Source organism: Pseudanabaenaceae cyanobacterium SKYG29 (assembly GCA_025055675.1).
Classification (GTDB): domain Bacteria; phylum Cyanobacteriota; class Cyanobacteriia; order Pseudanabaenales; family Pseudanabaenaceae; genus M5B4.
This window is the reverse complement of the sequence record JANWWT010000004.1, coordinates 113,063-170,733: the sequence shown is the minus strand read 5'-3', so window position 1 is coordinate 170,733 and position 57,671 is coordinate 113,063. Positions and strand designations below refer to the sequence as shown.

The 57,671-nt window shown below is 48.2% G+C and carries 50 protein-coding genes and 1 tRNA gene (1 of these 51 cut by a window edge); 23 read left to right on the top strand and 28 right to left on the bottom strand.

The features are described 5' to 3' along the window. Both ilvB and NZM01_08330 read left to right on the top strand, forming a co-directional pair. Positions 1-1,127, top strand: partial view of a biosynthetic-type acetolactate synthase large subunit gene (gene ilvB / locus NZM01_08335; protein ID MCS6960043.1) — the 3' portion only. It extends 595 nt beyond the left edge of the window; 1,127 of the gene's 1,722 nt are visible here — the last part of the coding sequence; its start codon lies off the left edge, out of view; it ends in the stop codon at positions 1,125-1,127. Continuing rightward, a complete protein-coding gene (locus tag NZM01_08330) occupies positions 1,127-1,399 on the top strand; it encodes a TMEM165/GDT1 family protein (protein MCS6960042.1) in 273 nt (90 codons plus the stop codon). The genes ilvB and NZM01_08330 overlap by 1 nt, the downstream gene beginning before the upstream one ends. Before the next feature lie 38 nt (positions 1,400-1,437). Here the strand turns inward: NZM01_08330 and NZM01_08325 are convergent, their stop codons facing one another. The 4 genes from NZM01_08325 to NZM01_08310 form a co-directional block, all read right to left on the bottom strand. Continuing rightward, positions 1,438-2,469 (bottom strand): anthranilate phosphoribosyltransferase family protein, encoded by a 1,032-nt coding sequence (locus tag NZM01_08325; protein ID MCS6960041.1) that lies wholly within the window; start codon positions 2,467-2,469, stop codon positions 1,438-1,440. Beyond that, on the bottom strand, positions 2,441-3,361 hold the full coding sequence (locus NZM01_08320; GenBank protein ID MCS6960040.1) for a LysR family transcriptional regulator: 921 nt from the start codon (positions 3,359-3,361) through the stop codon (positions 2,441-2,443). Before NZM01_08320 ends, NZM01_08325 begins: the two co-directional genes overlap by 29 nt. A gap of 84 nt (positions 3,362-3,445) precedes the next feature. Beyond that, a complete protein-coding gene (locus NZM01_08315; protein MCS6960039.1) occupies positions 3,446-3,913 on the bottom strand; it encodes a nitrate reductase associated protein in 468 nt (155 codons plus the stop codon). An 82-nt stretch (positions 3,914-3,995) separates the two neighbouring features. Next, complete coding sequence (locus NZM01_08310) at positions 3,996-6,110, bottom strand: nitrate reductase (GenBank protein ID MCS6960038.1); 2,115 nt, start codon at positions 6,108-6,110, stop codon at positions 3,996-3,998. 607 nt (positions 6,111-6,717) lie between these two features. Here NZM01_08310 and NZM01_08305 point away from each other — a divergent pair. Next, positions 6,718-7,347, top strand: coding sequence for a response regulator (locus NZM01_08305; GenBank protein ID MCS6960037.1), 630 nt, complete (start codon positions 6,718-6,720; stop codon positions 7,345-7,347). 4 nt (positions 7,348-7,351) lie between these two features. On the opposite strand, the gene NZM01_08300 is transcribed toward NZM01_08305, so the two are convergent. The 7 genes from NZM01_08300 to NZM01_08270 all read right to left on the bottom strand — a co-directional run bounded on the left by NZM01_08300 (position 7,352) and on the right by NZM01_08270 (position 14,526). Further along, positions 7,352-7,424, bottom strand: a tRNA-Val gene (locus NZM01_08300). A 45-nt stretch (positions 7,425-7,469) separates the two neighbouring features. Beyond that, the gene (gene smc / locus NZM01_08295; protein MCS6960036.1) at positions 7,470-10,970 is read right to left on the bottom strand and encodes a chromosome segregation protein SMC; all 3,501 of its coding nucleotides are present in this window, start codon (positions 10,968-10,970) and stop codon (positions 7,470-7,472) included. 218 nt (positions 10,971-11,188) lie between these two features. Beyond that, on the bottom strand, positions 11,189-11,740 hold the full coding sequence (locus NZM01_08290; GenBank protein ID MCS6960035.1) for an NHLP leader peptide family RiPP precursor: 552 nt from the start codon (positions 11,738-11,740) through the stop codon (positions 11,189-11,191). 168 nt (positions 11,741-11,908) lie between these two features. After that, a complete protein-coding gene (locus tag NZM01_08285) occupies positions 11,909-12,460 on the bottom strand; it encodes an NHLP leader peptide family RiPP precursor (protein MCS6960034.1) in 552 nt (183 codons plus the stop codon). Positions 12,461-12,616: 156 nt separating this feature from the next. Continuing rightward, positions 12,617-13,165 carry an NHLP leader peptide family RiPP precursor gene (locus tag NZM01_08280; GenBank protein MCS6960033.1) on the bottom strand — a complete coding sequence of 183 codons (549 nt, stop codon included), beginning with the start codon at positions 13,163-13,165 and terminating at the stop codon, positions 12,617-12,619. 66 nt (positions 13,166-13,231) lie between these two features. Continuing rightward, complete coding sequence (locus tag NZM01_08275) at positions 13,232-13,783, bottom strand: NHLP leader peptide family RiPP precursor (GenBank protein MCS6960032.1); 552 nt, start codon at positions 13,781-13,783, stop codon at positions 13,232-13,234. A gap of 182 nt (positions 13,784-13,965) precedes the next feature. Continuing rightward, complete coding sequence (locus NZM01_08270) at positions 13,966-14,526, bottom strand: NHLP leader peptide family RiPP precursor (protein MCS6960031.1); 561 nt, start codon at positions 14,524-14,526, stop codon at positions 13,966-13,968. Between the two features lie 147 nt (positions 14,527-14,673). Here NZM01_08270 and NZM01_08265 point away from each other — a divergent pair, with 147 nt between their 5' ends. From NZM01_08265 to NZM01_08245, 5 genes are read left to right on the top strand one after another with little or no spacing between them, the layout of a single operon-like run. After that, positions 14,674-15,882 (top strand): response regulator, encoded by a 1,209-nt coding sequence (locus NZM01_08265; protein MCS6960030.1) that lies wholly within the window; start codon positions 14,674-14,676, stop codon positions 15,880-15,882. Positions 15,883-15,932: 50 nt separating this feature from the next. Then, positions 15,933-17,024, top strand: coding sequence for a cyclic nucleotide-binding domain-containing protein (locus NZM01_08260; protein ID MCS6960029.1), 1,092 nt, complete (start codon positions 15,933-15,935; stop codon positions 17,022-17,024). Continuing rightward, positions 17,021-18,517, top strand: coding sequence for an NHLP bacteriocin system secretion protein (locus NZM01_08255; protein MCS6960028.1), 1,497 nt, complete (start codon positions 17,021-17,023; stop codon positions 18,515-18,517). Before NZM01_08260 ends, NZM01_08255 begins: the two co-directional genes overlap by 4 nt. After that, positions 18,517-20,712 (top strand): NHLP family bacteriocin export ABC transporter peptidase/permease/ATPase subunit, encoded by a 2,196-nt coding sequence (locus NZM01_08250; GenBank protein MCS6960027.1) that lies wholly within the window; start codon positions 18,517-18,519, stop codon positions 20,710-20,712. Before NZM01_08255 ends, NZM01_08250 begins: the two co-directional genes overlap by 1 nt. Then, complete coding sequence (locus NZM01_08245; protein ID MCS6960026.1) at positions 20,705-23,554, top strand: NHLP bacteriocin export ABC transporter permease/ATPase subunit; 2,850 nt, start codon at positions 20,705-20,707, stop codon at positions 23,552-23,554. The genes NZM01_08250 and NZM01_08245 overlap by 8 nt, the downstream gene beginning before the upstream one ends. Positions 23,555-23,558: 4 nt before the next feature. Here the strand turns inward: NZM01_08245 and NZM01_08240 are convergent, their stop codons facing one another. From NZM01_08240 to NZM01_08220, 5 genes are all read right to left on the bottom strand, one after another. Continuing rightward, the gene (locus NZM01_08240; GenBank protein MCS6960025.1) at positions 23,559-24,818 is read right to left on the bottom strand and encodes a DUF1565 domain-containing protein; all 1,260 of its coding nucleotides are present in this window, start codon (positions 24,816-24,818) and stop codon (positions 23,559-23,561) included. A gap of 57 nt (positions 24,819-24,875) precedes the next feature. Further along, positions 24,876-26,000, bottom strand: a complete 1,125-nt coding sequence (locus tag NZM01_08235) for a glucose-6-phosphate dehydrogenase assembly protein OpcA (GenBank protein ID MCS6960024.1) — start codon at positions 25,998-26,000, stop codon at positions 24,876-24,878. Next, positions 25,997-27,532: a glucose-6-phosphate dehydrogenase gene (gene zwf, locus NZM01_08230; protein ID MCS6960023.1), complete on the bottom strand. Its 1,536-nt coding sequence runs from the start codon at positions 27,530-27,532 to the stop codon at positions 25,997-25,999. Before zwf ends, NZM01_08235 begins: the two co-directional genes overlap by 4 nt. Before the next feature lie 77 nt (positions 27,533-27,609). Next, complete coding sequence (gene hisA, locus NZM01_08225; protein ID MCS6960022.1) at positions 27,610-28,365, bottom strand: 1-(5-phosphoribosyl)-5-[(5-phosphoribosylamino)methylideneamino]imidazole-4-carboxamide isomerase; 756 nt, start codon at positions 28,363-28,365, stop codon at positions 27,610-27,612. 7 nt (positions 28,366-28,372) lie between these two features. Next, positions 28,373-28,507, bottom strand: a complete 135-nt coding sequence (locus NZM01_08220; protein MCS6960021.1) for a hypothetical protein — start codon at positions 28,505-28,507, stop codon at positions 28,373-28,375. Positions 28,508-28,639: 132 nt separating this feature from the next. Between NZM01_08220 and NZM01_08215 the strand changes: the two genes are divergently transcribed. Next, positions 28,640-29,587, top strand: coding sequence for an exopolyphosphatase (locus NZM01_08215; GenBank protein MCS6960020.1), 948 nt, complete (start codon positions 28,640-28,642; stop codon positions 29,585-29,587). 58 nt (positions 29,588-29,645) lie between these two features. On the opposite strand, the gene NZM01_08210 is transcribed toward NZM01_08215, so the two are convergent. The 3 genes from NZM01_08210 to NZM01_08200 all read right to left on the bottom strand — a co-directional run bounded on the left by NZM01_08210 (position 29,646) and on the right by NZM01_08200 (position 34,058). Beyond that, positions 29,646-32,384 carry a phycobilisome rod-core linker polypeptide gene (locus NZM01_08210; protein MCS6960019.1) on the bottom strand — a complete coding sequence of 913 codons (2,739 nt, stop codon included), beginning with the start codon at positions 32,382-32,384 and terminating at the stop codon, positions 29,646-29,648. A gap of 131 nt (positions 32,385-32,515) precedes the next feature. Beyond that, positions 32,516-33,475: a chlorophyll synthase ChlG gene (gene chlG, locus NZM01_08205; protein MCS6960018.1), complete on the bottom strand. Its 960-nt coding sequence runs from the start codon at positions 33,473-33,475 to the stop codon at positions 32,516-32,518. A 22-nt stretch (positions 33,476-33,497) separates the two neighbouring features. Beyond that, a complete protein-coding gene (locus NZM01_08200) occupies positions 33,498-34,058 on the bottom strand; it encodes a 50S ribosomal protein L25 (GenBank protein ID MCS6960017.1) in 561 nt (186 codons plus the stop codon). Between the two features lie 139 nt (positions 34,059-34,197). Here NZM01_08200 and NZM01_08195 point away from each other — a divergent pair, with 139 nt between their 5' ends. The 3 genes from NZM01_08195 to lnt are packed head-to-tail and all read left to right on the top strand — an operon-like array spanning position 34,198 to position 36,594. Then, positions 34,198-34,788: a DUF6272 family protein gene (locus tag NZM01_08195; protein ID MCS6960016.1), complete on the top strand. Its 591-nt coding sequence runs from the start codon at positions 34,198-34,200 to the stop codon at positions 34,786-34,788. Between the two features lie 2 nt (positions 34,789-34,790). Further along, positions 34,791-35,141, top strand: coding sequence for a hypothetical protein (locus NZM01_08190; protein ID MCS6960015.1), 351 nt, complete (start codon positions 34,791-34,793; stop codon positions 35,139-35,141). 31 nt (positions 35,142-35,172) lie between these two features. Further along, on the top strand, positions 35,173-36,594 hold the full coding sequence (gene lnt, locus NZM01_08185; GenBank protein MCS6960014.1) for an apolipoprotein N-acyltransferase: 1,422 nt from the start codon (positions 35,173-35,175) through the stop codon (positions 36,592-36,594). 611 nt (positions 36,595-37,205) lie between these two features. Here the strand turns inward: lnt and NZM01_08180 are convergent. Genes NZM01_08180 through NZM01_08165 form a run of 4 tightly spaced genes read right to left on the bottom strand, consistent with a single transcriptional unit; the run spans position 37,206 to position 40,581 of the window. Further along, entirely contained in the window at positions 37,206-37,451 is a 246-nt protein-coding gene (locus NZM01_08180) for a hypothetical protein (GenBank protein ID MCS6960013.1), read from the bottom strand. 45 nt (positions 37,452-37,496) lie between these two features. Then, the gene (locus NZM01_08175) at positions 37,497-37,649 is read right to left on the bottom strand and encodes a hypothetical protein (GenBank protein MCS6960012.1); all 153 of its coding nucleotides are present in this window, start codon (positions 37,647-37,649) and stop codon (positions 37,497-37,499) included. Positions 37,650-37,671: 22 nt separating this feature from the next. Further along, complete coding sequence (mgtA, locus tag NZM01_08170; GenBank protein MCS6960011.1) at positions 37,672-40,410, bottom strand: magnesium-translocating P-type ATPase; 2,739 nt, start codon at positions 40,408-40,410, stop codon at positions 37,672-37,674. Positions 40,411-40,437: 27 nt separating this feature from the next. After that, the gene (locus NZM01_08165) at positions 40,438-40,581 is read right to left on the bottom strand and encodes a hypothetical protein (GenBank protein MCS6960010.1); all 144 of its coding nucleotides are present in this window, start codon (positions 40,579-40,581) and stop codon (positions 40,438-40,440) included. A gap of 716 nt (positions 40,582-41,297) precedes the next feature. Between NZM01_08165 and NZM01_08160 the strand changes: the two genes are divergently transcribed. From NZM01_08160 to ureC, 5 genes are all read left to right on the top strand, one after another. After that, positions 41,298-41,573 carry a TMEM165/GDT1 family protein gene (locus NZM01_08160; GenBank protein ID MCS6960009.1) on the top strand — a complete coding sequence of 92 codons (276 nt, stop codon included), beginning with the start codon at positions 41,298-41,300 and terminating at the stop codon, positions 41,571-41,573. Between the two features lie 1,118 nt (positions 41,574-42,691). Continuing rightward, positions 42,692-43,372 (top strand): formylmethanofuran dehydrogenase subunit E family protein, encoded by a 681-nt coding sequence (locus NZM01_08155; protein ID MCS6960008.1) that lies wholly within the window; start codon positions 42,692-42,694, stop codon positions 43,370-43,372. Between the two features lie 35 nt (positions 43,373-43,407). Then, positions 43,408-43,713, top strand: coding sequence for an urease subunit gamma (ureA, locus tag NZM01_08150; protein ID MCS6960007.1), 306 nt, complete (start codon positions 43,408-43,410; stop codon positions 43,711-43,713). A 4-nt stretch (positions 43,714-43,717) separates the two neighbouring features. Next, entirely contained in the window at positions 43,718-44,023 is a 306-nt protein-coding gene (locus NZM01_08145; protein MCS6960006.1) for an urease subunit beta, read from the top strand. Beyond that, positions 44,020-45,726: an urease subunit alpha gene (gene ureC / locus NZM01_08140; protein MCS6960005.1), complete on the top strand. Its 1,707-nt coding sequence runs from the start codon at positions 44,020-44,022 to the stop codon at positions 45,724-45,726. The genes NZM01_08145 and ureC overlap by 4 nt, the downstream gene beginning before the upstream one ends. On the opposite strand, the gene NZM01_08135 is transcribed toward ureC, so the two are convergent. The 3 genes from NZM01_08135 to ureE are packed head-to-tail and all read right to left on the bottom strand — an operon-like array spanning position 45,718 to position 47,674. Beyond that, positions 45,718-46,548, bottom strand: coding sequence for an urease accessory protein UreD (locus tag NZM01_08135; GenBank protein ID MCS6960004.1), 831 nt, complete (start codon positions 46,546-46,548; stop codon positions 45,718-45,720). The genes ureC and NZM01_08135 overlap by 9 nt on opposite strands. A gap of 5 nt (positions 46,549-46,553) precedes the next feature. Next, positions 46,554-47,219, bottom strand: coding sequence for an urease accessory protein UreF (locus NZM01_08130; GenBank protein MCS6960003.1), 666 nt, complete (start codon positions 47,217-47,219; stop codon positions 46,554-46,556). Further along, positions 47,216-47,674, bottom strand: a complete 459-nt coding sequence (gene ureE, locus NZM01_08125; GenBank protein MCS6960002.1) for an urease accessory protein UreE — start codon at positions 47,672-47,674, stop codon at positions 47,216-47,218. The genes NZM01_08130 and ureE overlap by 4 nt, the downstream gene beginning before the upstream one ends. Before the next feature lie 43 nt (positions 47,675-47,717). On the opposite strand from ureE, the gene ureG reads away from it, so the two are divergent. The 6 genes from ureG (at position 47,718) to urtE (ending at position 53,509) form a co-directional block, all read left to right on the top strand. Beyond that, positions 47,718-48,332, top strand: coding sequence for an urease accessory protein UreG (gene ureG, locus NZM01_08120; GenBank protein MCS6960001.1), 615 nt, complete (start codon positions 47,718-47,720; stop codon positions 48,330-48,332). Between the two features lie 147 nt (positions 48,333-48,479). Next, on the top strand, positions 48,480-49,787 hold the full coding sequence (gene urtA, locus NZM01_08115) for an urea ABC transporter substrate-binding protein (protein MCS6960000.1): 1,308 nt from the start codon (positions 48,480-48,482) through the stop codon (positions 49,785-49,787). Further along, positions 49,787-50,938: a branched-chain amino acid ABC transporter permease gene (locus NZM01_08110; protein ID MCS6959999.1), complete on the top strand. Its 1,152-nt coding sequence runs from the start codon at positions 49,787-49,789 to the stop codon at positions 50,936-50,938. The genes urtA and NZM01_08110 overlap by 1 nt, the downstream gene beginning before the upstream one ends. Before the next feature lie 4 nt (positions 50,939-50,942). After that, the gene (gene urtC / locus NZM01_08105) at positions 50,943-52,085 is read left to right on the top strand and encodes an urea ABC transporter permease subunit UrtC (protein ID MCS6959998.1); all 1,143 of its coding nucleotides are present in this window, start codon (positions 50,943-50,945) and stop codon (positions 52,083-52,085) included. Further along, positions 52,066-52,821, top strand: a complete 756-nt coding sequence (urtD, locus tag NZM01_08100; GenBank protein ID MCS6959997.1) for an urea ABC transporter ATP-binding protein UrtD — start codon at positions 52,066-52,068, stop codon at positions 52,819-52,821. Before urtC ends, urtD begins: the two co-directional genes overlap by 20 nt. Next, the gene (urtE, locus tag NZM01_08095; GenBank protein MCS6959996.1) at positions 52,808-53,509 is read left to right on the top strand and encodes an urea ABC transporter ATP-binding subunit UrtE; all 702 of its coding nucleotides are present in this window, start codon (positions 52,808-52,810) and stop codon (positions 53,507-53,509) included. Before urtD ends, urtE begins: the two co-directional genes overlap by 14 nt. Before the next feature lie 4 nt (positions 53,510-53,513). Here urtE and NZM01_08090 read toward each other — a convergent pair whose 3' ends face one another. Together NZM01_08090 and NZM01_08085 are read right to left on the bottom strand one after the other, a co-directional pair. Then, entirely contained in the window at positions 53,514-54,638 is a 1,125-nt protein-coding gene (locus tag NZM01_08090; GenBank protein ID MCS6959995.1) for an ATP-binding protein, read from the bottom strand. Beyond that, positions 54,635-57,439 carry a PAS domain-containing protein gene (locus NZM01_08085; GenBank protein MCS6959994.1) on the bottom strand — a complete coding sequence of 935 codons (2,805 nt, stop codon included), beginning with the start codon at positions 57,437-57,439 and terminating at the stop codon, positions 54,635-54,637. Before NZM01_08085 ends, NZM01_08090 begins: the two co-directional genes overlap by 4 nt. Positions 57,440-57,671 lie beyond the last annotated feature (232 nt).

Here is a 57,671-nt window from a genome sequence, read left to right as displayed (position 1 = left end):
CCATCAGGCTAATTCGGGAAGCCGATCGTCCTTTGCTGTATGTGGGGGGTGGGGCGATTATCTCTGGTGCCCACGCAGAAATTAAGCAACTAGCGGAACGGTTTCAGATTCCCGTCACGACCACTTTGATGGGCAAGGGAGCTTTCGATGAAAATCATCCTCTTTCGGTGGGGATGTTGGGAATGCATGGCACTGCCTATGCCAACTTTGCTGTGCAAAACTGTGACCTGTTGATTGCCGTAGGGGCTCGCTTTGATGACCGCGTCACAGGAAAGCTAGATAAATTTGCCCCCCTGGCGAAAGTCATTCACATCGATATTGACCCTGCCGAGGTAGGGAAGAATCGCGTACCCAATGTACCGATCGTGGGGGATGTGAAGATGGTACTAAAGCACATGTTGGAGCACACTTCCTACGAAGAGACGGTGCGCACCCAGGCTTGGTTAAAGCAGATTGAGGAATGGAAGGAGGACTATCCCCTACAGGTACCCCACTACGAAGGAGAGTTATCCCCCCAGGAAGTAATTGTGGAATTTGCCAAGCAAGCCCCTAATGCCTACTATACGACCGATGTGGGGCAACACCAGATGTGGGCAGCCCAGTTTCTCAAAAACGGGCCCAGGCGGTGGATTTCCAGTTCGGGTTTGGGCACGATGGGATTTGGTTTACCAGCGGCAATGGGGGCAAAAATTGGTGTAGGAAATGAGCAGGTAATTTGCATTGCCGGCGATGCTAGCGTACTGATGAATATCCAGGAGTTGGGCACCTTAGCCCAGTACGGCATTGCTGCCAAGATTGCTATTATCAACAACGGTTGGCAGGGGATGGTACGGCAGTGGCAGGAAGCCTTTTACAACGAACGCTATTCCGCTTCCAACATGGAATTGGGGATGCCTGACTTTGTCAAACTAGCAGAAGCTTTTGGGGTGAGGGGGATGCTAGTTACAGCCCAGGACAACTTAGCCCAGGCAGTGGCAGAGATTTTGGACTATCCTGGTCCAATCCTCGTGGATTTTCGAGTGAAGCGGGACGAGAACTGCTATCCCATGGTACCGCCAGGGGCAAGTAACTCTGAGATGGTGGGCTTACCTGTACCAAAGCGGCAGAGGGTGAAGGAGTTTGTCTAATGCGTTTAATTGGCTTGGCATTCCTTACAGTCCTGGTAGCGGAATTAGGGGATAAAACCCAGCTCTCTACATTTATGTTGTCAGCCCAATCCAGTGAACCCTGGGTGGTATTCCTGGGAGCAGGTAGTGCTCTGCTGCTCACGACGCTTCTGGGGGTGTTGGCAGGGACTTGGTTGGCTCAGTATGCCACCCCTAAACTCCTGGAAACTCTGACGGGGATAAGTTATTTGCTCCTAGCAGTGGGCTTACTGTGGGATGCTGTTAGTTATTGACCCCTTCTTATGATTACTCCGCAAACCACTGCTATTGTCTAGTCCAAAACCGATCGGAGTTGCTGCCACTGTTTTTTAACCTGATTACTAACTAACAGTTCTTTTGCAGTAGTTAAACCTGCTACCAAATCTGGGCTGTAACCACATTGCCACAGATAAAAGCCACTATTCCAAATAACACTTGTTTGTAGTTCATTGGTTTGTCCTTCTAGGACTGCTGTCATGAGCTGCACAGACGTATCTAGGTCAGACCAACGGGGATTACTCCCTTTCATACTGTAGTGCAAAGCATTGACTATCAAACGTTCTCGGCGTTGACCACAGTTAACCGCTGTAATACAAGCCCGATCGCGGGGCAGGTCACAACTGCCTTCCAACCCTTTAACAGTAATAAACTGGTCTTTGCCCAGTAAATGTAGTGCCTCAGTGATAATAATTTCTGTGGGCGGATGGACATAGCCAGCCACTAACTGCACAGCGCCGGCGTAGGGACACCAAATCAACTCTAAAGTGGCAATGGGCGGTCTTTTGCCGATCTGGGCGCGATAGGGCACTAAATCATAGGCAAGGGGAAAATGCTCTGGTACATAGATAAATCCCAAACCAAATTCTCTGAGGAGAGCGTGAATTTCTGTCAACGATCGGTTACGCCAATTAATGCCCAAACCTTGCCAAATATCAATCAGGGGAACACCCTCCTTTGTAGGCATGCAGTCGCCACCATGCTGTAAAACAGGAATACCTACACTACTAAGTACCAGCGCCGTAAGGGGGCTAAGGGGAATAGTACGGTCTCTGCCGTCGTAGGGTTGACTGAGAATGACTACAGTTTTGTCAAGGGCAGGTAACTGGGGACCCAGTTCGTAGTAGGCATCCAACATCCCTGCTAGCTCTGCACTGGTCGGGCGTTTAATCCGATGGGCAATTAAAAAAGCACCAATTTGGGCAGGGGTAGCCTCTTTTTGCAGCATCATTTTCATCGCAGTGTAAGCTTCCTCGCGGCTGAGGTCTGTATGGGTATGTTCGCCACTGCCTATTTTTTTAACAAATTCGCGAAAAACTGTACTCATAGTCTGCTGTTTGTAGGAGAGAAAGTAGGTAACCTATGGGGGGAATAGTCTGCCGATCGGTAGTGGTGATTGCAATCACTTCCCTGGGGGGTGGGCTTTCGCTGGGGACAAAATCTTTGATAGCAAAATTGGGGTCATCTGTCACTTCCCACATAGCTGATTCAGGCAAGATCGCTATCATATGACTATGGCGCAGAAAAGAAAAGAAAGCATCAGGAGTGTTCAGTTCTAAAGCTGCCTGCCAACTCAGATTACGCTGACCAAATTCCCGTTCCACTAGCCGTCGCATACCATAACCATCTTTGAACACAACATGGGGATAACTAGCTAGTTCTTGCCAAGTCAATTGTGGGCGTTGGCTGAGGGGATGGTCATTTGCCATAAAAATCTTGACAGATTCGCGATAGAGGGGCTGAATTAGCCAATGGGGTTCTTTCAACAAGTGACGTTCTGCCATCACGATCGCTATATCCACTAAACCATCCCTGAGGACCTTGAGAGCACGATCGCTACCGAGGGCAGTAATGCGCAGTTGGGTGGTAGGAAATTTTTGATAAAACTGTGGCAGTAATAGGGGTAAGAAGGAGCGACATACGGAATGAATAGCAGCTATACAGAGTTCTCCCTGGGTACCCGCCTGCAGTGCTTGCAGTTCAGTAATTACTGCTTGCCATTCCCGCCAAATTTTAGTTGCCCGTGTCAAGAAGATTTCACCAGCCAAGGTAGGCTTGACTTTATGGGTGCGATGTAATAACTCTACTCCTAAACTATTTTCCAGGGCTTGAATTTGTCTAGTAATTGTCGGCTGTGTCAACCCACAGCGTTTGGCTGCTAACTGAAAGCTCCCTGTTTCTACAACAGCTAAAAAGGCTTGTATCTGTTCAAATCGCATATAAGACTATGACCGCTTCCCCTCCCCTCTGATAGCTGGTATTACCAGACTAGGGGAGACCGAGGAATCCGATCGTGTTCCATGTTACGAATTGACCTGGGACAGCAGATTAAATTCCCGCAGGGCAGGGAGGAAATTGCGATTTTCGTGGTTAGGTTGGCTTAGTTTAATGAGGGCAAAGCGCTGGAGAGAGGACAGTTGTTGCCATTGTGCTGCAGAGAAAACTGGTTGTCCTAATTTTTGCAATTGGGCAATTACTACTTCAGGAATAGTATCTTCTTCCCAGGGTAAGGGATCGGGTATAGGCAAAGCTGCGGGGGGTGTGCCAGTGAGTTCTATTACCCATGTCTGCAGTTGTGTGCGATAGTTGTGCCTTGCCTCAGGATTGTCACAGGGCGTGAATACTAGCCATTCTTTCTGAGCACGATTCAGCTTTTGCCAGTGCTGTAGTTTCAGTTTTATTCCACACAAATCTAACTTGTACCTTACAATCATGGGGATACAATGTAATGTGGTCACAAAATCAGTTTCAAATTGAAAATAGGGTGCCATAATAAAACGGGAATGTTGGGTTTTAAGGCTAGAATTTTAATAGCTGCCGCGGGCATAACACAAGATTGGATGTCGTAATTAGCTAGGTCTGACTGCCCCCTACATCTATTACCAATCGTACAGCACAGGCTTTGAGTTCAGGCTGTTTGGCAGCGGGACAGGCAACGGGATGGGTTAAATTATTCACCTCAGCGGATGGGTGCCATAGCGCTCCCCAGTGCATAGGCATAAAAACTGTCCCTCTAGCAATGTGGGGTGTCACTTTGGCGGGCAACTGAGCAAAACCACGGCGGGATTCTAGGCGTACAATTGTGCCCTCTTTAATTCCTAGTGCCTCGGCATCGGTGTTATTAATTTCCACAAAGGGATGGGGATGCATCTTGTTGATCTTGGCAATTCTACCTGTGCGAGTTTGGGTATGCCAGTGTCCGTAGAGTCTGCCCGTTGTCAAAATAAACGGATAGTCGTGGTCAGGGGGTTCGGCTACCCCCAAGGCATCTTCTACGCAAAAGTGGGCACGCCCATCCTCCGTCAGGAATCGATAATCTGTATAAAGGCGTTTTTCTCCCACTGCCTCTGCATCGCTACATCCCTCAGGACAGGGCCATTGGATCGCTCCCAGGCGACGTAACCGATCGTGACTAATCCCCGCTACATCACAGGTACGACCACTAGTGAGCTGCACAAACTCAGCATACACTTCCGCACTGGATTGAAAGGCAAACTGTTTTGTAAACCCCAGGCGCCGACCTACTTCAGCAAAGATTTCCCAATCTGGCTTGGCTTCTCCCACAGGGGCACGAAAGGCTTGGCAGAGAGTAACACGCCGTTCGGAGTTGGTCATGGTGCCTGTCTTTTCCCCCCACTGGGCGCAAGGTAGCACTAAATGGGCATAGTCACTGGTCTCTGTGGGATAGTAGCAGTCTTGATAGATGGTAAAAGGCGATCGTGTTAAGGCAGCTTTTACCCGATCGAGGTGGGGCAAGCTGACTAGGGGGTTAGTAGCGGCAATCCATAGGAGTTGTACTTCCCCCCATTCTAAACCTTCAATGATCTGCCAGGCGGTTCTGCCTACCTGGGAAGAGATGCTTCCTGGTGGTAATTGCCAATGGTTTTCCACCTCGCGGCGGTGGTTGGGATTAGTTACTTGACGATAGCCAGGTAAGAGGTGGGATAGCCCGCCTGTTTCTCTGCCTCCCATGGCATTGGGCTGTCCCGTAAGGGAAAAGGGTCCCGCTCCTGGTTTGCCAATTTGTCCTGTTAGGAGGTGTAAGTTGATCAAACTACGGGCTTTGGCTGTTCCCTCTCGCGATTGGTTGATCCCCATCGACCACATGGATAGTACGGCTGAGGATTCCGCCCACCATTGCGCTGCTTGTACAAGGTCTCCTACAGCAATCCCACAATAGTCTGCTACCAGTTGGGGATGATACTTTTTCACTACTTCTTGATACAAAGGAAAACCTGTAGTGTAACGATCGATAAATTCCCGCTTAATTGACCCCCATTCTATCAACAAATGACCAATCCCGTGCAATAAGTAAATATCAGTACCTGGACGAATAGCCAAATGTAAATTTGCTACTGCCGCTGTCTCAGTGCGACGGGGATCAACTACAATTAGTTTGACATGGGGATTCTTCTTGTGGTGTTGGCGCAAACGATTAAAAACGATCGGATGACATTCTGCTGTATTGGTGCCAATCAGAAAAGCGCAGTCTGTAATTTCCAAATCAGCATAGCAAGCGGTCGGTCCATCGCTGCCAAAACTAGCCATATAAGCTGCCACAGCACTAGACATACATAGGCGAGAATTAGTGTCAAAGTTATTTGTCCCCAAACAGCCCTTGATTAACTTTTGGGCAACATAATAATCCTCTGTTTGCCATTGCCCAGAACCATATAGGCAAATACTGTCCGCCCCTGTGGTAGCAAGAACGTGCTTAATTCTTGTGACAATTAGATCAAAAGCCTCTTCCCAACTGATGCGACGAAAAGGCTGGTCTAAACTTGGACGGTAGAGGGGATATAAAAGACGGTCTTTATCAAGTGCCTCCAGGACAGTTGCCCCCTTCACACATACCATGCCCAACGAGGAAAGATGATCCCGATCGCCTCTAACTTTGTTACCGGCAACTACTTCTAGCCCACAACCCACGCCGCAGTATGGGCAAAGCGTCTTAGTTATTGTTTCCATGTAGTCTGTCCAAATGGCTCTACCGCACTTGTCAAGTCTACGATAGCCTCTCCCACTGCCTCTAGCGGGGTAATTGTTAAATTTTGTAACCACAGCAGGTAGTGCCTCCCGATATACCGTCTCTGTGACGTTGTCAGTTTTGGACATACTTCATGATCAATTAACCAAGGCAAAGGCAATAGTTTCTAGGAAGAGAAGAGAAAAGTTACCACTAAACTGGCTGCCCAACAAAAGTAGGGTGAATATAACTAACTCAAAAAATTCCCCTTAGTGTAACAGTAAGAATACCTACAACTCTACCCTTAGATTGAAATCACCTAGGAAAATTAGTCTACCGCTAGAGACAATTTAGAACTGCGATCAGGAAAAACTGGCTAAATTTGCAACCAGCAGTTAGCGTAAGTGGGAGATAGATATTCCTTTTTACTGTCTTTGACTAGCTGAAACCCAGATTAGATAAGGGATTTACAGTCCAAAAAATGGAGAATACATTAAATAAAACCTTTTGATATGTTTCCCTAAGGTTGACTTTATAAAATTTTAAAAAATGACCCCACTTAGAGAAAATCTGTGTTAATATCTTGTAACAAAGGTAACCTAGACCTTTATGACAAATCTTACTATGCGTACTATTTCCCTAGAGCAATTACAGAAGTTAGGTGGCACAATTCTCTCTGACGGTAGACTTCATTTCAACAACACCATTTACGTGAAAGCCTGTTCCCTATCAGCTCAATCCCAACAGCTGCTGGCATCCATCCTGGAGAAGTATGAGGAGTGTCAAATCGAATATCTATTGGTAGATGCTGATGATACAGCCACCCTCTGGCGGGCAGAAGGTGTCATTTACCCTGTAGCCAAGCCCAAGATTGCTCACGTTGAAGATAGCCCAGTAGAAGGAATGATTATGGAGAAAATACTCACGGATTTAGGGCTACCTTGCGTCCGTATCAGCAATCCTTTACTTGCCGTTACCACCTTGCTCAAGGTTAAGCCTGACTTTGTCTTTCTGGATTTACACATGCCTATAGTCAATGGCTATGAAATTTGTGCGCAGTTACGCCGAGTACAGGACTTGCAACACATACCTATTGTTATTCTCACTAGCAGTGACGGTTTAGTTGACCGCGTGCGTGCCAGGATTTGTGGGGCAACCGATTTCATGAACAAACCGATTAAGCTTCAGCTTGTCCAGAAAATGATAGAGAAACACCTACAGCCCGTCAGTGTCTTCTAAACTATGGGCGGTACAGGACTCGAACCTATGACATCCTGCTTGTAAGGCAGGCGCTCTACCAGCTGAGCTAACCGCCCTAGTGCTCAGTAATCCTAGCATGGTCCTAGCATGAGGTCAAGTGCTTACTTCAGATTGATCCCTACTACCTGGGTATGTGTACCCTTAGCTTGGGTGACTCCGATCGTCCGATCGGCAGCCTCGATCATGGGACGACGGAGACTGACCACAATAAACTGGGCAGTTTTTGCCTGTCTCTGTACCATCCGAGCTAATTTTTCCACATTGGCTCCATCTAAAAACATATCCACTTCATCGAAGGCGTAGAAGGGGGAAGGACGATAGCGTTGCAGAGCAAAGATAAAGCTAAGAGCAGTGAGGGACTTCTCTCCACCAGACATTGCCGCTAGGTGACGGACAGGTTTGCCTTTGGGATGGGCAACAAGATTTAAGCCACCGCTGAGAGGGTCTAGGGGGTTTTCTAATTGCAGATAGCCGTCCCCGTCCGATAGTTCAGCGAAAATAGTCTGAAAGTTCTCATTGACTTGCTCGAAGGATGTCATAAAAGCTTCCTGCCTAAGAGTAGTGAAGTTTTCAATGCGTAAGAGCAGTTCTGTCCGTTCTTGCTGCAAGGTTGTCAACCGCTGGCTGAGGTCTTCCCGTCTTCTAGTTACCTCATCATATTCCTCGATTGCTTTCATATTCACAGGTTCTAGGGCTTGTAGGCGTTTCTGTAGTCGTCGTTGTTCAGTTTGGATGTATTCCATTGTTATATTTTCTGGTAGAATGGGCAGGGGGTCGGGTAGAAGTAGGGCAGATAATTGTTGGCTAATCTGTGTTTGTTCAGTTTGCCACTCGACAAGGGCAGCTTCTAGTTTTTCTAATTGCCACTGGCATTCCTGATATTGGCGGCGTAGGTCTTGGAGTTGCCGATCGGTTTCATCTCTAAGGTGTTTCTGCTGACTGAGAGTTTGTTCTAGCTGTTGTTTCTGATTGTATAGCTGACTAAGGTTATCTAACAGGTGGTTATTTTGCCTATGCCAATAATCTTGTTGACTGATTAACTCTGTTTGGTTGTACTGATTTTGCCTTCGAGCTTGTTCTAGCTCCTGTTGTTTTTCCTGTAAATGTATAAGCTGTTGAGCACGGTCACTAATTTGTTGTTGCAGGGTACGACAATGGCGTTCTAATTCCAGTAGAGTTTCTTCTTCTCGTTGCAGGCATGTTTGCAGTTGAAAAATTCGCTCGTATTGGCCCGATCGTTCCAATTCTGCTAGTTGCCTTTGCAGTCTGGATTGTTCCTCTTGCTTTGTCGTGAGTAGGTGGGATAAGCGATCGAGTTCAGCACTGTGTTCAGCTATTTCCCGTTGGCGTTGGTTAATTTGGGTGTTTAGGTGATTTTGTTGTTGATAGAGACGTTCCAGCTCCCTCTGATAGTGCTGAGATTGTAGTTGGGCTTCTTGATAATTTAATCTTGCTTGTTGCAGAGCATTGGACTCCTCATTGAGTTTAGTTTCTAGGGTAGCCATACGCTGGTGCAAGTGAGCAAGAATCTGCTCTATTTCTGTCAGTCTGAGCCGTAGTTTTTCTACCTCCTCCGCTGTCCCCCCAGTCAAAGTCCCAAAACGTAGGTGTGTAGGGGGGGAACTGCCACCTGTCATTGCCCCCGATGTTTCTAACAGTTCGCCCTCCAGAGTAACCATACGATAACGTCCTAAATGGCGACGGGCAGCGTCAAGGGAAGCAAACACCAGGGTAGTGCCAAATACATAGGCAAAAACATTGGCATATTGGGGGTCAAAGGTAATTAAATTGTAGGCATAATCTATAGCCCCTAAACTGACAGCATCACTATTTCTGAGGAGAGGTGCATACTTCATTTTATTGAGGGGTAGAAATGTGGCTCTGCCACCATTGAGTTTTTTTAGTAACTGGATGGCTTGGGTAGCAACAATATCATCATCTACAACAATGCAGCCTAACTTTCCGCCCGCCGCCACTGCCAAGGCGAGTTGATATTCAGTAACAGTAGTCCCCAATTGGGCAACTAAACCGTGCACACCCCCCAAGTTCGCCTCTAGGAGTAAGCGAGTAGCTTTTGTGCCCTGGATGTCTTGGTTAGCTTGTTGTTGTACTTCCCATTTGTCCAGTTGCCTTTGTTTTTGTCTCTGCTCTTCTTGTAAACGCTGGACTGTATTTTGACAGGTTCTCAGCTCTGTTTGGGTGTTGCTAAAAGATTGCCCGATCGTTTGTATCAGATTCGTCGCTTCAGCTAGTTGTTGTTGATATTTATCCAGTTGTTGCTGAAGGAAGTGGGGGTCATGGTCTGACAATTTACTCAAGTCTTCTCTATGGGTTTCGAGCAACAGCTGAGCTTGTTCAAGAGATTGTGCTATCTTAACTTGTTCTGCTTGCAGGGGAGTAATCTCCCCTTGAATTGTCTGCAACTGTTGGCGCAGTTGTGTTTGTGCTCTTAACCAACTTTCTGCCTGGGCTGACATTTGCTGTAATTCCTGTCTCTTGTCTTGTGCGATAATCTGTTGCTTGTTGTAGCGCTCTTGCATAGCCATCAGTTCACCTTGGAGGCTTGTTTGCTCTTGGCTAATCTCCTGTTGTTGCTGGGTTAACTTTTCTATGGCAGTTTCTAGGGACATAAATTCCTGCAGAAGATGTTGGTATTGCTGTTGTAGAGTCTCCATTTGTCTAGTACAATTTTTCTGCTCTGCTTCCTGGTGGGCAATTTCTGTCATCAATTGCAGGTAATCTCTTTCACCTAAAGTTGAAACGATAGTGTTTAGTTCCTGTAATTTAATTTCTGTATCTGCTAGTAACTGTGTTAACAGAGTCAGCCTTTCATTATTCTCTGCTATTCCCATCTGTAGTTGTTGTCTTTTTTGCTGGTGGAGAGATTGCTGTTCCTGCAACAAACAGTATTGGAGCACTACCTCCATGGCTTGTAGCTCCTCCAATTGGGTGCGTAACTGTTGATATTTTTCTGCTTTTTCCCGATCGCTTTGTAGTCTTGTCTGGGCGGCGATCAATTCCTGTTCAATAATTCTGTATCTATCTTCTTGATCTTTTACTTCTGCTAATTTCTCCTTGGCAATAGCAATTTTGCGGTCAAATTCCCCTACCCCCGCCAGCTCATCGATAATCATACGTCTGTCCTTGGCATTCATGGAAATAATGTTTGTCACATCCCCTTGGAGGACAATATTGTAGCCTTCGGGATAAATACACATGGTAGCTAGTTGTTGATGTAATTCCCCTAGGGTACAGGGAGAACCATTAATGTAATAGGTGGAAGTATAGGTTCCTTGACTGGTGACACGCAATTTACGGCCGACAGTCCACTCCTGGTCATCATCGAGGGCAAAGGTAACTGTCACATTTGTTTCGGCGGTTTTAGCCTTCTGAGCATATTGTTGATTCACTAGGTCCGGTAAACGATCGGCGCGCATGCCCTTAGAGGTAGACAAACCCAGGGCAAATAGAAGAGCATCCAAAATATTGGATTTCCCTGATCCATTAGGACCAGAAATAACGGTAAAACCAGGCAAAAGTGGTACAACTGTATTGTTGCCAAAGGACTTAAACCGCGACAACTCTATCTGCTTGATGTACACTCCCTTGTCTGCCCCCAGCTCTGACTCAAGGGTAATGTATAGATGATAACGATCGATTAGTCAACAGTAGGTAAAGAAAAGCCTTTTTGCCCAAGTAAATTATCTGTACCTCTGGGGGACAAGGAATCGGTGCGGCGTGTGTACAATAGAGGCAAGCAGAAAAAGACAACGAGGGCGAGCCTTCCAAATAGGGGAGACTCGCTTTATTCGCAACAAGCTTAGAATGGGATTACCCTACAGAAAATTCGTATACGAGTTTTCAAGTCACACGGGAAAGCCCATGTCCTAGGAGGAAAAGGCAGGCAACGAAACTGTCCACCAGCAACAGCCTCTAGTTCTTGGGCGGAAAGTTCCCGATCGGTAACTTCTGCAGTGGCACGGGGGATAACAAAGTAAGCCCGATCGGCGGTTTGCTCCAGCACTGTGACATTAGTTTCAGCAGGGATAGTTAGACCGGTTTCGCGGGCAATCACACCCCTAGGATCAGCCAACATTTCAGCGCGGAGATTAGCATCTGTAGCTGCACGGGCAAGTAGTTGGGCAATAACATCCCCTTCGTTTGCCACCTCCTCCGCTGCATCAGCAGTAGGGATAACCAAGCACAGGTTATGATCTTGCTCTTCGACGACGCTGACTTCCAAGTTTTCCTCAATGGGTAACCCGACTTTAGTCAGGGTAGCTTTGGGGTCATTGACAAATTCAGCCTTGAACTGAGGGTCAGATTTGACTAAGTGCATCAGCTCTTCCAGGGAGTTAACTTGCTGAGTCATATATCAGTCCCCTAAACAATTTGTGTGGGCAATCTTCAAAGTAAGCTAAAAGCAACAGAAACAATTGACGGATTTTTGGGCAAAAGTTGTCTGTTTTTTCGGAGAGAATAGCAATTAAAAAACTACCCCCTCCGAGGTAGTTCATCTAGTTATGATAGAATTTGCCTACTAACGGCAGATACCCCACTTGGTAATGCGAGAAATGATACCAGGAGTTTTAGGGCAAAGAAACTTGGTGGCAATGCCAATGACGGTACCCCAGAAACCACCAGCTACAGTTGCCAGCTCTTCTTCTGTGAGTTCCCGATCGGTTTCGCTAGCAGCAGAGCGGGGCAGAATCAGGTACACATTTTGGGGGGTTTGTTGGAAGACAGATACATTGGCTTCTTCAGGAATGACCATCCCGGTTTCACGGGCAATGACGCCTTTGGGATCAGCCAACATCTCTTGGCGGAGAGCCTCATCGGTAGCAGCCCTACCTAACAACTGGGCAATGGGATCGTTGATTTCAACCAAGTCAGCAGCATCTTCAGCTGGGGGAATAATCAAATAAACTTCCTTGTCGTTCTCTTCCAAAACTGTCAGTTCCGCATCAGTGTTCTCATTGACACCAACACTAGCTAGAGCAGCCTTGGGGTTAGCAAGTAATTCTTGGCGAAAGTTAGCATCCGCTTGCGCCAACTGTACCAATTCATCTAGGGAACGAATCTCTTTGGTCATAGTCTGCCATCCTTTTATGATCGGGGGTGGACATTGACTAACTTATCGTGCACGCGACAGACTGAATTGACAGATTTTTCGGAGAAAGTTGCGCTATTTTTTGTCTCCAGGAAGAAGAAGTAGCCAACTAAGCTCAGTCAGCTACTCCCAAACTTGCTACAGACCCAAACAGCCCTTCACACCATTCATCACAGTTTTGTAGATGGTGTAACACCACTTGATAGAGAATTTAATCACGGGCACAATCCAACCACCACCTGCTACTTGTTCCAGTTCTGCTTCGGATAACTCCCGATCGTTGCTTTCTGTTTGGCTGGGGCGAGGCAGGACAAAGTAGGCTTTATCGGCGGTTTGCTGGAATACAGAAACATTAGTTTCTTCCGGAATGACCAAACCTGTTTCCCGCAAAATTACTCCCCTGGGGTCAGCCATCATTTCCTGTCTAAGAGCCTCATCGCTGGCAGCACGTACGATTAACTGGGCGATTAAATCCCCCTCGGGCTTAATTTCTGCAGCGTTCTCAGGTGTGGGGATGACTAAGTAAATATCCCGATCGGACTCCTCCAGTACCGTCAGCTCTACATTCTCAGGGACAGTGACCCCCGCTTGGGACAGAGCCGCCTTAGGATTAGCCAAAAACTCAGCACGGAACCCCTGGTCTGACCAGGCAACCTGGAACAATTCTTGCAAAGACGTGATAGCCATAGTTTAGATTTCTCCTGATTTCCATAAAAAACCAAGGGTGAGCCTTAAACCCACCCTGAATGAAGATTAGAGACCGAGACAGCCCTTCACACCAGTCCAAATAGTTTTAACAATGACTTGGCAGTGACGGCGAGAGAAATCAACAATGGGTCGCCACCAACTACCACCAGCTACAGCTTCCAGTTCCTCTGCGGAAAGCTCCCGATCGCTGTCAGCAGCAACAGGGCGGGGCAGAACGAAGTAAGCCTTTTCGGGGGTTTGTTGCAAGACAGAAATGTTAGCTTCCTCAGGGATGACCAAACCAGTTTCACGGGCAATTACTGCCTTAGGATCAGCCAGCATTTCTTGACGCAGAGCTTCGTCCGTAGCAGCACGAGCAATCAGTTTGGCAATAGCATCGTTGCCGTTAGCCAATTCATTGGCAACTTCAGGAGAGGGGATGACCAGATAAACATCTCTTTCAGTTTCTTCCAGAACGGTTAGGTCTACCTTCTCATCAACAGTCACGCCATATTTTGCCAAAGCCGCCTTGGGATTGCTGATGAATTCTTGCTTGAAAGCGGGATCAGAGTAAACAATATTGAGCAACTCTTGCATAGAGTTAATTTGCTGAGTCATAGTATTCAGTCCTTCCTTTCAGTTTCTAGTGGACGAAAGTCATATTAAGCAGGATTTGGCCGCAGCAATTGACTTATTTTTCGTAAAAAGTTGTCTGTTTTTTCTATTTTGACCCCCGCAAGGCGAATAAAAAAGGAGCCCTCCCTTAGGACAGCCCCTGCTTAAATCAATTCCACCGGCAACTAGAAGCCTTTGAAGATGCCAATTACAGTCTTGCCGATATCCCAGAGTTGCTTGCAGTTGTTGACGGAGAAGCGGACTACTCTCTTAACGAAGTCCCAGAAACCACCACCAGCTACAGTTTCCAGTTCTTCAGCAGAGAGTTCTCTCTCCCCATCTTGCACGGTAGCACGGGGGATAACGAAGTAAGCCTTGTCAGCAGTTTGCTCAAATACGGTGACGTTAGCTTCTTCAGGAATTACCAGACCAGTCTCACGGGCAATTACTGCCTTGGGATCAGCCAACATCTCAGAGCGGAGAGCAGCATCAGTAGCAGCACGGGCAATCAATTGAGCAATGACATCATCTTCGGTGTTGAGAGTGCCAGCTGCCTCAGCAGGAGGAATAACGAAGTAGACATTTTTGTCAGTTTCCTCTAGTACGTTTACTTCTACGTTGTCTGCCACGGTCATACCCACTTCTGCCAGGGCTGCCTTGGGGTTGGCAATAAACTGCTGCTTGAAGTTGGCATCAGCTTGTACCAGGTCAAACAGCTCAGCCATAGATTGAATTTGCTTAGTCATAGTTCCAGTCCGTGTAGGTTCTAGGGTGAGCATAACTAATTTACAAATTATCCCGTGGTGCCGATTGACGGATTTTTCGGAAGCTATTGCTTTTTTTTTTCGTCCCCTCCCTAGTGGTAGACTAGAGTAAGCTAAGACTCAGGATCAATGGAAAAAGTTCTGATCGTTGACAATGATGTCGATAGCCTAGATGCCCTGGAACGGGTTCTACGCAAGGAGTTCAAGGTCTTCCGGGCAGGTAACGGGTTTGAAGCCATCCACGTCCTCGATCGGGAGGGGGAGATGGCGCTGGTGATTTCAGAACTGAGTATGCCTGTAGTGGATGGGGTGGAGTTCCTGATGGGGATTATGCACGCCTATCCTGATACAGTACGGGTAGTGCTGACCCGTAGCCTTGATCCAGACTTGCTCCTGGCGGCAGTAAACGATCTGAAACTATTTCGCTACATGGTTAAGCCCTTTAACCGTGATGAGTTGCTCTTGGTGGTGCGGCAAGGAGTGGAGTCGTATCGGCTAGCTAAGGGGCAAAAGGCCTATGTTCCCCCGACTCATATTTTCCAGTTCCCAGAACGGCAGGGAGATTACCTCGCTATCGAGATTGATGAACGGGAACGGCGACAGCAGGTGGAAGCTTTGGTATCCTCTCCCTTTTTTCAAGCCCTAGCTAAGTCTGCTGTCTCGGAGGAGGAGATGACCATGGGTCAGAGAATACGCTCGCCAGAGTTGGATTTTTTAGATGACTATCAAATGCCCCAGGTGGACTTTGATCTGGATTTGGCTACCTCAACTGGCACCGATGAAACCCGACCGCAGCAGGAAGATGAGACGTTGTTTTTGATTAGGGAATTTGTGGCTAGCGTTCAGGAAGAGCCGACTACTGCCCTGCAAACGGGGGAGACGGAAATTCAAGTGGTAGCGGTAGAAGAGGAAGAAATACCCCTAGACAAGATAGAGGCTGTCTTCGAGCAGCTTGTTGAGGAGGAAACAACTCCACAATCTCAGGAAGAGGATACTGCTCTATTAATCCAGGAGTTTGTCTCGCAAGTGGCGCCAAAGAGCAAAGCGGGCAAAGATAATACCGAAAGTCCTGATACTTGTAGACAGGCCCCTGCCCCATCGTTGCCAAAGCAAAATCCGTGGCCAGAACCAGGTTCGCCAGGGGTAACAGAGGATGAACAGCTCCTGGAAGAAATTGATACCCTAATTCAGAAACTAGAACAGGAAGAAAAGACCAAAGGGAAAAAAGAGAAAATTACCCTAAAAAAGACAGATAATCCCCTGGATTCTCCTGAATTTCGCGAATTACAGCGTCAGTCGAATGCTTTGATTGCCCGTATTATCCGATCGTGGGGTTGACTGCGGTGCTATTCCTTTGTATCTTGAAGGCAAACTAGCAGGGAACTACCGTGTCAGCTGTGTTACTGCAAGCCCTCACTAGCCAAGAAATTGACTGGATCAAGGCAGAGGGGAACCAGACTACTGTAACTCATGGCGCTAACCTGGTACAACAGGGAGAGGTTCTAGACCAGATCCACATTATCCTTGATGGCAGTATCGCCCTCAAAGTCAAGCAGGCAGATAAAGAAAATGTACTAGCACAAGCTCTGGATATTTTGAGCGGTGATGCCAAGGAGTTATATCGCTTTGACCCAGGGGAAATTATTGGCGACGTGCCTCTAGCTCAGCCCCAGCCAGCTTTAGGGGACTGTCAGGCAGTTGAAGACTCTTTAGTACTGACGATTCCGCGGCAGAGTATCGAAGCCAAAGTAAGTGAAGATGAAGAGTTTGGCGCTCATTTCTATCAGGCAATGGCAATGCTGTTGGCGGAACGCTGGCATCGCTTGATTACGGAAGCAGAAGGGCGCATCAGTGAAGGGCAGTTTAATCGTGATTCCCTGTTCATCTTTAGTCAGTTTGATGACCGCGATTTAGACTGGCTTGTGGCACGGGGGCAGGTCAACACCCTAGCGGAAGGGGAGTTATTACTGCAGGCGGGGAAACCAGTAGAGCATTTGGTTATTCTCCTGGAAGGGAAGTTTCAGGTGTTTGTGCCAGAGGAAGAAAATGTGCTGCTGCAGGCATTTAGCACGATCGGGGGTTCTTCAACTGCGAATTTAGGCAAAGTGATTGGCACAGCCCAGGAGGGAGACCTACTAGGGGAAATGGCGGTGATCGACGGTCGTCCTGCCGATGTCAGTGTCCTCAGTCAGGAAGGGGGGTCAGTGTTGTTGGTGCCCCGCTCGGCTTTGCAGGTAAAATTGCAGCAGGATGCGGGGTTTGCCTGTCGCTTCTATCGCGCAGTGGCGTTTTTGCTATCCGATCGGTTGCGGTCTTTGATTAGTCGCATTGGCTTTGGTCGCCGCACCTATGGGGATGTAGTTGATGAAAATTTGTTACAAGAGGAAACCCTCAGTCCCGATCTGTCGGAAGGTTTATATCTAGCGGGGGCGAGGTTCCACTGGCTACTGCAACAGATTCGTAACCAAGGTCAGGTATGAGTGGCTCCATTTTTCGCAAGGAATCGATCGAGCGCTTAGCTTCCCCGGAAAAACTAGACCAGTTGATGCAGGTGGTAGACCCAGTAGGGTGGGTGCCCTTGGCGGCAGCGACGGTATTGGTGGGGGGAGTGGGGGTATGGAGTGTGGTGGGACGCATTCCCATCACCGTAACGGGACAGGGGGTGTTTATCTATCCCCGCCAGGTGCAAGCTTTGACAGCGGCAGGAAATGGCAAGGTATTGGAGGTATTAATTAAGGAGGGAGCGGAGGTAAAACGGGGTGACCCCATTGCCCGCCTGGATTTGCAGGAAGTATCCAAGCAATTACAGCAGCAAAAAATGCGCCTAGAGGAGCTGGAGCGGCAAGACCGCCAAGCCAAGGAATTACAAGCATTACGCCAGGATTTAGAAATCAACTCCATTGAGCAACAGCGCGCCAGCATCCGCCAGCGGATTGCCAATATCGAAGCCTCATTGCCAATTATTCGAGAGAAGACCCTCAATGTGATTCGCCAGGAACGGGAGGAATTGCAGGTGCAGCGGCAACGAATAGCTGCTCTCTTGCCGGACATAGATAGGCGTTTAGAAGCGCGGCGGCGGTTGTTTGACCGCAAGGAGGTGGATGCGGAGGGCAGGGAGGTAAAGGCACCAGTAATTACAGAGGATGTGCTCCTGCAGGCAAATCAGGAAAGGTTAGACATACTGACCCGTATTGCCAACATTGACACCAGATTGAAGGATTTAGAAGCCAGGGAAGCCACAGCGCAAAAGGAATTCCGCGATAATACCAATAGTCTCCTCGAGTTGCAGGCACAGCTACGGGAGTTGGACAATCGCCTAGCAAACTTGCGCCAACAAGCCCTGGAGGCAGAAAACGCCCGTAAAAACCAAATTATGGAAGTAAAAAGCAGTATTGCCCAGTTGGAGCTGCAGTTGAGTAACAATTCTCTCATTCGGGCAGTGGAACAGGGCAGAGTGTTGGAGTTGACCGTTAGCCCAGGGCAGGTGGTACAGCCAGGTATGCGCCTGGGCACGATCGAGACGCGGGGGCAGGCAGGGCAGGAATTGCAAACTGTCAGTTATTTCCCAGTGGAGGATGGCAAACGGATTGAACAACAACGACAGAGACTGAAAGCGCAAAACCAATCCCTCAAAGCCCAAGTTACCCCCAGTACGGTTAAACGGGAGCGGTTCGGGGGCATCAAGGGCAAAGTCATCAAGGTTTCTACTTTCCCTGTCACACGGGAGGCAGCCAGTAGTGTCATTGGTAATCCAGAGGTAGTAGAAACGATCGCGCCGCGGCGCGCACAGATTGAGGTGACGATCGAGTTGGAAAAAGGTGATACCCCTAGCGGTTATGCCTGGTCTTCCTCCAAGGGACCGGAGGGGAAAATTACCCCTGGTACCACCGCTTCCGTGCGGGTGATTGTGGAGGAAGTGCCCCCAATTACTTTTGTTTTACCGTTCCTGCGTACTTTCTTTGGTCTAAGCTAATGACGACAGCCACACCAACGAAAAAAAAGGTAAAAACGCCTCGTCCCGTCCGTACCCCCGTTGTACTGCAGATGGAAGCAGTGGAATGTGGGGCAGCTTCCCTAGGGATTATATTGTCCTACTATGGCAGGATTGTGCCCTTGCCGGAGTTACGCCGTGCCTGTGGGGTATCGCGGGATGGCAGTAAAGCCTCGAATGTGATCAAGGCAGCGGAATTTTATGGCATGAAAGCCCAGGGGTTCAAAAAGCAACTGGAATCCCTGCGGGAGTTGCCGCCCCCTTACATTATTTTCTGGCATTTTAACCATTTTCTGGTAGTAGAAGGGATCAAAGGGGACAGGGTTTTTCTCAATGACCCCGCCCAGGGGCGACGCACAGTCAGTTGGGAGGAGTTTGACGAAGGATTTACTGGTGTAGTCCTAGTGATGACCCCAGGGGAAAATTTCGTCAAGGGGGGAGTACGTCCCACAATATGGCGGGGGCTATGGCGACGCTTACAGCCTTCCCTGTTACCCCTGTTTTATTGTATTGTGGCGGGCTTCTTGCTAGTGTTGCCCCAGTTGGCCATCCCTGTCTTTAGCAAGGTGTTTGTGGACAACATTCTGATTGACGGCAGGACGGACTGGCTACGTCCCCTCTTGCTGGGGATGGGGCTAACGCTACTATTGCGTCTGTTCATTCGGGGGCTACAACTACTCTACCTGCGGCGCTTGAAAGTCAAAATGGCGGTAGAAATGTCAGGGAAGTTCCTCTGGCACGTCTTGCATTTACCAGTGAGTTTCTATGCCCAGCGCTTTGCCGGCGAAATTAGTGCCCGCGTTCCCCTCAATGACAATGTGGCGGCAGCTCTATCTGGTAATTTGACTACTACAGTAATAGACCTGGTACTGGCAGTCATCTATGCTGGGGTGATGTTTGCCTACAACGTGCCCTTGACGATCGTGGGGGTCACCTTTGCTCTCATCAACATTGCCGCGTTACAACTAGTTGCCCGCAGTCGGGTAGAAGCAAATATGCAGTTGGCTCTAGCTCACGGCAAGGTGGATGGCGTGGGGATCAGTGGGTTGATGAGTATTGAGACGATCAAGGCATCTGGGCTGGAGTCGGACTTCTTCAGCCGTTGGGCGGGGTACTACGCTAAAGCCATCAATATTCAAAATAAGCTGGGTATCTTGAATCAGCGGCTGGGGGTCTTGCCTTCTTTGTTGCAATCGACGGCAAATACCTCTGTGCTGCTGTTTGGCGGTTTACAGGTGATGGACGGCAAGCTGAGTATTGGGGATTTGGTGGCATTTCAAAGTTTGTTATCCAGCTTTTTAGACCCCGTGAACAACTTGGTGAGTTTTGGCAACACGCTGCAGGACTTGGAGGGGGACTTAAGTCGCCTGGATGATGTACTCCAAAACCCAACGGATGCTCGCCCGGTGGTAACAGAGGTAGCAGGCAAAGTGGCACGGTTACAGGGCTATGTGGAGTTGCGCAATGTTACCTTTGGCTACAGTCGTGTCAGCCCCCCCATCATTGAAAACTTTAACCTCTCTCTCAAACCAGGGCAAAGGGTGGCGTTGGTGGGAGCGAGTGGGTCGGGTAAATCGACGGTGGCGAAATTGGTGGCGGGGTTGTATGAGCCTTGGTCAGGGGAGGTGTTGTTTGATGGTGTCCCCCGATCGGAAATTCCCCACTATGTGCTGACTAACTCCCTTTCCATGGTGGAGCAAGAGGTATTTTTGTTTAGTGGCACTATCAAGGACAACCTGACGCTCTGGGATAAAACAATTCCCACAGCAGATATTGTGCAGGCGTTAGAGGATGCGGTGATTTATGAAACGGTGCGGATGGTGCCCGGCGGTTTAGATGGAGAGTTGTTGGAGGGGGGTGTAAATCTCAGCGGGGGGCAGCGGCAGCGCTTAGAGATTGCTAGGGCATTGGTGACCAATCCTTCCATTCTAATTTTGGATGAAGCGACCAGTGCCCTGGATACGGAGTCAGAATTTCAAATTGTGCAAAACCTGCGCCGTCGCCAATGTACCTGTGTTGTAGTTGCCCACCGTTTGAGTACGATTCGGGATTGTGATGAGATTATCGTATTCGATCGGGGCAAGATTGCCCAGCGGGGTACCCATGAGGAGTTGATTGCAGTGCCAGGTGTCTATCGAGACTTACTTGCTAGTGAGGAGCAGGGAGAAGATGAATAAGACTGTAGCAGGGGTGGGAATAAGGCTAAAGCTCTACGAGCTACGGGCAGTTACAGAACCAGTGCAAGTAACAGCAGGCAGCGTATCAGTTTATCTACAAAAGTGGCAAAACGGACAACCGATCGGGCGGCGGCAGTACCTATTTAGCGCCCAGGTGGGGGAAATTATCTGGAGTGGCAGCAGTGAAAGTGACTATCAGTTTTGGGTGGAGGCGGAGACGGAAGCAGAATTGAGTACCTTGGGGGACACCCTACCCCTAGAGGCAGTAGATAAGTGGATACACAACCTGGGTACCTATTTAGCTAGCTTCAATCCACCCCCTGTGATTACCCTCTACTGTGACCAGGAAGAGCATTTTACTCTCCTCAAGGGGCAGAAACTGCGTCCGCAGAAGGGTTTAGTGCGGCTAGTACAGGTGAGCAAGGGGGAGGTGAAGTGGCAGGGGGATTTAGCGTTTGTCCTGCTGCCAGGGAGTGGTTGGTTGCCCCTAGGGGAAGGGATGTGGATTGAGGCAGTTGCCCCTAATAACTTGGTTAAGGTAGAGGTGGAAGTTACCAGTCTCGATCGTCTTCGTCCGGCGGAGGTACGGCGGAGTTTAGACTATTTGTTAGCGTACTTTTGGCGCTATGTTGCCCACCAGGGGGAATTACAGGCACAGGCAGAACTTGCCCGTCTGCAGGCTAGGGCACAGTTGAATCAGCAACTCCTGGAAAAGGCTAACGCCGAGCTGGTTGCCATCCTCGAACCCAAGGAGACAGAAGCCGTACAGGAAGGTTCCCCTTTGTTGGTAGTGATGGGGGCAGTGGGGCGGGCAATGGGGATCAAGATTTCGCCGCCGGCTTCCTCGGAAAACTTAAAGAGGGTTAAGGAGCTAGAGGCGATTGCCAGGGCATCGCGGGTGAGGGTTAGGCAGGTTTTACTCAGGGACAAGTGGTGGCTGGAGGATGCCGGACCTTTGGTGGGATTTGTGTTACCGGATCGCACGCCTGTGGCACTCCTGCGGGACAAGGGTTACTACGAATTGCTAGACCCCACAGACTTAAAACGCCAGGTAGTAGACAGTCGGGTTAACGCTCGCCTGGATAGCCAGGCCTACATGCTCTATCGTCCTCTACCGCAAAAGTTACGATCGGGGCTGGACCTGCTCAAATTTGGCTTCCGTGGGCAAATTAAGGACATTATTTTAATTGTGGTCTTGGGCATCACAATCACGCTGTTGGGGATGGTGACTCCCCAGGCAACGGGCTTGTTGATTGATAGTGCCATTCCCGATGCCGATCGGGGTTTGCTGTTACAGATTGGTTTAGCCCCCATTGCTGCTACCTTCGGCAGTGCGATTTTTCAGTGGAGCCGCGGGATGATTCAAATGCGGGTAGAAACCCTGGCAGACAGTGTAACCCAGGCAGCAGTGTGGGACAAGCTCTTGACCCTGGGAATTCCCTTCTTCCGCCGCTACGCCACAGGGGACTTGGAAAATCGCGTGTCAGCGATCGGGGAAATTCGCAAACGGTTGGGTGGAAACACGATCGAGACTCTTTTTACCAGTTTCTTCTCTTTACTGAACCTTGGTCTGTTGTTCTACTATAGCCCGCCCCTGGCGCTAATAGCTTTATTGATTGCTGTAGTGCTGGTGATTTTTGCTACAGTCACGGGGGTAATTATTCTACGCAATGAACGACCATTACAGGAATTGCGGGCAAACATTTTTGGTACGGTAGTGCAGTTAATTAACGGTATCACCAAATTAAAAATTGCTGGGGCAGAGGAGCGCGCCTTCAAGTACTGGACAGAGCAATATAGTCGTCAACAGCGCTTGGTCTTGCAACAACAAAGCCTGCAGGATTTGATTCAGTTATTCACAGCCATTTTACCGATTCTTTCTTCAGGCTTAATTTTTACAGTGGCGGTTTTACTACTGAGCAAGGGAGGGGAAACTCCCAGTCTGACTACAGGCAAGTTTTTGGCTTTCAATACTGCCTTTGGCACCTTCCTAGACGGGGCAGCTCAGTTGAGCAACACTCTGACCGATGTCTTGGATGTTGTCACGCTGTGGGAACGGGGTTATCCCATTATCAGTACATCACCCGAACTCCCGCCCAATGCTACAGACCCAGGGGTACTGCGGGGGCAGATTCAAGCTTCTCACCTCTGTTTCCGTTACCGTCCGGATGGACCGCTTATCCTGGACGATGTCAGTTTCTACGCTGAGCCAGGAGAATTTATTGCCTTTGTGGGACCATCGGGGAGCGGCAAATCCACTACTTTGCGGCTATTGTTGGGCTTTGAACAGCCGGAGTCGGGGTCAATTTTCTATGATGGTCAGGAGTTATCGGGTTTAGACATTTATGCAGTCCGTCGCCAAATTGGAACAGTCTTGCAAAACGGACGCATTATGTCTGCTTCCATTTTTGAGAATATTGCAGCGGGAGCAGTAATCACGATGGAAGAGGCATGGCAGGCAGTGCGCATGGCGGGGATGGAAAACGACATCAAGCAAATGCCTATGGGTCTGCACACGATTATTAGCGAGGGGGGCACTAACCTCTCAGGGGGACAACGGCAAAGATTACTCATTGCCAGGGCTTTGGTACTAAAACCCTCGATCATTTATTTTGATGAAGCCACCAGCGCCCTCGACAACCGCACCCAGAGTATTATCAGCAAGAGCTTGGATGAACTGCAGGTTACCCGTATCGTCATTGCCCACCGTCTCAGTACCATTCGCCATGCCGATCGGATTTACGTGATGGAAGCAGGGCGGATAGTCCAGGTGGGAAATTTCGAGCAGTTGCAGTCCGAACCTGGTCTGTTTGCCCGCTTGATTGCCCGCCAGTTGGCTTAAGGTACTAGCTCCCCTCGATCGTGCTAATAAATCCTGCTTCCCTTAGTCTTTGGGCTTGGGCATCTGCTTCGGAACGATCGCGGTAGGCTCCTACCTGGAACACCCTTCTGCCATTGCGCATGGTCACAAAAGCATCGGGCACCAGGCGACGCAGTTGGGCGGTACGGTCTGCCGACTCGATCGGGACAAACACCCTAAACCTAAAAACACCGCCTGCAGAGCTAGAGGGTGGTCGCACCGCAGGAGCAGTAGGGGGCAGGGCTTGGGGAGGTGCAGAAGGACGTTCAACCACTAGCGGCACAGAGGGACTGGGTGTGGGAGCTAGGGTACCACTCAAACTTACATTCAGGACTTTTTGGGGGTCGAGCTGATTGCCGAAAGCACTGAGAGTTACGCCCGAAGCATTGTTGATGTCCCTTTGGCGGTTATTTTGAAACACATTCCCCCCCGGATCAGCAGCAGTACCGAGGTCGGGGTTAGGTTGACCACTGCGGTCCTTGAGAATGACTAGGCCATCCTCCCGACTGTTAGCAATCAAATTGCCCCTGATCTTAGGCGTAGCCAGGTTAGACAGGACAATACCAGCACGGTTGTTAATAATACGATTGTTCACGATCGTGACCGCCGATTTTTGCCCCACCGATAGACCAAACCCCGTATCCTCAAAAATATTTTCGCGGATTTCCCCCGTACTTTCCCCCACAGCCGATAGCCCACTAGCGCGGTTCTTGGTGAATACATTGCCTAGGATATTGGCACTAGCTTTGCCAGTGAGAAATACCCCATCGTGGGCAGTATCAGTGAAGGTGTTGTTGACAATGGCAACATTTTGGGCAGATTCCACCCACACACCGTAGCCCCGTTTGGCATTGTTGACAAGGGTAATACCACGGATTTGGGCGTTGTCGTTAGCGAGAATAGCTACATTTTGGCGGGCAAAAGTAGGACTGACGAAAAAACCGCCCCCAGAAATAACTACCCCTTGTCCTTTGCCTTGCTCATTGCCCCGCAGAACCACCCCCCTAGGCAACTGTAACGGAAAGGTTTCCCCACTGTCCGCTGTGTAGTTACCTGGTGCCAATTGAATGACTACGCCAGGAGTAGGGTTAGTGCGGAGAGCTGCTGTAATTGTGCGGAAGGGCTGGGTTTCCGTACCACTACTGGGAGAGTCCTGACCGCTGGGGGCGACATAAATCACAGGATTTGCCTGCACTGCCCAAGGGAGAGCAACTGTTACCAGGACAAAGTAGCCGATAGAACGCATGGAATTTTCCCTAACTTGTCTCGGTGATTGTAGCTAAACTAGACGGGAATGCAACTTTTACGTTCCACTGGCAACAGGTAATTCCAGAATCTGCTTGGTAACTGCCATGCTCTCTTCGTAGAGGGCTTCCCTGCCGTAGCGTTGCATCTGTTGCACCAGTAACACATCAGCACTTTGGTCGGTTAGGGGAGTAACGATGTGGGTACGACAGCCCTGGGCACCACCTGCCGCTTCCATACGCATACAGCCCGTGGATTCGGAACAGAATATATTGCAAGCATCGGAGTTTTGCTTAGAAGAGGAGAGCCGCAAGCCAATCAAATCTCCCACCACCAGCCCAGGGTTCCCCACGGGAATTGCCGCTAGTTCCGCCCGTACTTCTATACCATCCTTACCCCTAAACCAGATGTGCTCTAGGTTATAATCCCCGCCGCCAAAACTCCGTCCCACGGGTTGCCACTGCAAACGACTAGCTATCCACCCCAAGAACATCAGGGCTTGAGCGCTGTTGCCCCGTTCGTAATCGATCGTGATCCCATCTATGTCCCAAACCGCTTGGCGGCGATCGGGGGGGTCAAAGGCTTGGGCTGTGAGTTCCTGCCAGGGATTAATTCGGCGCCAGTTCAAATCAGCCACTGCAATCCCTGCTTCTAAGAGATTGCTTACTAGAACTAAGTCACGACTGACATCGCTAAACAGAGAGGAGTCCAGGATTAAGCGATCGACATTTTGCATCAACCGTTCAAACAGGAGGCTGCCAATATCAGGGCTGTCCTTCCACCAGACAAATACGGGCAAATCCTGCAGTGTCAGTTCCCTTAGAAGAGGGTAAACCCGTTCAAAGGCAGCTTTTGTCCCCCTGAGGGTAATGTATTCACCACAGATCAAGTTACTCCGACTTCTCTGAATGGGGCAATAGGAGGCAACCTGGGCAGTAATTCCCTCATCTTCCCCGGGCTGGGGCAACAGACAGATGACACGACAGGGGCTTTGGGCAGCAATGACATCGATCGTGGTTTGCACACTGGCTAGGTCTCCCTTAGGTTCGTAGACAATTAAGTTAAAGGTACTAGCTCTAGCAGCAGCGTGCTCTCCGTAGGCTTGCCAAATTTTGTTTAGCTCCTGGTCAATTTGGGCAAAGGATACATCCTTTGGGCTATAGAGAGAAATCACAGAACTCATATGCGCCTCCACTGTCTTCCATCCCGGTTAATTAGCTCTTCCGCTTCCTTGGGCCCCCATGTCCCCGCTTCGTAGAGAGGAATAGAGTTGGGGTCAGTAGGTATATCCCAAGCATTGAGGGCGGGAGTCACCAATTGCCAAGCTGCTTCTACTTCATCAGCGCGGGTAAATAGGGTTTGGTCACCCAACATACAGTCTAGCAGCAAGCGGTCGTAGGCATCTGACCCGCCAATGCCAAAGGTTTTACCATAGGCAAAATCCATCTCCACCGAGCGGGAGCGCAACTCTGTCCCTGGCATTTTTGCCTCAAATCTGAGAGCGACTCCCTCATTGGGCTGAATGCGCAGGATAAGAATGTTAGGACTAACTTGCCCTGCCACTGATTTGAACAAAAGATAGGGCACTTGGCGAAACTCAATCGCAATTTCCGTCACCTTTTTGGGCATGCGCTTCCCTGTGCGGAGATAAAAGGGTACCCCCTGCCACCGCCAGTTGTCCACGAAAAACTTCATTGCTACATAGGTTTCCCTGGTGGAGTTGGGATTAACCCCCGGCTCCGATCGGTATCCTGGCACCTCCTTGCCCTTCATCCACCCTGGTCCGTACTGCGCTCTAACTGCTGCGTACTGCAGATTTTTGGTATCAGCCAGGTGGGTAGCTTGGATCACTTTGACTTTTTCATTTCTGAGAGCATCCGCCTCCAGTTGGTTAGGGGGTTCCATGGCTGTCAGACAGAACAACTGCATCAAATGGTTCTGCAACATATCCCGCAATGCCCCAGCGGTTTCGTAATAGCCAGCCCGGTCTTCTACTCCCACACTTTCGGCAACGGTAATTTGGATGTGGTCAACGTACTGACGGTTCCACAGGGGTTCAAAGATAGCATTGGCAAAGCGCAATACTAACAGGTTCTGGACAGTTTCTTTACCAAGATAGTGGTCGATGCGATAGACCTGCCGTTCATCACAGACCTGCTGCACTACTTTGTTCAGTTCTTGACAAGAGGACAAATCTCGACCAAAGGGCTTTTCAATCACCAGGCGAGTCTTTTCTGGACTTTTAATCATGCCAGCGTAGCCCAGTTGACGAATCGCTTCGGCGAAGAATTTCGGTGCCACTGCCAGATAAAAGACACGATTGCCCCGTGTCCCCCTAATCTCGTCTAGTTCCGTTAGGAGTTTATTGAGTTTCTGATAACTGGCAGGGTCGTCCATGTCAGCAGCACAGTAGTACAAACCCTGGGCAAAGTCCTGCCACACCGCCTCAGCTCCTATCCCCTGCCCGTAGGTCTCCACTCCCTGGCGCATCTGCTCCCGAAAATAATCGTGACTCCACTCCCGCCGTGCCACCCCCACGATCGTAATTTCCGGTGGCAACCGCCGCTGCTGGCGGAGATGATAAACTGCTGGTACTAACTTACGCGCCGTTAAGTCCCCTGATGCCCCGAAGATAACAAGGATTAACGGTTCCGGTGTGCGTTCCTGAGTTAGTCCTACTCTTAGGGGATTCTCTTCTATTAGTGCTTGCACCATAGGCAGGATACGATACTAGGGAGCATTTTAGCGGTCTCTCTTGCCCCTCCCCCTAGATTGCTGTTTTTCTTTAGGTTTTACGCCCAGCCCCGATCACTGGTGACATCTTGGTAGCGCACAGCACGTATAGCAGTTTTGAGGTCAAGATTGCCAGTATAGAGAGCTTTACCAATAATTACCCCTGTGACTCCCAAAGGTTCAAGGGTGAGCAAATTTAACAGGTCTTGCACAGTACTGATACCACCTGAAGCGATAATAGGCACATCTACCGCCATTGCCAGTTGACGGAGTTGCTCGAGGTTAGGTCCTTGCAGGGTACCGTCCCGCTGAATGTCTGTGTAGACAATACCCGCAATCCCCAAGGTGGCTAAACGGGGGGCTAATTCAGTGGCGCAAACTTCCGCTGTGTGTAGCCAGCCCTGGGTCGCCACTTTGCCATTTCTGGCATCAATACTGACCAGCACCTGACCGGGAAATTCCCCACAAATATCTGCCACCAACTGGGGTGCTTCCACAGCAATCGTGCCCAAAATGACCCGACTGACTCCTGTCGATAATACTGCCATAATTGTATTACGACTGCGCAATCCTCCCCCCACCTGTACATGAACGGGAACTGACCGCGCAATCGCCTCGATAACTTTGAGGTTTTGGGGTTCCCCCGATCGGGCACCGTCTAAATCCACCACGTGGAGAGCATGGGCACCTTCCTCATACCAGCGGCGGGCGACTGCTAGGGGGTCATCGCTGAACACTTCCGCTTGCTGATAGTCCCCCTGATACAACCTAACGCACCGCCCCTCTAGGATGTCGATCGCGGGGATGATTTCCATCTAAATCTTAATCCTCCTCGTCTTCTTCTTCGTAGTCATCATCATCTTCATACTCTTCGTCCTCGTCGTACTCTTCCTCCTCTTCCAGCTCCTCTTCTTCAAACTCTTCTTCTTCGGCCAGCATGGCAGTGATGGGGGTCATAGTTCACTCCTAACGATTTGGCTTGATTTTACTTGATTATCAGGCAAATGGGTGTTTGCAACGGAAAATTTACTTTTCTTCAAATAGGGCAGAAAAGGGTAATATTAGGGAAGGCGAGCGCTGGGAAATGGCATGGCAAAGTATAGATTGATTACTCGCAGCGACCTAGATGGGATTGTCTGCGCTGTCATTCTAAAGGAACTAGACTTAATCGATGAAATTGTCTTTGCCCACCCCAAGGATATGCAGGATGGCAAGATAACAGTCACCGAGCGGGACATTACTGCCAATTTGCCCTACGTTCCCGGCGTGTATCTCGCCTTCGACCACCACTACAGTGAGACCCTGCGCTTGGCATCTGCCCCCCCCAATCTTATTATCGACCCAGAGGCTCCTTCCGCAGCACGGGTGGTCTACAACTACTATGGCGGTAAGCTGAAATTGCCCCAACTATCCCAGGAGATGATGGCAGCGGTGGACAAGTCGGATGCTGCCCAGTTTACGCTAGAGGAAATTTTGCAACCCACAGGCTGGACTTTGCTGAGTTTTTTACTAGATGCCCGCACTGGTTTGGGACGGTTCAAGGATTTCCGTATTTCCAACTATCAATTGATGCTGGATTTGACAGAATATCTGCGCACCATGTCCATTGCGGAGGTGATGGCGCAGCCCGATGTCAAGGAGAGAGTCGACCTCTACAGAGAATACGAGGACAAGTTCAAAGCCCAGTTACAACGAGTGTGCCAAGTGATTCACCCCCTAGTGGTTGTGGACTTACGGGAAGAAGAAATAATCTACCCTGGCAATCGCTTTATGGTCTACGCCCTCAACCCGGACTGTAATATTTCTATGCACATTATTTGGGGTGTCAAACAACAAAATACTGTCTTTGCCGTTGGTAAATCTATCCTCAATCGCACTTCCCCTGTCAATGTCGGTGCTCTAATGCTGCGCTACGGGGGGGGCGGGCACACTAACGCCGGTACCTGTCAGGTTGATAACGATCGGGTAGAGGCAGTGCGAGAAGAACTAATCCAAACCATTCTCAACCTCTCCCAAGAGGTCATGCTTACCCCGTAGATAGATAGCATAAAAAAGCCCCCGCAGGGGCAATTACCGAATTTGATGGAAACCCTAACTACTTAGTTAGCAATTGCTTAGTCAGGGGCATTTCCGCTGCATCCATCCGCGGTTGGATGGGGGGAAAGCTGGGCACAACGATCGATTTATCCTGCTTCGTCAGCTGATTGTAGAGCTTCTGGGTATTGGGGAAATTAGCAGCTGGGAAAGTGGCAAAGCGGTTGTAGGGCACCGTATCTTCACCAAACACCTCAGCGTACTCCTGGCTGTTTACGAGGGCAAAGATGAATGCCTTGATGCCCTTGGTCGCCAACAACTGGTTGTATTTACGGATTTCCGCCTGATCAAGGGGCGCTCTGCCCAGGAAGTGTTTAGTCCCTAATTCAATCACCTTGGTATTGGGATAGGGAGTATAGAACTCCTTGATGTAGAGATCGGAAGTACCAAGGGCCAGGATAAACTCCTTCACCGTGATCTCCCCATTCTGCAACTTACTGACATAGCGACTAAACTGAGCATCAGCCACGTAGGCATCCATATCCCGCTCGAATACCTGGCGATAAGCAGCCCGTGCCAAGGCTTGTACACTGACAGGGTCGAGGTTGGTGAGCTTGAAGATTTTGCGCTGCTCCCGCTTCTTGCTGACACCCTGCTCTATCAGAGTCTTGATCACATAGTCATTCATCTGCATCGTGGGTTGACCAAGGGTGATGAACTTAGGTGTTTCTTCTTTTTCCACCATCATGCCCTTAGTGCCCACCGTTGCCAGCCGATTGGTGCGCAGCGCTAGACCCTTGGGAGTCAAATAGCGCTCATAGGGAACCGTGTCTTCCCCAAAACTTTCCTCGTACTCCTTGCTATCGATGATGGCATCCACCAGGGCATAAAACCCCTTCTTGTAGCAAATGTCATAGTAGCGGTTCATCTCCTCCCGACCATAGGTGGGACGACCCAACAGGCGGCGGTGAATGTACTCGATCGCCTTGCACACATACAATTTTGACCAATAGAGGTCACGGAAGAGGGGGGATTTAGCCAGACGGCGGACGAATTCCCGCACGGTAATTTCTCCGTTCTCCAGTTTGATTTCATCCACAGTAAGGCGCTGCCCCTCATAGACCTGACGACCGATCACTTGCTGGTAGATAGCACGGATGACCGCCTGGGTAGAAGTTTCCGCAAATTTAACACTAGCATTCTTGTTGTACTTTTTCCCCTTAAAAGCAGGCAACTGATCCAACTTCAAGACTCTGGGACCGAGACTACCTGGCGCTTCTCCCCTTGCCCCAGGATTGCTGACTTGGTTGGTAATTGCAGGGCCATTGCGAATGAGGATGCGACGGGTATCCTTGCTAAAGTAGGCAGGGGAAGCACTGGGGTTGCGGGTTTCCTTGGGGAAGATAGCCCCAAATTGAATTTCCAGGGGGTCATTGCCCGAACCGTAAACGTGTTGATCCGGCAGCGGCTTCTTGTAACTGGCAAACAGGGTAATGAACTGGGGAATCTTACGGAAGGGGGCAGAATAGTTGAACAGGTCAAATTGGGCACCCCAGTTACGGGCAGGTTGGGCTTCCTGTCCCAGTCCTCGCTTATAAGGTACAGTCTCCTCGCCAAAGTAGTCGCTGTATTCGCGGGAATCTACCAGGGCATCAATGAGGGCAGGCAAACCACCCTGGGACACGATGGCAAAATACTTTTGCACCTCTTCGCGAGACTCAGGGGCACGCCCCAGGAAATGCTTAAAGGCTAATTCCAAAGCGCGGGAGTTGATGTAGGGAGTAAAGAACTGGTCACGGTAGAGGGGGGACTTACCCAGACGGCGGATGAATTCCTTCATGGAAATCTCACCATTCTTTACCTTGGATTCCAGGTCGTCTAGTTTAAGTCCGTAGGCGCGGGTAATATCCCGTTCAAAAATCTGACGGTAGGCAGCTTTAATTACCTCATTCTTCTCACTGGCAGATAGACCAGGCTTCATGACAAATTTCTGCCTTCTCTCCGCTGTATTGAAGTAAATTTGCGGTAAGCTCAACCCCTGCAAGTCCCTGGAGTCCCGTTGCCGCAGTTTGTTGGAAGGGGTAGGGGCTTTGAATTCCGCAATTGCTACATTGAAATACTGGGCAACAATGTCCTTTGCCTCTTGGTCATTGCGGAAGTAACTCATAGCTGCATTGCGCATCGCTTGGAGAGCTACCAGCGTGGCATCGGCAGAGCAGGCATTTTCAATAATTTCCCGCAAGCCCCGCACGTTCTGTGCCAAGATATTGGGGTCACCTGCCACCATGGCATAGGTGGTATAGCGCACAAACCAACTCAAGTCCCTTAGGGATTTCTTCATCCGCTCGGCACCGTAGGTGGCAATGTTAATGGGACGGAAGCCAGGGGGAATCTCTATTACACCCTCTGCACTGAAGAAGGAACGCAATAGTTCAAAGAAACCACTGCTCGCTTCCGCATAGGTGACTGTTCCCAGGGTCATAGCACGGACAATGTCAATTCTTTGCCCATCCATCCCCTTTTTCTCTTCTTCCTTGGGCTTTTCCAGGAACGCCATAGGCGAACCTCCCGTAAAAATCCGCCCCGCTCCCTTGGAGACTATGGTTTCGGAGTTCTGGGTGATGATGGCAGCAATCTCTAGCCGCTTGAGACTGCTCTGATAGAAAGTGTTGAGGTCTTCCAGTTCTGTGCGCCCAGGGTAACGATCCTGCTGTTCTAATTGCACGATCGTGGCAGATAAGGCAGTTTGATATAGTTGGGGGCGGGCATCGACAGCACCGCTAGAAGTTGTTATAGCCATTTAATTAACCTAAAACTGCGATCTTAAGTTCTAATTTATCCTACTATCGGCTTAGCCCCTTGCCCCTCCCCCTATTTACATTTCTAAACGATCGAGGTTCGACTAGCTCACCACCGTTGGGTTCGCCAAGCTCACCCTAGGGGATGTTTACCCATAGCAATGGCTGCTACCAGCATCCCCAACACTAGGAATGGCTGGGCACTGGCTTGATATTTCACATCATTGGCGACGGGATCGCGTAAAAAGTACATATCTTGGAAAGTAATCTGGGGAATAACCAGCAACACTAGCAGACTGGCTAACAGCTGCTCCCCGATCGCTACTAGGTAGAGAGCAATGCCGATCTGAAACACATCGATCATAAAAGCGGCAATCTGGGCTGCTCGCTGCACACCAAACATGACCGGCAGAGACTTTAACCCTAGTTGTCTATCTCCTTCTACACTCTTGAAGTCATTGACTACCGCAATCCCCAACCCTGCCAAACTGTAAAACATGGTAATTGCCACAATCTGCCAACTCAACTTGCCAAAGAGGGCTTGCCCTGCACACCAAGGCAGCGCAATATAACTAGCACCCAGGGCATAGTTACCTAACCAACCATTCTGCTTCAGTTTGAGGGGAGGAGCAGAATAGATATAGGCAAGGAAGGCACCGATCGCTGTAATAATGGTCAAAGTAAAGGTGCGATGCCCCGCCCATAGGTCGAGTAAAATTGCCACCGTAAACCCTAGGAGAAGGAGTACCCAGATTTGGATAATCACATTTCTCAAGGGGATAGCACCAGACGGAATGGGGCGATAGGGTTCATTGATAGCATCAATCTCGCGGTCATAGTAATCATTTAGCGTCTGGGTATAGCCTGCCATCAACGGTCCCGAGAGGAGCATACAGGCAAGGGCAGCCAGGAAATTCTCCCCAGTCCAACGATAACCACCAGAGGAAGCCGCACCACAAATTACTCCCCATATGAGGGGAATCCAGGTAATTGGCTTCATTAGTTGCAAGTGGATTTTCCAGAGAGCAGTGGCTTTAACATCCGCCCCCTTCATACCTAGTAACTGTCTGGCACTGGCTTGGGGATCACTCATGGCTAAGCTCCGAGGGACAGCCCTATTTTAAGCGACCTGCCAACACACTCATCAATAAAGTACGAGGGTCAGAGGCGACTGTTAATCCCTCCGGCAAGGGCAAGTCCGCCACCCGAATGCCCTGGCGCATCTCCAGGTGGGAAATATCTACCTCAAACTTGTCCGGCACTCGATCGGGGGGGCACACTACCTTGACACTCTTCATCAACAATTGAATAGAGCCACCTGCCTTGACTCCAGCCGGCGTACCCTTAAACACCAGCGGTACCACCACCTCGATTTTGGGCTTCTGGTCTACAGCAAATAAACTAATGTGGAAAACTTCCTTTTTGTAGGGGTGGCGTTGAATCTCTTTGATGATGGTATTGCCTTGGAATTCTCCCCCTTCTACCGTAGTGGCAATCAGGGTATTGTTGACTAAAGCATGGGCAAGCAGCTGTTTCAATTGAGGAACATCGATCATCACCGAGTCGGAGCCATTCCCCTTGTGCCCATAGATAGTAGCGGGTGTCCAGCCCTGGCGACGCAAAGCACGGGGATTTAGGTGAGCAGGACGGGGTTTACAGGCAAGGCTAAGGGGCATAGTGTTTGGTCAAAAAAACAGCGTTTTTTATTATACTCTAGTCATATCAACTAGCAAGACCAGGATTTTTAGCCCAGTTGTCTTGGAATGTGTAGGGTTAAGCGCTACAATCGTCAGTGACTGCCTCCAGGAGTAAGCCATGGCGCAAATTTATGGGAAGTATATCGATAGAATTCCTGGTATTCACGAGTTCCTAGCGCTTAAGTTTTATCCCGCCTCCCAAAAGGTACGTCAGCGGTGGAGAACCAGTGGCTTATCTGCTAATTTTATGGCAGACTATTTTGCTACCTTTTACCCAGGGGGGGAGAATGACAATGGGGTCAACGTACAGGCAGAGATCAAAAGCGCTGTTAGTTTTATCGCTAATGAACTCCTGGAAAATGCCATGAAGTTTAGCGATGAGTCTACTATTTTCCCTACCAGCATTACCCTCCACTCCGACGAAAATCAGATTTTATTTATTGCAACCAACAGTCTATCTGAGGAACGGATGGAGCAGTTTAAGCTATATTTAGAAAAGTTGACTAACTCTGACCCCTATGAACTCTACATCGAAACGATCGAGCGCAATGCCATGGAAGACACTAATAGCTCCGGACTGGGTTTTCTCACTATGATCAATGACTATGCTGCTGAACTGGGCTGGAAGTTTGAGACTAAAGAGATTCATGGCAAGCAGGTTCACTATGTAATTACTTCCGTCAAGATTAACATTGCAGAGAGGGTCTAAATATGCAGACAACCATTCAGGCCGAAGATTACGAAGTGCAATACTTACCAGAAACTAATGAAGTGGTGTTTCAGGGATCGCTGCGTCTCAGTGGAGCAGAGGAATATCAACCCATTGTGGATTTACTGGAGAGCTTAATTTCTGACCAAAGTGTCCATATTTGTTTAGACCTACGCAAGCTGGAGTTTCTTAACAGTTCAGGCATTAATATTCTCTCTAAATTTGTAATTAATGCCCGCAAGCGCAACACGATCGAGGTGACGGTCAGGGGGGCAAAAACTATTCCCTGGCAGAGCAAATCCCTGAAGAACCTACAACGCTTGATGCCTAACCTTAAACTGGAGATTGAATAGATTTCTTCTTGCCATCTTGGGGGGGGTGGGCATGGGGCTTTGTCCTGCTCCCTGGGATTGTTGGTGGGGGGGCTGGGTCAGTCTTGCTCCCCTCTGGTGGGCAGTGCAGGGTACAAAGTTAAGATTGGCTTTGGCTTTGGGGTTGCTGTGGGGGGGATGCTACCATGGTTTGGCGTTGTTGTGGCTTACAGGGGTACACCCCCTCGACTGGTTAGGGCTACCCTGGCTCCAGAGTGTGGCGATTGCCTGCGGTATTTGGTTGGCTGTAGTGGTATGGGGCGCACTGCTCGTGGGCCTGTGGGCGATGGGGATGGCAGGCACGATCGGTTTACCCCTATGGCTGCGTCTGGTAGTTGGGGTGGGGCTATTCTGTGGGCTAGAACGACTATGGAGTTGGTCGCCCCTTTACTGGTCAGCCCTGGGCTTTACCCAAAGCCCCCATAATTTACTGATACTACAGTGGGGCAGATGGTCAGGGCAGCAAACTATCACCGCGCTACTGGTTTTCAGCAACGGTCTCCTGGCAGAGTTGCTACTAAATTTTTCTTTTCGTTTAACAATGGGGGGGGCTATTTTTTTATTGATCACGATCGGTTATGGCTGGTGGCAGCTACAGCTACCTGTAGTGAATGAAGCCAGAGGAATCAGGGTGGGGTTAATTCAAGGCAACGTCAGCAATCGGGAAAAATTTTCTCCCCAGGGCGTGCAACTGTCCTTAGAGCGCTATCGGCAGGGGTATCAATCCCTAGCCCGATCGGGGGTAGATGTGATTGTCACACCAGAAGGTGCTCTACCTGGGAGCGAGCAGGGGGCATATCAGGCAATGGCAGATTTATTAGCAACCTATGGTGTACCCCTGTGGCTAGGTGTAACGGGGCAGCAAAATAGTCTCATTTTATGGGGGCAGGACTCTAGTCCCCTGGCAAGGTTTGACAAAGTCAAGTTAGTACCCCTAGGGGAATATGTGCCCCAACTGCTAGAGGGAATTGCTCAGCGTCTGTCCCCCCTGGAAGGGGAGTTTATCCCTGGTGCCTCCGATCAAATTGTCGATACTCCCTGGGGTAGATGGATTGTGGGAATTTGCTATGAGTCCGCCTTCCCTGATCACTTTCGCCGCCAAGCCCACAGGGGAGGACAAATCATCCTCACTGCTTCTAACAACGCCCACTATGCCCCTGCTATGCCCTGGCAACACCATGCCCAAGATGTAGCCCGCGCGATCGAGACCGATCGGTATGCGGTTCGGGTTACTAATACAGGTTATTCTGCCATTGTTGATCCCCAGGGGCGCACTCTATGGCTATCGGGCTTAAACACAACTGCAACCCACATTGCTACTGTCTATCCGCGCTCTACCCAAACCCTCTATGTGCAGTGGGGCGATTGGCTGACTCCTTTGTTGATGATGGGGGCAACGATCGGGTTTTATATTTGTGGGTACAAGTGGAGTTGACAATTTGCTCTTAAGCTTCTAGTAAGTAGGGCAAATTTCTAAAGAGATTTCAGTGCAACAGTTGGGAATTATTCCCGCAGTAGTACACATCCTCAGCCTCTTCTAAAATCATGCTCAATATCATTGAGGTCTGGTGCATAACTCTAAAATTATGTCCTGACCCTTTGGGAACTTTGGCGACTGACAGCCTTTTAATCCGATTCTTACACTGGAAACTATTGTTTCCCCATGACAGCTTTAGGGGGGCAAACCGCAATTAGCGATCGCCCTCACAAAGTATTCAGCTAGTTTGCATCATCATATCCCGTACTGCTGTCCTAGCACGAGATAACCCCCTGTGCATGTCGGCAACAAATTATAAGGGTAAGGAGTTAACCACATGTCAAGTTCCTGCAGCAGTTGAACCTGCTCTATCAATCGCAAGCGCTAGAACACTACCTCAGCCCTACTTCTGGGCAAAAGTAGCAGTACCAAAGCCTGCCGATGTAGGGTTAGTGCTGAGCAATCTCCTCCGCTGTAAACAGACAGAGTCGATGCTCGATCGTCTCCAGATGGGTGAGGTGGCTAAACAGTTCGTTGAAGTTGGGACATAGCACAGTTCACCGCCAAAACTAAGACAATAGCTCTGGTTTATGGCAACTAGGGTCTGTTTCCTGCAAATAGGGTTGTAGCTCACCCCACATAGCAAGTAGCTGTTGCGTCACTTCAGCCGTAGAGAGTTTGCCGCCGGTATGTAGCCCTGCTAGTAAAGATACCCGCTGAGCAAAGACTTGTAGATGGATATTGAATTCGCAGTTAAACGGGTCTTTTACCCCCCAGTAGGGAGCGATCGGGCAGATAAATTTTTTGATGTCCATAGCTACACCTCCCTTATCACCAAGAAAGAGCATTTAGGTATTGGTCTAGTAATTCCTAGCGAACTTGTTGCGGGGACGACGGGGCGCACCTTGTTTCATCAGCACCACCACAATGAAGTAGATGAGTAGGTAATAACTAAGAAAGATACCAGCTACTGCTGCCCATGCTGCCCAGACATTTTGCAACACTATATTCATACTAACCTCCTGAATTTACTCACTACAGCCAAGTACCAAAGGTGCGGATATAGAACCCTTTGAGGAATTGAGTCAGCGCACAATAGGACAAAAGAATTGCCCAGCACCAGCCAAAATAATCAGCAGGTAGAGGCACCATCCCCACACTTTCCCCTAGTGGCGTGAAAGGAATAATCATCCCCGCCACGATCGCTGTACCAGTGGAAAGCAGCACAGGCAAAGAGGGCCAACTTTGGACAAAGGGGATTTTAGCCGTGCGCAACATGTGTACGACTAGGGTTTGGGACAGCAAACCTTCCACAAACCAACCTGTGTTGAACAGTTTTACTTCCTCTGGTGTGTTAGCAGAAAATACAAACCACATGAGGATGTAGGTGGCGTAGTCAAAAATGGAACTGATAGGACCAATGAACAGCATAAACCTGCCAATATTAGGCACATTCCATTTCTGGGGTTTCATCAGAAACTCCTTATCCACACTGTCAAAAGGAATGGTGGTTTGGGAGAGGTCATAGATTAAGTTTTGGATGAGCAAGTGAATAGGTTGCATGGGTAGGAATGGTAAAACCGCACTCGAACCGAGCACACTAAAGACATTGCCATAGTTGGAACTAGCAGTCATGTTGAGGTATTTGAGAATGTTGGCAAAGGTACGCCGTCCCTCAATTACACCCCGCTCTAGCACCATGAGATTTTTCTCTAGCAGAATAATATCTGCTGATTCTTTGGCAATGTCCACCGCTGTATCAACGGAGATGCCCACGTCAGCATCCCGCAATGCCGCCGCATCATTGATGCCATCCCCCAAATAACCTACGGTATGCCCTTGCTCCCGCAGGAGTCGCACAATCCGCGCCTTTTGTAGAGGGGAGACTTTGGCAAATACAGTAGTGCTGTCTAGTTGTTCCATGAGTTCGGCGTCACCCATGTTTTCAATCTGACTACCTACTAATACCCCCTCAATCGCCAAACCGACTTCTTGGCAGACCTTGCGGGTAACGATGTCATTGTCCCCAGTGATGACTTTGACCTTGATGCCATTGTCCTGCAAAGCGGCGATCGCCTCAATAGCACTGTCTTTAGGCGGGTCAAGGAATGCCAGATAACCAACTAGAGTTAAATCCCATTCATCTTGAATACCATAACTGGGCACAGTATCCATCGGGATTGGCATTTCCTTGTAGGCAACAGCAATCACCCTAAACCCTTCTTCGTTGAGTCTTTGGGTAACTCGCATACCTTCCATGCGCACAAAGTCATTCATGGGCATCACTTCCCCTTGATATTTGGCATGGGTGCAGATATTGAATAGTTCCTCTACCGCTCCTTTGCAGATGAGGATATGCTTACCCTCTGCCTGCTCCGTCAAGGGCTGCACCACGACAGACATGCGCCGCCGCACAAAGTCAAAGGGAATTTCATCAATCTTGGCGTAGTTCTCCGCTGGTCTGAGGGAAGTATTGAGTTCCACATGTTCCAGCACTGCTACATCTAGCAGGTTTTTCAAGCCCGTTTGATAGTAGCTGTTCAAGTAGCCATATTCCAGCGGTTCATCATCCTCATAACCATGAATGTTCACATGGCGCTCGAGAATGATTTTGTCCAAAGTCAATGTCCCCGTTTTGTCAGTGCAGAGTACATCCATCGCCCCAAAGTTCTGAATGGCATTGATGCGCTTAACGACTACTTTCTGCTTCGCCATTACCACTGCTCCCCTTGCCAGATTGGCAGTTACAATCATCGGCAACATTTCCGGTGTCAAGCCCACCGCAATGGACAGGGAGAACAGAAACGCATCCAAAAACTCACCTTTGGTAAACCACTGGATCAGGAAGACGATCGGTACCATCACTGCCATAAAGGTAATCAGGAGATAGCTCACCCGATTCACACCCTTCTCAAAGCTAGTGAGGACGCGTCTGCCAACGATATTCTTTGCCAGTGAACCAAAGTAGGTGTGATCGCCAGTAGAAACTACGACAGCAGTAGCTGTACCACTCACTACGTTTGTGCCCATGAAGCACACAGTAGGAATGTCCAACACACTCACCTGATCATGAGCTACCACCACATCAGCCCGCTTTTCTACCACACTGCCGAGAGTGTCATATTTCTCCACCGGCAGAGATTCGCCTGTGAGTACCGCCTGACTGACAAAGAGGTCTTTAGCGCTGAGCAAGCGCACATCTGCTGGGATCATGTCCCCTGCCGACAATGCCACGATGTCCCCTGGTACTAGTTCACTTAAAGGCACTTCCCGTCTTGTGCCTCTGGTATCCAAGCGATCGCGGCGAATCACTGTAGCAGTAGTACTCACCATAGCCTTCAGTTTTTCTGCCGCTTGAGTAGAACGATACTCTTGGAAAAAGCGGAGAAAACCACTCACCAGCACCATGATCGAGAGAATGATCACGGTTTTGAGGCTGCCTTCTCCTGGTTCAGCTAGCAGGTAGTCCAAGACAAAAGAAACACTAGCCAGCACCACCAATATCCAGACAAAGGGATTATTGAAAGCCTTGAACAGCTGCATATACCAAGCAGGTGGCTTTTCATGTCTCACTTCATTTTTGCCATACTTGCGCAGGCGTTCGCGCACCTCATCTTCCGTTAGGCCCTGCGGACTAGCCTTGAGAGAGCGCAGCACAGCCTCAATGTCTGCACTAGCTTCTTCTAATACCCGCAGGGACAATTTGGCGTTTTCCCAGGCTATCTCATGGGTGCTAGCCCGCCTGGGACGGGTTCTAGTTTGCGTGTTTCGCATAGCTACTCTCCTCTGATGCTAGTAGTTTCAGTGCTGGGAAGCTTCTTGCAGTTGCTGTCTCATGCACCGATCGAGCCAGCGAGAAAACCACACCTTGAGGAACTGGCTGAACATCACTGCCAGTACATCGTCTAAATGGTCAAAAATGTACTCCCAAAATACTGCGAACATGGCAACTACCTCCTTGATTAGACGCACCGTGGACAAGAACCAATAACAAATCAAGGACTAGATAGAAGTATCTAATCCCTTGTCTTGACCAGGATGAGCTGCCCAGGGGCAAAGCACATGACACGCCACTGCCTTGCTCCCGAAGAGTGGGGAACAACCATACCCCCTTGTCCCAAGCCAATAGCCAGGGATAGGAGTACCCTCTCCTGTAGAAGTTATGGTCTTTTCTCCCTTTGGCTCACCTGTTAACCGCCACCCTTACTGTGACCTGTGGCGATCACCAGGTAAAAGCCAGCAATTAAACCTGTATTACCTTAGCAATCGCCTCTAAGCCACTCGCAGGGTAGGGGTCATTTTCGTCAGACACCAGAGCCTCCTTCTTCGTCGCTATGGTGCAACTACTACCAGAAGCCTCCATCTTTTTCTCCTTAATGTGAAAAGAGTATGAATCGCAAGGCTGATCCTTAAAGACCCTACCAAGCATAGGCTATGGTATACCTAGCCGAGGGGATGTGTCAAGTAGTATGTCAAAAAATCTTCCTAGGTGGGTGTAGCTCATGGTGATAGAAATCAGGCTAATTCATTTACGAAAAACATGAATTGATTATGAATCGAATATGAAATAAAACTGATACAAATGTTCTTGACTTTGCTCTGCTAGACAAGTTTACTATTGGAGTTATAACTAAATTGGTTTCAATCAGGGACGCCAGTCTATGTCTTTATGGAAATCATTTGTAGCGGTATTCTTAACAGTATTTATGGCAGAGCTGGGGGACAAAACCCAAATCGCTACCATGCTCTTCTCTGCTAATGATGGAGCCAACAAGTTGGTAGTATTTCTAGGTGCATCATCAGCTTTAATTGTAGCTACAGCGATCGGGGTATTAGTGGGAATGCAGTTGGAAAAATTTCTATCCCCGCAAATACTTCGCACTGCGGCAGGGGTGGGTTTTGTTTTGATCGGAGTGTGGACAATCTTTACAAAATAAACTCTTAGATAAGACTTTTATGCCCTCTAGCATTAGTTGAACTGTAGTGAGAAGAAGTAAGCACAGTGTCGATCGGGGGTAGCGGGGTTGCAACAACTCTGGGATGGCGGGCTAGGTAGGCTGGGATGCGATTATGGAAATATATCAAATCTGAGGAATAGTGGGTTTAAATCCCGCTACTGTGCTTCACTTGGTTACTGGGTTCTTGGTCTGACCGATCGGTAGACTGGGAAGTTAATGGACGTAACAACAAATCTTAAGGTCAATCTAGCAAGGTGGGGGAATTAGGCTATCGATCGGTGGTTGAGAGATATGGCTGATTGATTTACGGAACCTACAAGTTCAGCTGTTCAATCTGGGCAGCTTTTGACACACAGGGGTTTCGGCTAAATTAGTCAAGCTCTTTGTTTGAATTTTAGCAACTAAAGGACAAATGGTTTTATCCCGATCGGTTCCCATCTAACAAATATCTTTATTACAACTGTGTAGTTATTTGTTTTGTTTGTCATTGTTTTGCTTGCTTTTCTTAGTCTGCGGACGTTGGATCAGGCAGTAGTGGATTTGGTAGAAATAGGCAACAACAACATACATAATTGCTCTATGCACTTCAACAAGTCTTTCGATGGTAGCTCTGTCAGCATATCTTAAGTCTATCTCTTGGTAAGTTAGAAGTACAAAAGGCATCATTATCATTGTAGATAGGATCAAAGATACTAACGCCCCTAAAAACATGAGGCGAGCCTCTCTCACACTATAAAGCTACGTACGGTAACATAAACCCCATTACTACTAGTACTATTGCTATAATGGGACTCAGCTGAGAAAAGACCGCTCCCCAGAATACTAGGACTAATAGAGTAATTACTGTCGGAGACAAACAGTAGCTCGCCACCAACTAATAGGGAAGGGAATCCAGACAGGCCAAATATCCATACCACCTTACAAATCCTTGAGCGGAAAGTAGCATCCTAGGATGCACTAAAGTAATAGATGTCTCTACTCATTCTTAACTTTAGAAATGTTTGGTTGTTCTGGTTTTCTGTGTAAATTACTACAATAGTCAATAATTTCTCTGTTCTAGCATGCCCTCTGACTGATTAAAAAAGGACTGAAAGTATATGCGACTAGCCCTTACTCTACTGGGGGTTGGTGTTTTCTGGTTGTGCCAAACGATCGGTGGTGCCTATCCCCAACCAATCACTAACATAGAAGCCGACCTGGAACGGGTAGAAGACATTCACGGTGGGGCTGGACCCTGGGCAGTAGCAGGATTTCGTATGGGGAGAGCAGCTCTGCGGGCACTGGGTTTTACGGCACAAGTTCCCCACACTTCCCAAGAACGCTTCGAGCTATACGTTGTCCATGTCATGCCGCAGTTTTTCACCAACGGATTGCTAGGGGGATATATTCAGCTCAGCTCGATCGCTGATGGCTTACATGCTGCTACGGGAGCCAGTATAGGCAAAGCTAACTTGAAGATTTGTCCCCTAGAAGGCAGACCTAACCCCACTCGCACCGATTTGATTACTTTTGCTTTGCAGAATACTAGAAGCATTATTGTCAGCCGCAAGCCCAATCAGCCCCAGCGTTGTGTAGAGTTGACAGTCACCCAGAATTTTGCTGTTAACTACATGAACTTGCCCTTTGGTGAGCTGGTGGCTAAAGGGAGAGAGGTGATGACACTGCCAGATGAGGCAATCTTTACCTTGCGGGAGTTAAGGGAGTGCCCACCACCGCCCCCCGATGAATGTCGAGATGTGTTGTTACCTTTCCTCAATTTACAAAGAAATCCCACCTGAGCCATAATATAGCCCATACTTTGTAGAGATTGGCAATGCAACTCACCCCCCAAGAAAAAGACAAGTTGTTAATATTTACAGCAGCGTTGTTGGCAGAGCGGCGCAAAAGTAGGGGCATCAAGCTAAATTACCCTGAAGCGGTGGCAATGATTACGGCAGCTATCCTGGAGGGAGCAAGGGAGGGGAAAACAGTGGCACAGTTGATGAGTGAGGGCACTACTATTCTCAAAAGAGCGGATGTGATGGAGGGTGTACCTGAAATGATTGCCGAAGTCCAGGTGGAGGCAACTTTCCCCGATGGCACTAAACTGGTGACTGTGCATCATCCCATCCGAGATTAGAGCTATGATTCCAGGAGAGATTATCACGGGGGAAGGGGATATTATCCTCAATGCAGGCAAACCAACCCTAACTATTACTGTTGCTAACAGGGGCGATCGTCCTATTCAGGTAGGTTCCCATTACCATTTCTATGAGGTAAACAGTGCTCTGGAATTTGACAGAGAGAAAACTAAGGGCATGCGCCTGGATATTCCTGCAGGAACAGCAGTGCGGTTTGAGCCAGGGGATACCAAAGAAGTGACGCTTGTACCCTTTGGGGGAACAAGGGAAATCTACGGGTTTAATGCCAAGGTGGAGGGCAAGCTATGAGCTATCCTATGCACCGCCGCGCTTACGCTGATACTTACGGTCCCACGGTGGGCGATCGGGTACGCTTGGCAGATACGGAGTTATTCATTGAAGTGGAGCAGGACTACACCATCTACGGGGAGGAGGTGAAGTTTGGCGGCGGGAAGGTCATTCGCGATGGCATGGGGCAATCTCCCATCACTAGGGGGGCAGGGGCAATGGATACGGTGATTACCAATGCTCTCATTTTAGATTGGTGGGGTATTGTCAAGGCGGATGTGGGGATCAAGGACGGTAAAATCGCCGCGATCGGTAAGGCAGGCAATCCCTACACGCAAGACGGGGTGACTATCATCATTGGACCAGGCACAGAAATTATAGCCGGCGAGGGTCTAATCCTAACAGCGGGGGGGATTGACTCCCACATTCATTTCATTTGTCCCCAGCAGATAGAGGTGGCGATCGCTTCTGGCATTACTACGATGATTGGGGGGGGAACAGGTCCAGCTGTGGGGACTTGTGCTACTACCTGTACACCAGGAGCATGGCATATCTACCGCATGTTGGAGGCGGCAGAAAGCTTCCCTATGAACTTAGGTTTCTTGGGTAAGGGGAACAGTGCCAAGCCAGAGGGGCTACGGGAGCAAATTCGGGCAGGAGCGATCGGGTTGAAATTACACGAAGACTGGGGCACAACACCAGCGGCGATCGATGTTTGTTTGGGGGTGGCGGAAGAATTTGATGTACAAGTAGCAATCCACACTGATACCCTAAATGAGGCAGGCTTTGTCGAGGATACGATTCGGGCGTTTAAGGGCAGGGTAATTCACACCTATCACACTGAGGGGGCAGGCGGAGGACACGCTCCTGACATCATTAGAATTTGTGGTGAACCAAACGTTTTGCCTTCCTCCACCAACCCCACCCGCCCCTACACGATCAACACCCTGGAAGAACACCTGGATATGTTGATGGTCTGTCATCACCTCGACCCTGCTATCCCTGAGGATGTGGCTTTTGCCGAGTCACGCATTAGAAGAGAAACGATCGCTGCAGAAGACATCCTGCAAGACATGGGGGCTTTCAGTATTATTTCCTCGGATTCCCAAGCTATGGGTAGGATTGGAGAGGTAATTATACGTACTTGGCAGACAGCCCACAAGATGAAGGTACAACGGGGTAGATTGCCAGAAGATGACAGAGCTGATAACTTTCGCGCGCGAAGGTATGTTGCCAAATACACTATCAATCCAGCAATTACCCATGGGATTTCCCGCTACGTGGGGTCGGTGGAGGTGGGTAAATTTGCTGATTTGTGTTTGTGGAAACCTGCCTTTTTTGGCGTGAAACCAGAGATGGTGTTAAAGGGAGGCGCGATCGCTTGGAGTCAGATGGGTGACGCTAATGCCAGTATTCCCACACCGCAGCCTATCCACATGCGTCCCATGTTTGCCAGTTACGGTCGATCGGTCTATCAAACTTCTTTTACTTTTATGTCCAAGATTGCCATAGAAGAAGGAGTACCCCAAATGTTGGGACTGCAAAGACGGGTATTGCCTGTGGAAAACACCCGCACGATCGGGAAGAAAGACCTCAAGTTAAACAATGCGCTGCCTAAGATAGAAGTTGACCCAGAAACCTATGTTGTGCGGGCAGATGGGGAAGTTCTGACCTGCGAACCAGCTAAAGAACTGCCAATGGCACAGCGTTACTTTTTATTTTAATTGCCAGACTCGGGGCAGACAAAGGGAACGGTGGGCATAGAGTGGACGTAGTTTTTGCCACAGGGAGATAAAGTATTGTTTACATTCTGCTGTGGAGTTGCCTCGATAACGACACACTAGACCCTTGAGGAGGCGAGTAATAGCAATGGTGGCTGAGCAATCTGCCAGTAATTCCCGCAGTATAGCCACTAAGTCGGTAGATAATTCTTGCCCGACTAGCCAGAAAGTCCCCAACACAGATTTGCCCGCTAAAGCATTAGGGCTGTGCAAAAAATCAGGTGTGCCTAAAATAAACTGCCGATCGATCCACAGGGGTTGATTTTGACACCAAACTTCGGTGTGACTTTGCCACTTTCCCCCTAAAAATTCCTCACCCCTAGCTGTGCGCCCGAAGCGATAAATATCCCAGCCACAACAGAGAGATTGGGGATGTAAATTGATCAACAATTGTTGATAGAACTGGGCACCACTAAATAAGATTGTCTCCTGGGGGAATAACTCTAGTATGGCATCTTGGTCTAACTGCCAATGGCTGTAATTTAGCTGTTTTAGGTGGGGAGACAAGGATCGATAAATTTTGCCTGCCGTGGCTGTAGTGAGACAGACTTTCGCTCCTGACCCCAGCTGACCATTAAGAGTTAATTTATCCCCTCCTACCATGCCCCCCGCAATATGCAGAGTCACAATATGACACCAGTCTTTGCCTTCAGGATAGAAAGGTCGCTGTAGTTGCCAAGGGGAGGTGACATAGGCGGAAGCTAATATAGTTTCTCCCCCTCGATTTGCCCACTGAGCAATTAACTCGCCCTGCCAGTTCCCCATAGATTTTAACTGCGAAATATGCGACTGTATTGGGTTTCATGGCGCATGCTAGCTAGACCAAGCCCGATCGTACAGCTCTCTAATTCCACCTCCGTCAGTAAAATCGCCCCAGTCTGTGCCTGAATCAGTTGATGCAAATCAAATAGGATTTTCTGCCCCTCCGTTTGCCCGATCGGGATTGCCTTGATTGCGGCACTGATAATATTGGCAGACCAAGTAAACAGGAAAATGGACAAGCTTTCTTCCAGAGAAATACCCCAGTGATAGGCAGTAATAGCAAAAGCTACCACATAATTACAGGGAGTTAGGTTAATAGCTAAACTAGGGGGAAACTGACCCATATCCTGTAATAATTTAATGAGGGCACTTCCCATTTGCCAACTTTGGTAGCGCAATTCTTCTGTATCCCTTTGGGCGGATAACCAGTTATTCCAGTAAATTAGGTGGTCAATATCAAAATCAACTACCAGGGGATAAATTAGTTTTAGTATCCGCCCATCCAAGCTAACAGAACCATAGCACAATTCATGGCGCAGCCACCGATCGAGGTCAGCCCCATTTTTAATTACCCCCTCCTCTACCAACCACTCAATCCCTTCTGAATAGCTATAGGCACCGATCGGTAAAGCAGGGCTAGCCAATTGTAAAGCGGCGAGAAAACTGTTGTTCAATGGTGATGGTGATATGCGCCTACTTCTGGGTAAAAGGGTACTATCTCTTCCTCCACAGTTAAACCCATCTCTTGTAACATTTCCGCTATGACGGGATCGGGAGGAAAACGTAGCCAGGTCTCACTAATTTGCAGAGGCACATGCCGATTGCCTAAATGATAGCTAGCTCGCAAAAGTTGTAGAGGACTACTAGCCCTAACTGTCATGACCGGCTCTGGTCGGGGGGCAACTCTGAGTACCAAATCCCGATCGGGAATATGCACCAAATCTTCATCATGCAGATAAATCCCCCTCGGCAACTCAAAGTAGAATTGCTCCCCTGCTTCTGTCTGCCAACCCAAAATGCGCTTGCGTCTTTCCTCTGCTGTTAAGTTAAGAGTACCGTCAACCTCAACAAGGCTGTCATGTTCTAGGAGAACAGCAGCAAATGTAGCCATCTTTACCCACTCATACATTTCTCCTCACTAAAATACACCATATAGGGTTTGAGGAAAACGTATGGGCATTCTCCATGTGGGCATCGCCGGACCAGTGGGGTCAGGGAAAACAGCACTAACAGAAGCACTCTGCAAATCTTTACGCGATCGTTACAACATTGCTGTCGTCACCAATGACATCTACACAAAAGAAGATGCCCAGTTTTTGGTGCGTGCCCAAGCCCTCAGCCCCGATCGGATTATTGGCGTGGAAACAGGTGGCTGTCCCCATACTGCTATCCGTGATGATGTGTCCATTAATTTGGCAGCAATTAACACCCTGGAAAAGCAATTCCCCGACCTAGATGTGATTTTTGTGGAAAGTGGAGGTGACAATCTTTCTGCTACCTTTAGCCCCGAACTGGTTGATATAACTATCTTCGTGATTGATGTTGCTGCTGGTGACAAAATTCCCCGTAAAGGCGGTCCTGGGATTACCAAGTCCGACTTGTTAGTCATCAACAAGATTGACCTAGCACCCTACGTAGGAGCAGATTTGGCAGTCATGGAGAGAGATGCACGCAAGATGCGTAAAGATAAGCCCTTCGTCTTTACCAACCTTAAAACTGGTACAGGCCTAGATTCAGTCATCAACTTTCTCTCCCAGTTCTTGCCCCAACCTGTGGTCAAAGCGTAAATCTTTCGGTAATTGGTATCATATGATACCACTATCTTAGTTCATTTCCCTAATCATCTTCCTAAACTTGTTTACATGATCCTTTGCTCAATGCAGGTGTGGACAAGACAAGTTTGTTTTTATCGTTGCGAGGAGAAAAATTAGCCCATGACTTCTTTTAATCGTCGTCGGTTTCTGCTGTCTGGCTCTTTGCTGGTGGGGACAAGTTTACTGATCAAAGCCTGCGGCACTCAACAGGGAGGAACTCCTACCCAAACCTCTACTCCTAGTACTCCTGGGGGCGCCACAAGTGGTGACGTAATCAAGGTAGGGATTTTACACTCCCTGAGTGGAACAATGGCAATCAGTGAAAAGAGTGTGGTAGATGCAGAGTTAATGGCGATCGAGGAAATCAATGCCGCTGGGGGGGTCTTGGGCAAAAAGATTGAACCGATCGTGGAAGATGGTGCTTCGGATTGGCCCACGTTTGCTGAAAAGGCACGGAAGTTAATTGATCAGGACAAGGTGGCAACTGTGTTTGGTTGCTGGACTTCTGCTAGTCGTAAAGCTGTCTTGCCTGTGTTTGAAGAGAAAAACCACATGCTGTGGTATCCCGTGCAGTATGAAGGGCAGGAATGTTCTAAGAATATCTTTTACACAGGTGCAGCGCCAAATCAGCAGATTGAGCCCTCCGTGGACTGGCTGCTAGAGAATAAGGGTAAGGAGTTTTTCCTGGTTGGTTCTGACTACGTTTTCCCTCGCACAGCTAACACGATTATCAAAGCGCAGCTGGCAGCCAAGGGTGGCAAAGTGGTAGGAGAGGACTATATTCCCCTGGGGAGTACGGAAGTAACACCAATCATTACAAAGATCAAGGCAGCTCTACCCAATGGCGGCGTGATTTACAACAGTCTCAATGGCGACAGTAATGTTGCTTTTTTCAAACAGTTACAGGGGGCAGGTTTGGGTCCGGATAAATACCCGTCTATGTCCGTCAGTATTGCGGAAGAAGAAGTAAAGGCGATCGGGGTGGAATTTCTCAAAGGTCACTTTGCTGCTTGGAATTATTTCCAAACAGTGGACACGCCTGCTAGCAAGAAGTTTGTGGAGAGTTTCAAGGCTAAGTACGGTGCTGACCGCGTGGTTAATGACCCTATGGAAGCTGCTTATATCATGGTCTATCTGTGGAAGCAAGCTGTGGAGAAGGCAGGTACATTTGAGGATTTAGAAAAAGTGCGCCAAGCTGCCTACGGTCAAGAGTTTGATGCTCCTGAGGGTAGAATCAAGATGCACACTAACCATCACATTTCTAAGTTTGTGCGGATTGGTCGTGTGCGGGATGACGGTCTGTTTGATATTGTCTTCTCTACAGATAAGGCAGTCGATCCTGTGCCCTGGAATCAGTATGTAGCAGAAACCAAGGGCTTTGCCTGTGATTGGTCTGATCCAGCTAAGGGAGGTAAGTACAAGATTTAATGGAATTATTGAGTGGAGCATTTAACGGCATCGCTACAGGGTCAGTTTTACTCCTAGCAGCTCTCGGTCTAACGATCGTGTTTGGGCTGATGGGAGTTATAAACATGGCTCATGGCGAGCTAATGATGCTAGGTGCTTACACCACTTTTGTTGTGCAAAATGTCTTTAAGGGTTTGGGGCAGCCCTGGCAGGAGAGTTATGTATTCTTCGCTTTATTGGCTGCCTTTTTTGTGACAGCTCTGTTTGGGCTGGTTTTGGAACGATCGGTTATTCGTTTTCTTTATGGCAGACCATTAGAGACGCTTTTGGCTACCTGGGGTGTAAGTTTGATACTGCAGCAGTTTGTCCGCAGTGTGAACTGGGTGCTGGTCATCGGTATAGTCTTGTTTTTGGTTTTGTTCGGGGGGGCTATCTTTCTTGCCCAGAAGTTAAGGCGTTTGGTGCCGTCTTGGGCTAGGGCAGTGTTGTTCTGTCTGTCCCTGGCTATATCTTTGGTCACAGGGGCGTTTCTCAGTCAGAGATTCGGTCTAGCTGTCAACAAGCCCTGGTTTGGTGCCCAGAACGTGGATGTTACTGCTCCTGCTTGGCTGCGATCGGGTTTGCGGGTGAGTGAAAACTTACAACTGCCCTACACCAGAATTTTCATCATTGTCTTAACGGTTCTTTGTCTAGCAGGGATGTGGTTGTTCTTGCAGAAATCACCCTGGGGTTTACGCATTCGCGCAGTGACGCAAAATCGCAGTATGAGTGCCTGTCTGGGAATCAATACCGATCGAGTAGATGCATTAACCTTTGCGATTGGTTCGGGTTTAGCAGGGATTGCAGGATGTGCTGTTAGCTTTCTCGGTTCTGTGGGACCAAACACAGGGCAAAACTACATCGTGGATACTTTCATGGTGGTAGTGGTGGGGGGTGTGGGCAATCTCTGGGGCAGTGTAGTAGCGGCTTTGGCAATTGGTACGATTAACTATCTCTTGGGTTCAGGGACGATTGCTAACCTAGTGAAATCAATTCCTGGCGTGTTTGAGTTCTTTAGTTTTTTTGCTACTACCAGCATGGCAAAGGTTATGTTATTCGCTCTCATTGTGGCATTTTTACAATATCGACCAGCAGGTTTATTCCCGCAAAAAGGACGGACAGTGGAGACTTAGGGCTATGAAACCAGAACAGAAAAAAATATTGATAGAAGTGGGAGTTGTTCTGGGTGTAGCACTGTTATTTATATTTGTGATCCCGCCGATTTTGGTGGCAGTGGGACAGGGGTTCCGCGTGAATTTATTGGGTAGATTTTTTGCTCTTGCGATCGTGGCATTGGCGATCGATTTAATTTGGGGTTATACAGGTCTTTTGAGTTTGGGGCATGGGGTATTTTTTGGTTTGGGGGGCTACGCCTTTGCCATGCACTTAAAGTTGCAATTTCCCCCTGGTACGGATATACATTTACCTAGTTTTATGCCTCTCTACGGCGTGACTGAATTACCCTGGTTCTGGCGACCGTTTTTCTCTTTTCCTTTTACTCTCCTAGCAGTTGTGTTAGTCCCTGCTGTATTGGGGGGACTAATTGGCTATTTGATTTTTCGTAATCGGATCAAGGGGGTATATTTTTCCATCCTCACCCAAGCTTTGACAATTATATTTTTCAACTTCTTTAATGGACAGCAGAAATTAATCAATGGTACCAATGGGCTGACAGATTTTCAAACTCTGTTTGGCATGAAAGTAAGTTCTCCCGAAATGCAGAGGTGGTTCTATATACTCACGATCGTGTTTTTAGTTTTTGCCTATGCCCTCTGTCGGTGGCTGACTAGTGGCAGATTTGGGCGCTTATTAGTAGCGATTCGTGACGATGAACCGCGAGTAAGGTTTACTGGTTATAACCCCACTTCTATCAAGGTGTTTGTCTTTGCTGTGTCGGCAGCTTTAGCAGGTATAGCTGGTGCTCTTTATACTCCTCAAACAGGTATCATTTCTCCCAAAGCAATGGATATTGCCTTTTCCATTGAGATGGTAATCTGGGTGGCGGTGGGTGGTAGAGCTTCTTTGGTCGGGGCAATTTTGGGGACACTGGTGGTCAACTTTGCTAAGAGTCTTTTGAGTGAGACATTTCCGCAGGTTTGGCTTTTCTTCCAGGGGGGATTGTTTTTGTTAATCGTCATGTTACTGCCAGATGGGGTAGTGGGTTGGTTGCGCACCCAGGGACTAGAACTGTGGGAGAAAATGACAGGCAAGCGAGAACTTTTTACTTATCCCAAACTGGAATTAGAAATGGATGAGAGGTATGAACATCCTGGAGATTGAACATTTAACTGTTAGTTTTGATGGCTTCAAGGCTCTCAATGACCTCAACTTTTCCATGGAAGCGGGGGAACTGCGGACGATTATTGGTCCTAATGGCGCAGGTAAAACTACCTTCCTAGATGTTATTACTGGTAAGGTCAAACCAACAAGTGGGGAAGTACGTTTCCAGGGTAAGGACATTAGTCGTTATAGTGAATTTGAGATTGCTAGAATGGGGGTAGGCAGAAAGTTTCAGACTCCCCGTATTTATCTTAATCTATCAGTGCGAGAGAATTTGGAACTAGCAAAAAATCCCTACAAGGACCTGTGGCACACTTTATTTCGTCCTACTTCAGTTGTGGAAAAACGATCGGTGGATGAACTGCTTTCTTTTATTGGTCTGGCACCCAAAGCCCATTGGCAAGCAGGTCTGCTATCCCACGGTGAAAAGCAATGGTTGGAGATTGGTATGTTAGTGGCGCAGTCCCCTGATTTGTTGCTGGTTGATGAACCTGTGGCGGGCATGACTGATGAAGAGACGGAAAAGACGGGTAATTTGTTACTTTCCCTGGCGGGTGATCATTCGATTATTGTGATTGAGCACGACATGGAGTTTGTCCGTCAGATAGCCCAAAGAGTGACAGTTTTACATCAGGGTGCTGTTTTGTGTGAGGGGTCAATGGCAGAAGTGCAAAATGATCAGCGTGTTATTGAAGTTTATCTAGGAGCGCAGGAGGAAGAGGATGCTCACCATTAGTAATTTAGATGTTTTCTATGGTGAAAGCCATATCTTGCGGCAAGTCGATCTCCATGTCAATCCTGGGCAAATTGTCTGTTTGATTGGTCGTAACGGTGTTGGTAAAACCACTTTACTAAAAACAATCATGGGTCTGCTGTCACCCAGAGCCGGGGATATAAAGTTTCAAGACCGATCGATTTTATCCCTTAAGCCCTATGCGAGAGCGCAGTTAGGCATTGGCTACGTTCCCCAAGGCAGAGAAATTTTGCCCCGTCTGACCGTAAGAGAGAATTTACTGTTAGGCTTAGAAGCCCAGAAAAATGGCAAGGTAGATGTGGAAGAGGCGCTAGCAGAAGTCTTTCAGTTGTTCCCGGTCTTAGCGTCTATGCAAAATCGCCGTGGCGGTGACCTCAGCGGTGGACAACAACAGCAACTAGCGATCGGGAGAGCACTCCTGGGCAATCCCCAACTCCTCTTGATGGATGAACCAACAGAAGGAATTCAACCTTCCATTATTTTAGAAATTGAAGCAGCAGTGCGCAGTATAGTCAGCAAACGAGGAATTGGTATTCTGCTAGTGGAGCAGCACTTACACTTTGTTAAACAGGCAGATTATTATTACGCTATGCAAAAGGGTGGTATAGTAGCTTCTGGTAGCACCGATAGCTTGAGCAGGGAGATTATACAGTCGTACTTGTCCGTCTAGTCTACTACACAGCGGGGAGAAAAGACGCACACTCTACTAGTGGCAGGCTCACCCTCACTGTAGTGCCTACGTTAACAGTGGAATCGATCGTTATCTCACCGCCACAGGCATCAACGCACATTTTCACGATCGCTAAACCCAGACCAGTACCCGGAATATCAGCAACATTGGTTCCTCTTTGAAATGCTTCGAAGATATGTTCTAAAGAAGCAGCAGGGATACCAATGCCGTTATCTCTGATAGTAAAGGTTACAGACTTTGCGGTAATGTCCAAGCTGAAAAAGACAGTACCTCCTCCTGGGGAATACTTGACCGCATTGGATAGCAAATTACCAAGCATTCTTTGCAAAAGCATCTGATCCACCAACACAACTACTTCTCGATCAATATTGACATTAAAGGAAATATTGTATCTATCTCCTGCGCAGGTTTGTACCTCATCCCGTAATTGTCGACAAAGCTTAACTAATTCTGTAGGCATAGGATTGAGCGCTAAACGCTCTGATTCTAAACGTTGAATTTGCAATACATCATCCAATAGTTGACGGATATTTTCTACTCCTTTGTGAATCCGATCGAAATACCTCTGTTTATGGGGATGTTGGACATTAGCAAAGGTAGATTCTAAAATGTGAGCAGCAAAAGCAATTTGCGTTAGGGGAGAACGAATATCATGGATAGCGGTAGCAAAAAATCTGGTTTTGACTTGCCGTAACTCTTCTTCCTTGCGTAAAGCTAAAGCTAGATTAGACTCTGCTTCATAACGAGCAAGAGCAATCTCTATAGCTACATGGAGGTCCTTTTCTTGAAACGGTTTGACTACATAACCAAAAGGTTTCGTTTGGCTTGCTCGCTCAATGGTCACAACATCTGCATGCGCTGTTAGAAACACTACGGGAATACTGTATTTTTGTCGTAAAACTTCTGACAGAGTAACACCATCCATTTCCCCTGCTAAACGAATGTCACAGAGGACAAGGTTGGGTTTGTTTTGTTCCACCAAGCATAGGGCTTCTTCTGCCGTAGTGACACTCCCAAATAATGTGTATCCTAGACGACAGATTGTATTTTCAATATCCATAGCCACCACTGCTTCGTCTTCCACAATCAAGATTGCTGGTTTGTTCATGGGCTTTGGGGAAACGTGATGGTAAAAATTGCACCCCCATCATAACCTATCTCTAGGTGACCATGCAATTGCTGTACTAACCTCCCTACCAAACGCAGCCCTAAAGAAGTAGAAGATTGTAGATTAAAATTAGGGGGTAAGCCTACACCATCATCTGCCACCTGCAAGTAGTACTGACTAGCAGACAGGTAAAAACTTAAGGTAACTTTACCCCTTTCTCTCCCGCTAAATGCATATTTGAGACAATTACTAACTAGCTCATTGACAATTAACCCACAGGGAATCAGTCGATCCATTTCCAGTTGTAAATCCACTACCTGCAAACTTAGCTCAATATTCCGTCTGTAGGCATTATAGGTTTGCCAGAGATAGTCAGTTAATTCACGGAAATAAATGCTAACTGGAATTTGACTAAGGTCATCCGATCGGTATAAACGTTCATGGATTAGTGCCATTGATTGAATGCGGTTTTGGCTGTCTTGTAAAGCTATTTTTACCGAGTCATCCAGGATATTTTCCACTTGTAAACGGAGTAAACTGGAAACAATTTGGAGGTTATTTTTTACTCTGTGGTGTACCTCCTTCAGCAGTGTTTCTTTTTGTCTTAATTCTGTTTGCAGCAGTAACATTAACTCTTTCTCTTTGGCTAACTGCCTTTCTAAAAATTCTTGAGATTTTTGCAAAGCTGCTGTTCGCTGGGTAACTAAAGCTTCTAACTCCGATTCAAAAATTTTCCGATCGGTGACATCTGTGATTATGGTATCCCACACGACAGCACCACTATCCAGTCTATGGGGAACACCCACACCAGTAACCCATTTGAGCATATCATCCCTTGTCCGTGTACGCCAGTCATGCTTCCAAGTAGTCAGTGACTCTGCTGATTTGCGAATACTAGCACGCAGCATTGGTATATCTTCCTCTAGGGTGCAAGCCCACAGTTTACTCACATCTGTTAAGGCTTCCTCAGGAGGAACACCCCATAAATCGATAGAGCCAGGGCTAATATAAAGCAATCCGTCTGAGCCGTCGGGATAGAGAATGTAGCGTAGAATTACCCCAGGAATGTTGTTAGCTATTGCACGGAATCTTTCTTCACTAGCGACAAGTTCTGCCTCAAACTCATGTTTGGCAATGGCAATGCTCACAATGTCAGCCAAGCTTTTAGCAAAATCTAATTCATATTTTTTGAATATATGGTTGTCATGAAAGTAGGCTACTATTGTACCAATTGCCTGATCATCTTTGGCTAGAATTGGGACTGACCAGCAAGACCGAAAATTGTATTTTTCTGTGAGGGACAAAAACTGCTTGTATCTTGTATCGCTAGCAATGTCATAGACCATAACTGCTTGCTTACGAGCAACAGCACTGCCACAGGCTCCTGTCCCTTCCTCTAAGAGGAGATTATCCACTGCCTTCAAGTAATCAGCACCTATTTTGGTAGAAGTCTTGCTTTTGATTGCTTTAATCCTGGAGTGTTCTGTTAGCAGAATACACCCAATTGAACCATAAACTTCTTTTTCCAGTGTATTAATTGTCTCCATCAGTATCTCATCTAAAGCTCGACCGCTGGCTATAAGTTTTAGTAAATAATTTTGTGACTTGAGGGAGTTTTCCAAATACTTCCGATCGGTTATATCAATCGTAATACCTGCTATATAATGGTGGAAACTCTCTGCCTTGGATAGTAACCACCTAACACTGCCGTCCCTGAGCTGTATCCTATACTCTAGTTCTAAAGGGCTTCCCCCTGCAGCTGCTGCTAGTTCTTCTCTGAACAGTTCTCGATCGTCGGGATGCAATATTTGTTCAAACATGGCATAACTTGGTTCCACGTACTGTGGTATTTCCATAAGTTGATATTTCTGTTTACTCCACACAATACGGTTATCAAAAACATGCCATTCCCAAGTACCTACTTGATTCAACTCCAAAATCAGCTGCAAACGTTTGTTACTCTCTTCTAAAGCCCTATTAGTCTCCTCTAAGGCTATTTCTACTAGTTTCCGATCGGTAATATCAATTACAGAACCATATGCCTTGACAGCTTTACCATTCTCCCTCAGTATATTGTAAGCAGTCTCGGTGTACTTAATGGTTCCATCAGGCAGCAAAAACCTCATCTCAATTTTGTCGGTGGCATCTGGTTCTATTCCTTGAATTTTTCTACTAATAGCCTCTTTATATAACCTCAAGTCGTCTGGGTGAATTCTACCTTCAATTTCTGCTTTGCTAGGTGCTTTGGATGATATAGGAAACCCAAAGATGCGGAATGTCTCTTCTGACCACTCCACCCGATCGCCATCCAGTTCATATTCCCAATATCCGACCTGAGCTAATCGTTGTGCCTCTGCTAGCATTTGTTGGCTACGTTGTAAGCTAAGTTCTAATTTCTTCCGATCTGTAATATCCTGTACTACTCCGAATAATTTAATTACCTTACCGTTTTGATCCTTAACAGCTTCGGCATTGCAAACTACAAATTTATGGCCACCGTCTCTAGTGATAACTCTGTGTTCAACTTGGAATCCTATACCTTCAGTTATAGCCCTGTACAATTTAGTTTCTATCTGCTGCCATTCAGTAGTGGGAATCATTAACTTGTACTCTTCTAAACTAGGTGGACCAAGAGCTGGGTCTAGTTCGAAGATTGAGAAGACTTCTTCTGTCCACAGGAGTTCTCTAGCCGGCAGTCTATATTCCCATACTCCCATCCTAATTGTTTTCTGCGCCTGACTCAGAATTTTGTTTTTTTCCTGTAATTGTTGTTTCTCTAATTCGTATTCTTGAGCTACCATGAGAGAAGATAGGGATACTAAGCTACTAATGATAAGCAAAGAGAAGTAGATATCCAGTTTGTATGTATAAATACTAAAGTTCTGTGTGACTGAACTGGGAAAGAGAAGGTCTATAATCAGGCAGAGGAAGATAAATATTAGGTTGCCGAGGAGAACAATCCATCTGGGACGCAGTAAAAATGTAAAGTACTGTATGAGAGCAATTATGATAAGCTGAACCCTCCCCAATATG

Excerpts from the sequence above, each read along its gene's own strand:
- NZM01_08200 (MCS6960017.1), bottom strand. The coding sequence starts at position 34,058 with ATGCCCCTTAGCCTTGCCTGTAAACCCCGTCCTGCTCACCTAAATCCC.
- hisA (MCS6960022.1), bottom strand. The coding sequence starts at position 28,365 with ATGGAAATCATCCCCGCGATCGACATCCTAGAGGGGCGGTGCGTTAGG.
- NZM01_08305 (MCS6960037.1), top strand. The coding sequence starts at position 6,718 with ATGACAAATCTTACTATGCGTACTATTTCCCTAGAGCAATTACAGAAG.
- NZM01_08255 (MCS6960028.1), top strand. The coding sequence starts at position 17,021 with ATGAGTGGCTCCATTTTTCGCAAGGAATCGATCGAGCGCTTAGCTTCC.
- lnt (MCS6960014.1), top strand. The coding sequence starts at position 35,173 with ATGGGGCTTTGTCCTGCTCCCTGGGATTGTTGGTGGGGGGGCTGGGTC.
- NZM01_08240 (MCS6960025.1), bottom strand. The coding sequence starts at position 24,818 with ATGCGTTCTATCGGCTACTTTGTCCTGGTAACAGTTGCTCTCCCTTGG.
- NZM01_08290 (MCS6960035.1), bottom strand. The coding sequence starts at position 11,740 with ATGACTCAGCAAGTTAACTCCCTGGAAGAGCTGATGCACTTAGTCAAA.
- NZM01_08180 (MCS6960013.1), bottom strand. The coding sequence starts at position 37,451 with ATGGACATCAAAAAATTTATCTGCCCGATCGCTCCCTACTGGGGGGTA.
- NZM01_08285 (MCS6960034.1), bottom strand. The coding sequence starts at position 12,460 with ATGACCAAAGAGATTCGTTCCCTAGATGAATTGGTACAGTTGGCGCAA.
- NZM01_08270 (MCS6960031.1), bottom strand. The coding sequence starts at position 14,526 with ATGACTAAGCAAATTCAATCTATGGCTGAGCTGTTTGACCTGGTACAA.
- NZM01_08165 (MCS6960010.1), bottom strand. The coding sequence starts at position 40,581 with ATGTTCGCAGTATTTTGGGAGTACATTTTTGACCATTTAGACGATGTA.
- ureE (MCS6960002.1), bottom strand. The coding sequence starts at position 47,674 with ATGTATGAGTGGGTAAAGATGGCTACATTTGCTGCTGTTCTCCTAGAA.
- NZM01_08110 (MCS6959999.1), top strand. The coding sequence starts at position 49,787 with ATGGAATTATTGAGTGGAGCATTTAACGGCATCGCTACAGGGTCAGTT.
- ureC (MCS6960005.1), top strand. The coding sequence starts at position 44,020 with ATGAGCTATCCTATGCACCGCCGCGCTTACGCTGATACTTACGGTCCC.
- NZM01_08250 (MCS6960027.1), top strand. The coding sequence starts at position 18,517 with ATGACGACAGCCACACCAACGAAAAAAAAGGTAAAAACGCCTCGTCCC.
- chlG (MCS6960018.1), bottom strand. The coding sequence starts at position 33,475 with ATGAGTGATCCCCAAGCCAGTGCCAGACAGTTACTAGGTATGAAGGGG.
- zwf (MCS6960023.1), bottom strand. The coding sequence starts at position 27,532 with ATGGTGCAAGCACTAATAGAAGAGAATCCCCTAAGAGTAGGACTAACT.
- NZM01_08310 (MCS6960038.1), bottom strand. The coding sequence starts at position 6,110 with ATGGAAACAATAACTAAGACGCTTTGCCCATACTGCGGCGTGGGTTGT.
- NZM01_08135 (MCS6960004.1), bottom strand. The coding sequence starts at position 46,548 with ATGGGGAACTGGCAGGGCGAGTTAATTGCTCAGTGGGCAAATCGAGGG.
- urtD (MCS6959997.1), top strand. The coding sequence starts at position 52,066 with ATGAACATCCTGGAGATTGAACATTTAACTGTTAGTTTTGATGGCTTC.
- urtC (MCS6959998.1), top strand. The coding sequence starts at position 50,943 with ATGAAACCAGAACAGAAAAAAATATTGATAGAAGTGGGAGTTGTTCTG.
- NZM01_08155 (MCS6960008.1), top strand. The coding sequence starts at position 42,692 with ATGCGACTAGCCCTTACTCTACTGGGGGTTGGTGTTTTCTGGTTGTGC.
- NZM01_08195 (MCS6960016.1), top strand. The coding sequence starts at position 34,198 with ATGGCGCAAATTTATGGGAAGTATATCGATAGAATTCCTGGTATTCAC.
- NZM01_08275 (MCS6960032.1), bottom strand. The coding sequence starts at position 13,783 with ATGACTCAGCAAATTAACTCTATGCAAGAGTTGCTCAATATTGTTTAC.
- NZM01_08215 (MCS6960020.1), top strand. The coding sequence starts at position 28,640 with ATGGCAAAGTATAGATTGATTACTCGCAGCGACCTAGATGGGATTGTC.
- NZM01_08315 (MCS6960039.1), bottom strand. The coding sequence starts at position 3,913 with ATGGCACCCTATTTTCAATTTGAAACTGATTTTGTGACCACATTACAT.
- NZM01_08090 (MCS6959995.1), bottom strand. The coding sequence starts at position 54,638 with ATGAACAAACCAGCAATCTTGATTGTGGAAGACGAAGCAGTGGTGGCT.
- NZM01_08160 (MCS6960009.1), top strand. The coding sequence starts at position 41,298 with ATGTCTTTATGGAAATCATTTGTAGCGGTATTCTTAACAGTATTTATG.
- NZM01_08330 (MCS6960042.1), top strand. The coding sequence starts at position 1,127 with ATGCGTTTAATTGGCTTGGCATTCCTTACAGTCCTGGTAGCGGAATTA.
- mgtA (MCS6960011.1), bottom strand. The coding sequence starts at position 40,410 with ATGCGAAACACGCAAACTAGAACCCGTCCCAGGCGGGCTAGCACCCAT.
- NZM01_08190 (MCS6960015.1), top strand. The coding sequence starts at position 34,791 with ATGCAGACAACCATTCAGGCCGAAGATTACGAAGTGCAATACTTACCA.
- NZM01_08245 (MCS6960026.1), top strand. The coding sequence starts at position 20,705 with ATGAATAAGACTGTAGCAGGGGTGGGAATAAGGCTAAAGCTCTACGAG.
- NZM01_08235 (MCS6960024.1), bottom strand. The coding sequence starts at position 26,000 with ATGAGTTCTGTGATTTCTCTCTATAGCCCAAAGGATGTATCCTTTGCC.
- NZM01_08265 (MCS6960030.1), top strand. The coding sequence starts at position 14,674 with ATGGAAAAAGTTCTGATCGTTGACAATGATGTCGATAGCCTAGATGCC.
- NZM01_08210 (MCS6960019.1), bottom strand. The coding sequence starts at position 32,384 with ATGGCTATAACAACTTCTAGCGGTGCTGTCGATGCCCGCCCCCAACTA.
- NZM01_08320 (MCS6960040.1), bottom strand. The coding sequence starts at position 3,361 with ATGCGATTTGAACAGATACAAGCCTTTTTAGCTGTTGTAGAAACAGGG.
- NZM01_08220 (MCS6960021.1), bottom strand. The coding sequence starts at position 28,507 with ATGACCCCCATCACTGCCATGCTGGCCGAAGAAGAAGAGTTTGAAGAA.
- ureG (MCS6960001.1), top strand. The coding sequence starts at position 47,718 with ATGGGCATTCTCCATGTGGGCATCGCCGGACCAGTGGGGTCAGGGAAA.
- ureA (MCS6960007.1), top strand. The coding sequence starts at position 43,408 with ATGCAACTCACCCCCCAAGAAAAAGACAAGTTGTTAATATTTACAGCA.
- NZM01_08145 (MCS6960006.1), top strand. The coding sequence starts at position 43,718 with ATGATTCCAGGAGAGATTATCACGGGGGAAGGGGATATTATCCTCAAT.
- NZM01_08175 (MCS6960012.1), bottom strand. The coding sequence starts at position 37,649 with ATGAATATAGTGTTGCAAAATGTCTGGGCAGCATGGGCAGCAGTAGCT.
- urtE (MCS6959996.1), top strand. The coding sequence starts at position 52,808 with ATGCTCACCATTAGTAATTTAGATGTTTTCTATGGTGAAAGCCATATC.
- NZM01_08280 (MCS6960033.1), bottom strand. The coding sequence starts at position 13,165 with ATGGCTATCACGTCTTTGCAAGAATTGTTCCAGGTTGCCTGGTCAGAC.
- NZM01_08325 (MCS6960041.1), bottom strand. The coding sequence starts at position 2,469 with ATGAGTACAGTTTTTCGCGAATTTGTTAAAAAAATAGGCAGTGGCGAA.
- urtA (MCS6960000.1), top strand. The coding sequence starts at position 48,480 with ATGACTTCTTTTAATCGTCGTCGGTTTCTGCTGTCTGGCTCTTTGCTG.
- NZM01_08085 (MCS6959994.1), bottom strand. The coding sequence starts at position 57,439 with ATGGTAGCTCAAGAATACGAATTAGAGAAACAACAATTACAGGAAAAA.